Origin of the sequence: Xenorhabdus indica (assembly GCF_014467235.1) — a bacterium.
In the GTDB taxonomy this organism is placed as follows: Bacteria; Pseudomonadota; Gammaproteobacteria; order Enterobacterales; family Enterobacteriaceae; genus Xenorhabdus; species Xenorhabdus indica.
Genome location: NZ_NKHP01000023.1, coordinates 1 through 57,671 on the forward strand (window position 1 = coordinate 1; position 57,671 = coordinate 57,671).

Here is a 57,671-nt window from a genome sequence, read left to right on the forward strand (position 1 = left end):
TACCTTGATTGAGTTACCCCCGCCGACACCGGAGGAGCTACAGCAACAGGCCGAATCAGAAAAGCGTTATCGCATGTCACAGGTGGCAAATACCATTGCGCCACTACAGGACGCCGCTGACCTCGACATGGCCACGAAGGAAGAAAAAGCGGCTCTTGTCGCCTGGAAAAAATACCGCGTCCTGCTCAACCGGGTAGATTGTTCCACTGCCCCCGATATCACATGGCCGGAACCGCCGAAGTGAGGGGGTGTTATCTCTTCCTTGCCCTATTATCGTATCCGAGTCGTGTGTCATTTTTGTGGCACACCATATGTCAATATTGTGCCAATATCAGGTACTTACATGTCACAACAGTGAATTATAGAGTGATAATGTTCAATTAAATCAATATCTTAAAGTTAAACTTACTGACTTGTAATCAGTAGGTCACCAGTTCGACTCCGGTAGCCGGCACCATACAAGAATAACCCGTTATCTCAGGATAACGGGTTTTTTCTTTTTTGTTTTTTCTAACTTCTTTATCAGGTTCAATTTTTCAGTCGGACGCTGACAAAATACAAACATAAGGCTAAAAACACGGGTATCTCAGTGCTAATTATTTTAGCAACAGGGATGAGCTATCGAGCAGATATATAAAGCAGTAGTAACCTGACTATGGCGAGTTAAGGTGAAAACTACCTTTGAAATTTATGTTTCCTCCCAAATACTCTCCTCTTTCATACAAATCATGCTCCCATAAACAACAATAAGAAATTATCCGTTTTTATTGTTTTCTTTCCACCGACATACAGTGTAATTATTTATTTACATCGTATGTACTATAAATTTGACAGCCATAAATCAATCCTTTACCCTGCCTGTCTTATAACTATTTTTCCAACATATTCAGAGACGAGGATCGCGTGAGGAATCGCACTATTGGCAGTATTTTTATCGTCGCTGGGACGACGATTGGAGCTGGGATGCTGGCAATGCCATTGGCTGCGGCAGGTGTAGGTTTTGGAACAACACTCGCCATGTTAATCACTTTATGGGCATTGATGAGTTACACTGCACTTTTGCTGGTAGAAGTTTATCAACATAATCAAGCCAATACAGGCTTAGGCACCATTGCCAAACGCTATTTGGGGATCGGCGGACAGGTGTTAACAGGTTTCAGTATGCTATTTCTGATGTATGCCCTGACAACAGCCTATATCAGTGGCGCAGGTGAATTGCTGGCTGTCAGCCTTTCCGCCTGGATGGATAAAACAATTACTGTTTCTGGCGGGATCATCGTGTTTACGATAGTTGCCGGAGGTGTAGTCTGTATCAGCACGCAATCTGTTGATTTAATTAATCGCCTACTGTTTACCGCCAAAATCATTTTTCTGCTAGTCGTGCTCGGTGTGATGATGCCTCATGTTGATAAAATCAATCTAATATCCATGCCAATAGAAAAAGGGCTTGTACTGTCTGCGATTCCGGTGATTTTTACTTCCTTCGGGTTTCACGGCAGTGTGCCAAGTATTGTTTCCTATATGAAAGGAGATACAAATAAGCTACGGAAGATATTTATCATCGGTAGTGCTATCCCGTTGGGCGCTTACATCCTGTGGCAATTGGTTACTCTTGGAGCCATTTCTTCCAACACCTTTGTCGGTATTCTTGCACAACAATCTGGTTTAAACGGCTTATTGCAGGCAGTCAGAGAAGTTGTTGCCTCACCAAAAGTAGAACTTGCTGTCCACCTGTTTGCCGACCTTGCACTGGCAACATCCTTCCTTGGGGTTTCACTCGGTCTGTTTGATTACCTTGCTGATCTGCTAAAACGCCGTAACCACGCCAAAGGACGTTTGCAAACTGGTTTGATGACTTTTATTCCCCCCATGCTTTGCGCCCTGTTTTACCCTAACTTTGTTATGGCGCTGACATTCGCTGCTGTTGCTCTGTCTATTCTGGCTCTGTTACTTCCTTGCCTGTTGGTTTGGCGCAGCCGTGAAGAAAATCAGGGTGGATATCGTGTCAAGGGTGGTAACCTCGCATTGATATTAGTTTTTCTTTGTGGCCTTGCTGTAATTGTCATTCAGATTGGAATTGTCACAGGTATACTGCCAGAAGTGGGGTAAATAATTATCCGCATCTTTAATGGTGCGGATAACCCTAATTTAAAATATGTTAGAAACTCGCACCTACTCCGATGTAAAAACCGTCTGACACTTTATTATTGCGATTTCCATTTTTTCCTTTCAAATCAATAACCCGATAACCAGCATTAATGGTTATTGGTTTAAAGAGAGTATAACGAATTCCGCCAGTTGCTTCAGTATAAGAATCAATGCCAGAAGTTAAACCCGATGGAGCACCATAAGCCTCACCGTATAATGACAAAGAAGGCATTACTTCCCAACTGAGGCCAACACCACCAGCCAAGGCAGCACCATCTTTCCCCACTTTTGGTGACAAGTAGAGAGCTTTACCACCAACACTTGCTGTTATCGGACCAACTGGCAAAGCAAAAGCAGCCCCCAAGCTCCCTAACTGGCCATTATGATCACTGCGAGTCCAATTTCCATTGAGGGACAATCCGGCATTTTTATCACCAATTCCCGCAGATGCGCTGGTATAGTGTTTTCCTGCTTCTATATTCATAGAAATTGCATTTGCAGTACCTGCCACAAAGAGCAAACTGGCTGCACTGACAGCAATAAAACCTTTCATATCTCTCTCTCTTCTCAATCAGTAATTATGGTCGTTGCTAATATTCGTGAGCCATTTTACTGAAATCCAATAAACACTATAGATTATGAATGTAATAAACTATTTAGATTCATCAAGATATGTAAACACTGGATCGTTTCAGTACCCATTCTTTGATCTGTTGACGTGAAGTTTTTATCCCGCCATTTTTCAAATGTTCTGGTAACAAATAACAAGCTACAGGTCGTTGGAATGTAGCAAGTTTATCGGAAAGCCAATTAACAAGTATTTTTGTAAGTTGAGGATCATGTGTTTCGATCACTGCAACAGGCCGATGCCCAAATTCAGTATCAGGCACTGGAACAACAAAACTTTGTTGAATTTGGGGATGCAGATTAATAATACGCTCAATATCTTCCGGCTGAATACCTTCACCACCACTGAAAAATTGGTTATCAAAACGTCCTAAAACACACAATTCGCCTTGTTTAAAAACACCCCGGTCACGGGTCGGAAACCAGCCTTCCTCTTTGGCTAATGGTTTTAATTTTCCATCAAACCAATAACCCATAGCGATACTGTCTGCCCGTATCTGTATTTCCTCATCCAACAAACGGATCTCTTTTCCCGGTAACGGCGTTCCTACTCCCGATAAGCCGTCTGCGCGTTTTGCACAGACTGTTGATGCCATTTCAGTCAAGCCATAACCGCACCAACAGCGGATCCCAATATGCTCAGCTTGTTGAATAAGTTCCAACGGTATCATTGCCCCGCCTAATAACACATCTTTCAAAGTCAGATCATGGTTACGAGGTTGGGAAAGCCAGCGCCACAGTTGAGTCGGTACTAATGAAGCATGCGTGCAACCCGATAAGGCTTTATCCAGAGAGTACATATCCCGCAATACCAATTCTGCGCCTTTCAATAGCCAGCGCCAAAGTATTCCCTGACCAGAGACATGAAATAGTGGCAACGACAGCAACCAACGATGATCCGGCTGGAAATCTATGCGTGAAAGGACACCCTGTGCGCTGGCAAGGTGAGCACCAATAGAATGCACGACTGCTTTGGGCAACCCGGAAGATCCTGAAGTCAGGATCATGCTAGCCGGGCGATTGATATCCCATGAAACACATTTACCTGACACTTTTTTACCTGACATAACTGTAAACTCAGTTTGCCAGTTGAGTTCCGTTGCCTGAATGGCCGATACAGGTAAGCCGGTAAAATCAGCCACAAATGCCAGATTTAGGTGAGGAAGTAATTCTGTCAACAACGATTCAGGAAGTTGAGGATTGAGTGGTAAGGCTCTTGCACCGCATTGCAGAACAGCAAGATAACATAACAAGAGATCTGCACTGTTCTTGCCTCTTAGGATCACACCATCACCTTGTGATACCCCCTGTAGCCGGAAGCAATTCGCAATAGTGTTAATTTTTGTTGCCAATTCCTGCCAGGTTATTGCGTTGTCACACAACCAAATTGCCTGTTTTTCTGGGTAACAAACCGCCCAATGATGCCATGGCCATTGATTAAACGACACTAATGAATTCATAATTCCACATCACTTCCAGTTCGTCTAATTCCATACAAGGCATATCACTGTCTGGCCAGCAACGGATAAGTTGCGATTGAATCAGATTGAGTGTATCCAGCCCTGGCAGGGTCTCTGGTGTTAGCCAATATGCTAAGCGGGCCAGTTGTGTCAGACCAAAACTGGTTTCAATACTTGAGCTTATCACAGCATCCAACCCGGCTTGATGAGCTTCGGTGATCAATTGGCGACAACGGGTAATACTACCTACTAACGTCGGTTTGATGATGATCGCGGTAACCCCTTCCTGGGCTTCTACTGTGAAACCTGCTTCACGAACACTTTCATCCCATGCAATGGCAATACCTGTCTCACGGGCAAATGCCAGTGAGTCTTCGCGGGTTTTACAAGGTTCTTCCAGAAAAGCAATACGCTGCCGATAATCAGGATTGATATACTTCGCAAATCCATCAGCTTTCGCTCGCGTCCAACTGCGATTGGCATCCAAGCGCAATTGTAGATCGGGTACGGCTTCCAGTAAGAGATTAACTACCATGCCATCCCGTACAGCTTCATAAAGCCCGACTTTCACCTTAGCCATTTTCCTCCCGGCTATTTTTCCCAGATGCAAGATCACATCATCAGGATCCCCCGTACATAATAGTGCTTTGTGATAATTGGCCTCTGCGGGAAGTTCGCCCTGTAATTCAGCAAGAGCACAACTGATACCAAATGCGACAGAAGGTAATTCACTCTGCTCTGGCTCTTTATTTTGCCCTGTTTCACTTTGGCACCAGTGTGTTAACCATTCCACCGCAGCACAGCAGGCTTGTTCAAGCGTTTCGTGACTAAATTCCGGCAATGGGGCAATTTCTCCCCAACCATGGTTACCATTTTCCTGCACATGCACTAACAAACCATCACGGGTTTTCAGACGTTGGTAACGTAAGATAACACCTGCCTCCATAGGCAGGCTGTATTGATATAAGGTTGCTTTACGCATTATGGATTACGTTTAAATTTACTGAAATCAGGGTGACGTTTTTCGTTGAACGCATTACGTCCTTCCTGCCCTTCCTCAGTCATATAGAACAACATGGTGGCATTTCCCGCTAACTCCTGCAAACCAGCCTGACCATCGCAATCCGCATTCAATGCAGCTTTCAGACAACGCAATGCTGTTGGGCTGTTTTCCAGCATTTCACGGCACCAGCGTACTGCTTCTTTTTCCAGTTCAGAATAAGGAACAACAGTATTGACCAATCCCATATCAAGCGCTTCCTGAGCATTGTATTGGCGGCACAAAAACCAGATTTCACGGGCTTTTTTCTGCCCCACAATCCGCGCCATATAAGATGCTCCCCAGCCACCATCAAATGAACCCACTTTAGGGCCTGTCTGACCAAAAATTGCATTGTCTGCTGCAATGGTCAGATCACACATCAGATGTAATACATGCCCTCCACCGATAGCATATCCGGCAACCATAGCAACAACGGGTTTTGGACAGGTACGGATTTGGCGTTGAAAATCTAATACGTTCAGATGATGTGTTCCGCCTTCATCTCTGTAACCACCATAATCGCCACGGATCTTCTGATCGCCTCCCGCACAGAATGCTTTTTCTCCCATTCCTGTCAGGATAATTGTGCCAATGCTATCGTCATAACGGGCATCAGACAGTGCCTGAATCATCTCTTTAACGGTCAGAGGACGGAAAGCATTACGCACTTGCGGACGATTAATCGTGATTTTGGCGATACCGTCTGGAGATTTATGATAAAGAATATCTTCAAACCCGCTGGAACAATCTTGCCATTCAATCGGGAAATATAATTTTTCTTCGCTTGGATAGAGCATTATTGAACTTCCTTAACCAAAAAGTGATAAAAAATGGTTCACTGCGGCAGAAAAACCCGCAGGATTGCTGCTGTGAGCATTATGTCCAGCCTGGGGAATTATTTTTGATGGCAGTGCATACCGCTTCACAATTTCTTTAAATTTCTGATCGTGTTCACCACATAAATAAGCAAAAGGCACTGCTATTTTTTGTAATGCAGGCACTAACCAAGGCTGGTGCCCAAGTGAGGTACGTTCTAACATGTCAGCAATACTACAGCCTTTGTTTCGGCTACGAAGATGAATAAAACGGAGGCGCTGTTCCGGTGACAAATCTGCAAATACAGGTTGTTGATACCAGTCAGTCAAAACTGCCGACATGGATTCTTCACGAAAACGTTGTGCCCAATGCCTGTCATGCAACAATCTGGCCTCGCGCTCCTGCTGGGAAAACAGCCCCGGATTTCCCCCTTCTACCACTATTCCCCTTAATCCTTTTTGGTAACTGTGAGTCGTATTGTTTTGAGTTGCCTGATTTTGGACTGCCTGGTTTTGAACTGCCTGGTTTTGAACTGCCTGGTTTTGAACTGCATAGTACATAGCAAGCCGTCCACCAAGTGAATAGCCGATTAACCAGTAATCGTGGATCTGATATGCAAGCAAAGTTTCGTTCAATAGCTTGCTCATCTCTGCAAAATCCCCCACAGCCGTAATATCGGCAGAGTCACCGTGACCGGGTAAATCAATCAATAAAGAAGCATATTGGTTACAGGCGGTTACGATGGGCAACCATTCATTGCCACGTCCCAACAGACCATGTAACCAAACCAGCCATGTGTTCTTCCTATCTACATTCACTGTCTCTGCATTGACTATCTGACCGGCCAATTTCATAGTTCAGTCACCTGTTTCAGCAACTCTTGCAGACATATCGCACCTTCGTTATCTGTCACGATTAATTCAATGATTGTTGCTGTTTTTTGCTGCCATGCCTGTTCAAACGACTGTTTCAATTCAGACCAGTTTTGTGGCGCACTATAATTCAAACCAAACATGGCGGCAGCGTGATTAAAATTGATATTTTGCGGCATACAGTAAAAACGCTGGCGTGTTTCCTGTGGTGTAGGCAGTAATGAAAAAATTTGGCCGCCATTATTATTTACGATAAACAACACTATAGGTGAAACGCTTTCCCGCAATAAAGCTAAGCTATTCAAATCATAAAGCGCAGAAATATCGCCAATAATCGCTAAAGTCGGCTTACTGGTCGCCCGTTGCACACCGACAGAAGTCGCTATTAACCCATCAATTCCACTTGCACCACGATTGCTGTAAACCGGATAACCCGCAGGGAGTTGTCCTAACGCATCAATCAAACGGACAATCAAACTATTGCCGACAAATAACTGCCCTTGCTGCGGTAATAATTGATGTAGCTGATGAGCAACCGCTGCCTCACTGAATTTTCCGGCCAATTGTGCGCTAACACAGCCGAATGCTTTTTCAGACCAAATCCCCAGTTCACTCGCCCAAGAAACCTTCGTCTCAAAAACATCAGGCATCTCTGTTTGAGCGGGGTGATACCGTAACCAATCAGCCACATGACAGGTAAACTTACGTCCCTGATGATTAGCGGGATCAAGCCTTCCCATAATAGGGTCAATAATCCAATACTCTTCTGGCTGACATTTGGCCTGCCACTGCAATAATCTTTTTCCGGTCAGACTGGAGCCAAACTGAATAACCAACTGCCCTTTTGCCAGGATTTCCTGCGTACAGGGATGGTTCAGCCACAAATCAGCGCAAGGCAAAGGTTGACCTGTTTGGGACAACACATCTCCAATCAATGGCCAGCCCATTTCTTTCGCCCACTGTGCAACAAGTTTCCCTTCTTCGGCTCCTATTCTTCCTGCCAGTACGACACCGCGTTTCTTCCGCCAATAATCCCAATCCGCTACTTTGGCAATAATGTGCGTTACTGATTGCTTAAGCCACGGCTGGTGGCCTTGCCACCAATTACCTAGCGTTTGCAGCCATGCCTGATATTTTTCATCGTCACCATATAACGGCTCAGCATAAGGGCAATTGATATGCAGCCCTCCTTGCTTCAGATTTAACATCGCATTATCAACGACAGAAACCAACCAACTGGCTGAAATATCGATGGTCGGTCGTGGCAGAGAAAGTGTTTGAGCCGGATGTGAGGCAAAAATATTACTCTGGCGAATAGCCTGATTCGCACCACAATCGATTAATTCCGGTGGTCTGTCCGCAGTGAGAAAAACCAACCGTTCACCGGTTAATCCGGCCTCAATCAGGGAAGGATACAGGTTAGCCACTGCGGTTCCTGACGTCACAATAACAGCAACGGGTTCCTGACTCGCTTTTGCCAATCCTAGCGCCAGATGACCTAGCCCTCTTTCATCAAAGTGGGTATGACATACCAGTTTACCGTTCTCTGCGGCAGCTTTTTTTACAACGGAAAGTGTCAATGGTGTGGAACGAGAACCAGGAGCAATACAGACATGACGCAGACCATGACGAGTCAGTGCTTCCAGTAAAAGTTCCGCCCAACGACGGTTCAGTGCGCTGTTTGACATAGAGTGTTCGAAAACTTCTTTCAAAAATAAGATGAATTATATAAGACATTCTTCACGCTTATTCTCTTAAAAACGCCTTCTTTGTTATAGCTCAAAGAAATGCCATGTAATTGACGTTATTTCCATGAACTTATTCATTTGCTGAGTTACCTAGCAATGAACGTAGTCCTGCGGCTTTATTCTCAATTTCTATCCATTCCTGCTCAGGATCAGAGCCAGAAACAATGCCTGCTCCCGCACATAATGACAATAAATCACCCTTTATATAGGCGCATCACAACGAAACAGCAAATTCATTCTGCGCCAAACATAAATACCCCACAGATCCGGCATACCAGCCACGGTGAAATTGCCGTCGTTCCTGCTAATGTTTCAGTAAATATCTGTAACTGATAGCGGTAATAAAGTCGTTCTGGGGTCGAAGCAAGAAAAGCAGAACGACTGAATACCAACTTCGCTAACATTTTTGGCATTAAGGATTTCGCATATATCAGCGATAACATTGGCAATCTGATCCACAAACTTCCCCACTAATAACTTAATAAAACGCAAAATTATACGAGTCACCAGGAATTATTAAAGTACTTATTATTTATCTGATTGTTTATGCGGTTGGTTTTGATCTGAATATCTAACGATAACTTCACCATTTTTACTGACTTATTGCCTATTTTTATTACTCAAATCAATAATTGCAAATTTTCTTTAAATAAATCAGTGATATATTAAGAATCACATTATTGACACCGATAGAATCCTATTTCTAAAAATAAACAACACAAGGCTAACATGCCAAACTTAGTTATCAGAAAATGACTAATTTAATGTTTATGAATTTAATCACACTAAAAACCAAAAATATAATTCTCACTTGCAAAAAGATAATAAAATCATTCTCAAAACCCAAAAGTAAGTTTGAAAAAACAAATCACCTACTGATAATAATCACCAAAAATATCAGCAATGAAAAATATTCACATTCATAATTAACATTTTTTATTGTGGTTAATTTCATTCATAAATATTAAATTAAAAATACTATAAGAAAATTCTCAAAAACAATTAAAAACAACAGGTTAAATATAATGCCTTTATTTTATATAAAAAAATAACAACAAGGTATTACTTATTAACCCATAATAAAATCAAGAAACAATATTGCCTTGATGTTATGTCTATTGTTTTTCAAAAAATACCCATTGATATAAAGCCACACAATACGTATTATTTTGCCTCTTCCAAAATGAAGAAACAAAATGCTTGTCTTAATCAAAATTCAATTTTATTTCGTCTGATTCTGCTGTTTTTTTAAATAAATAAGCAGTATAAAAAGGGGACGCCGTGTTATATCTTTATTTTAGGCCGATAGGCTTTCTTAGATATCGGTATAGTCTGTTATCGTTATTTATATCACTAAGTTGTCTAATAACAACAGAGGCCGCGACAGCGGGTTATGATGCATTAATTCAACGAGCCAGAAGTGGCAATACCATCCCCATACTTGAATATATTCGTCAAGAAGAAAAACGGCGGAAACTCTCTCCTTCTCAGGTAGCTGATTGGTTACAGGTCACAAGCTGGGCGGGTCATGACAATGAAGTGATTAATCTTTGGCAACGCTATCATGCTATGGAATTACCCGCCAGAGGGATCGCCGCTGCCGCACGCGCTTATCGCAATCAGCGCCAGTGGAATCAAGCCATTCAATTATGGCACCTGGCTTCAATTCTTGAAAAACACAACCACGCTATAAAAGCGGGTTTGATTATGACGTTGGCAGATGCCAGGCGAGACAGTGAAGCCCGTCGTCTGGCAAAAAACTTACTGTCCCATCAAACCAGTGCTGCTAATTACCGTTTAATGGCCTATGTGGATCAAGCCGCCGGGCGCTCATGGGATGCCATGCAGATGCTCACTATCGCCCACGAACGTTTCCCCAAAGATAAGGCTACAACCCACGATTATCTGTTCAGTCTGAAAAACAACCGGGTGAATGGTCCGGCCTGGTTACTGGAACAAAAACACACCACACAATTACAGTTATCCCCCGGCCAACAACGCAAACTGGAAGCTGACGCTGCGGCAGAGTTAGTTCGCCTTGCAATGATCCCCAACCGTAGTGAAAAAGAACGATTTGATATCGCTGATAGAGCACTTGCCCGCTATGAACATATGCTCAATCAATGGCGGAAACAACCAGATGCCCAACAAGACTATCGACGTGCTCGTATTGATCGCCTCGGCGCACTGCTTGCCCGTTTCCGGACTCAGGAACTCATTGAAGAGTATTTACGCCTGCAACAACCTTCCCAGACAGAAAAAAACGTCGTTATACCGGATTACGCGCATAAATGGGCTGCGTCTGCCTATCTGAACCTCCGCCAGCCAGATAAAGCAAGGGATATCCTGCGTCCACTGAATTATCCAAATGGAAAATATCCAGATAAAAAAACACCAGTGCACCATATCACACAGGAAGATGATAGCGTTCTTTTTTATGCCAATGTGGAGAGTGAACACCTTAATGAAGCTCAACAACTGGCAACTAATATCAAGCAACATAATGCTTATATGACGAATGTTTACGGTTCTCCAATCCGGGTGCCTAACGACAACTGGTTGCAAGGGCAACAGTTTTTGGCTGAATCAGCCCAACTGCATGAATATCTTCCCGAAGCAGAAAGACGTTTTACCCATTTGGCTCGTACCGCTCCTGGTAATCAGAAATTACGTATTGATCTGGCAGCCGTCTGGCTGGATCGTGGCTGGCCACGTCAGGCAGAAAGGGAACTGAAACAAATCGAGGGACTTGATCACCGTAATTTGTCATTGGAAATTCAGCAAGGCTATACCGCTTTAGCATTACAAGAATGGCGACAAGTCGATCTGCTGTCTGATGATGTCATCACCCGCGCCCCTGAAAATATGCTGGCCAAACGTTTTAATCGTCTGCGTAATGTTCATCACATGTCAGAACTGCGTGTCAGAGTTAATCAGGGTATTGATTCAGACAGCCCCACGAGTGGTAAAAGTAGTTCAGACATTGATCTTGTCATTTATAGCCCTCCTATTCATGATAATTGGCGCTTGTTTGCTGGCGGTGCTTATAACCGCAGCCAATTCAGTGAAGGCCGTGGCTTAAACCGTGATTTACGTGGTGGTATAGAATGGCGGGCACGGGATATTTGGCTGGAAGGCGAAGTTTCTGGCCGTCATTATCGTCATGGCAATAAAGTCGGTCTGCGTTTTGCCGGATGGTATGATTTAAATGACCAATGGCGTTTGGGAGGTTCAGCGGAACGTCTGGCTCGTAATACTCCTTTACGGGCATTAACCAATAATATCTACGCCAATGGCGGGCAACTTTATACCCGTTGGAGACACAGTGAGCGCAGCCAGTGGACAGCTCGTTTTGCTCCTTCATTTTTTTCTGATGGCAATAATCGCTTTGCATATGCTATTGACGGTATGCAACGCATCTACACAGCACCTTACCTGAAACTCGATGCCACACTGGAAATCAGTACGACACATAACAGCAAACAAAATACCCCTTATTTCAATCCAAAAAATGATTTTACCTTCCTGCCAGTATTGGAAGCCGACCACATCATGTATCGGCATTACCAAACCGTTTGGAGTCAGCAGCTCGCGGCTGGTATCGGTGAATACTGGCAGAACGGGTATGGCGGGGGGCTGATAACGACCGTGAGTTATGGGCAACGTATTAAGTGGAATGATGTTGTGGATGCAGGCGTGAGGATCACGCTGGATAAACGCCCTTATGACGGTAAACGTGAAAAAAACCTGCAAGCTGCTTTTGATTTGATCTATCGGTTCTAAAGGATTTTTTATGACTTTCAACGTAATTCGCTATTGGTTAATGATTTCAGCTTTGCTGGTTAGCCTGTTTATTTCGCAACTCAGCATCATGGCCTATGCTGAAAAACCAGAATTCGTTCCACCAGCAGAGCGCCCTTTGTCCATGAATGAGCGCCCCTGGCCTCACAATGGTTTCGTCGTACTGGCTTACCATGAAGTTGAAGATGACGGAGCTGATCAACGATTTATGTCAGTTCGTACCAGTGCGCTGAACGAACAATTTGCCTGGCTGCGCGCAAATGGCTATCAACCTATTACCGTTGATCAGATCCTCGTTGCCAATCAGGGAGGAACCCCATTACCCCCAAAAGCTGTGCTACTCACTTTTGATGATGGCTACAGCAGTTTTTATCACCGAGTTTTTCCCTTGCTAAAAGCCTATAACTGGCCTGCAATTCTGGCACCAGTCGGCATTTGGGTTGATGTTCCCGCAGGAAAGCCGGTGAATTTTGGTGGCTTGAAGGTATCACGGGAACGCTTTACGACCTGGGAACAAATTGCGGAAATGTCCCGTTCTGGTTTGGTGGAGATTGCTTCTCATACCTATCAGCACCACTATGGTGCTATTGGTAATCCACAAGGCAATACTGAACCTGCCGCCGCTATCCGGATCTATGATCCCAAAACAGGTAAATATGAAAGCGATCAGAAATTCCGCCAACGCATGGAACAGGATGTCGCCACAATCACCCAGAGAATCGTTTCTGCTACAGGCAAAAAACCACGCGTCTGGGTCTGGCCTTACGGCATTGATAGCGGCGTTACTCTGGATATTGCCAAACGTCATGGTTATCAAATGGCACTGACACTCGACAATGGACTGGCCAAGGCAGAAAACTTAAATAACATTCCGCGAATATTGCTCACTAATAACCCAACGTTAAAAGAGTTCGCTGAACAGGTTATTCAGGTTCAGAATAAACGCATCCTACGTGTTGCCCATATTGATCTGGATTATGTGTATGATCCTGACCCTATTCAACAAGCACGCAATCTCGATCAGCTAGTACAACGTGTTGCTGATCTTCGTGTTAATACTGTCTTCCTGCAAGCATTTGCCGATCCTAAAGGCGATGGCAATATCTATGAGCTTTATTTCCCTAACCGTTGGTTACCGATGCGGGCAGATTTATTTAACCGGGTTTCCTGGCAACTGCATAGTCGGTTGAATATTGATGTTTATGCGTGGATGCCAGTTCTGGCATTTGAATTAGAACCTTCACTGCCTCGCGTAACGAACTATAACGAAGATAATGGCAAGTTATCCGTGAGTAAAACACAATATCGTCGTTTATCTCCTTATAACCCGGAAAACCGCCGGAGGATTAAAGAGATTTACCAAGACTTAGCTGCTCATTCCATATTTCAGGGTGTGCTGTATCACGATGATGCTGTCATGTCAGACTTTGAAGATGCCAGTCCGGATGCAATTAACGTTTATCAACAAGCTGGTTTTCCAGCATCTGTTGCCGAAATTCGTCAGGCTCCGGAACAGTTTGCCCGTTGGAGCCGTTTCAAGAGCCGATATCTGACTGAGTTCACGCAAGAATTGACTCAAACCGTTAAATCAGTCCGTGGTTATCAAGTAAAAACGGCCCGTAATATTTTCGCCCTGCCTATTCTGGAGCCGGATAGTGAAGAGTGGTTTGCTCAAAATCTGGACGATTTTCTTACCCATTATGATTGGGTTGCACCAATGGCAATGCCATTAATGGAAAAAATATCGCTATCAGAAAGTAATCAGTGGCTATCCCGTTTAGTGAAAGCTGTTGCCCAACGCCCGGAAGCACTGGATAAAACAGTTTTTGAGCTTCAGGCTGTTGACTGGCGAAAACCATTAAATAAAAGAGCGATACCAGGCGAACAAATGGCTGAATGGATGCGTCAATTACAACTGAATGGCGCACAAAATTTTGGTTACTACCCTGATGACTTTCTTAATAACCAACCAGAAATGAACAAAATCCGTCCTGTTCTTTCTCCAGAATGGTATCCACTAAATGATTGATCGTATTCTTGCTTTTATTGTGCTCTGCATTGTATTGAGCATTCCGGTCGGTATCGCCATCACCTTTACAGGTGAGGTTATGCTGCATTTTGTGTTTTTCTGGCCATTATTCATGTCTGCTATCTGGATCTCAGGAGGCATTTATTTCTGGTTCTATCGTGAAAGACACTGGAAAAAAAACGACGTCCCTCCCCACTTGGAAGGGGAACCCCTGATATCTATTTTGATCCCTTGCTATAACGAAGGGCCAAATGTGCGCGAAACATTACGGGCAGCACTAAACCAGCGTTATCCTCACATTGAAGTGATCGCAATCAATGATGGTTCAACTGACAGTACTGCCCATGAACTCAATGAGATGGCTAAACAGCATAGCGCCTTGAAAGTAATACACTTAGAACAAAATCAGGGGAAAGCTACAGCGCTTCAGGCAGGAGCTGCCGCTGCCAGCAGTGATTATCTGGTCTGTATTGACGGCGATGCTCTGCTAGATCGCGACGCAGCAGTATGGATGGTAAAACCCATGATCGATCACCCTCGTGTTGGTGCGGTCACAGGCAACCCTCGTGTCCGTACCCGTTCTACCTTGATTGGCCGGATTCAAGTAGGTGAGTTTTCTTCTATCATAGGCTTAATCAAGCGTACCCAACGGGTTTATGGTCAGGTATTTACCGTTTCTGGCGTTGTTGCCGCCTTTAACCGCCGTGCTCTTGCTGATGTCGGCTATTGGAGCAATGATATGATTACCGAAGATATTGACGTCAGTTGGCAGCTACAATTACACCACTGGTCTATCTTCTTCGAGCCTCGCGCTGTCTGTTGGATTCTGATGCCCGAAACTCTCCGGGGGTTATGGAAACAGAGACTACGCTGGGCACAGGGCGGAGCTGAAGTATTTCTCAAAAACCTGCGTAAACTCTGGTCATGGGAATATCGCCGTATGTGGGTATTATTTACGGAATTCTGCTGTTCCGTCATTTGGTCATTTACCTTTGCCCTCTCAATTATTTTGTTTTTCCTCGGCATGTTTGTCACATTACCCGAAAATATCCGCGTCTATACACTCTTCCCGCCTGGATATACAGGGTTGGTATTAGCCGTAACTTGCCTGATCCAATTTATTGTCAGTCTGGTCATTGAACGACGTTATGAAAAACACGTTGCATCATCACTTTTCTGGGTGATTTGGTATCCAATGGTGTACTGGATGCTGAATCTGTTCACTACACTTGTATCTTTCCCCAAAGTCATGCTTAAAGTACGCCGGAAACGTGCCCGTTGGGAAAGCCCTGATCGTGGAATAGAGAGAATAGAATAATGAAAGATCCGTTGATATTTACAGAACAAAGATTATTACCTCGTCTTATTGATATTATACTCACCATTATAGCGTGGGCTGGATTTACCTATTTATTCATAGTGGGGCTATTTAATTCGCCCCATCATGGCCCAAAACCTGTTACGTCTGTATTTACCTCAGAAGTAAGTTCAATTGTACTTTATATTATCATCGCCATATTTAATTCACTCCTGTTGATCGGGTGGGCGAGATACAATCAAATCCGCTTTCGTATAGAACGTCGCCGCCATCGACCTGTATTAAATAATGAAGAATTGGCAAAGAGTTTTTCTTTAGAACCGCAATTAATGAACAGACTAAATCAAGGCAAAGTTTCCAGTATCACTTATAATACCCATGGACATATGATAGGAATAACTGAAAAATCAAATCAATTAGTCAGCAAATAATTAGCAAGGAAATTAAAACTTCCTATCGCTTAAACATTTTGCAACCTATCTCAGCCAAATGCTACTTGTGTCTGATAATTATAACACTTGCAAAAACACTATGATGAGATAGGTTCTAATTGAGGGTATATTCCATCAATAATTTTGTTATCTGGATTAAATGAAAAGCAAATACTGGAACTTGTTATGTGCTTGACTGAATGGACTCATTGTATTGTTAGACGTTACGTTTCCAAAGTATTTCTACGGGTACTAACGATTTTTTGCTTAACCATTGTGATGTGTAATTCAATAGTAACAGCCATGCCTGATGCTAAAGAAAAAATAAAACTCAATGAAAACGTTGTACGTGTCGTTTCTGGTATTATCAGTTATACACACTGGCCCGTCACACGTTCAACGCTACATTTGTGTCTGGTCGCACCATCTAATTACATTGATGTCTTAGCCAACATCAATATGCCCACTGATGATACAAAATTACAAGTAGAAATTCTGAACTTCAACGCAGAAAAATTATTAGAGAAATGTGATATTGTTTATTACGGTCAAATTGACCCTATACTTCAACATCAAGTGATTAGTCAAAAAAATAGCAAACCACTTCTCACAATTGCTGAACAAAACCAACATTGTGAAATCGGTAGTGCATTTTGTCTTAATATTGACAGTACACAAACGACGTTTAACCTTAATCTCGATATTTTGACACGCAGTGGTGTACGCGTAGATCCAAATGTCCTGCAATTGGCTCGCAAGGCGGAATAACTGTATGAAAAAGCGTTATTCACTAATGCCATCACGCCCGACCTTACGTCAAGCTGTTCATCGTATTCATTTGATCATTACTTTTGTTACATTATCCGTTGTCGGCCTGTTTCTTTCATTACTGGCGCTAGTTGCCATGCAGAAATATGCTGAAAATAACTTAAAGCAGACCTCATCAACAATAGCTCATACCGTTCAGGCTGCAGTTGTATTTAATGATAAAACAGCCGCGAACGAAATATTGGAGATGATTGCGGCTCATAATAATTTTACAGAAGCGAAAATTTTCGATGCCAAAAATCAAATTTTGGCGAGCTGGCAAGCCAATAAAACAACGCGAACCGGTAATTTCAAGAAACTGCTTGAATATTGGATTTTCCCTGAGCCGATCACTTTTCCCATATATCACCATCAACAACAGGTGGGTTCGGTTTGGTTAATCGGCAATAGTGAACACATCATCAAATTTATCTATCAAGCCTTATTGGTACTATTTGCTTGTTTACTGATTAGCGCCATACTTTCACTCTATCTCTCCCTGCGTATGCACGATGGTATTGTCAGGACATTACAAAACATTGCTGGTGTTGCCCATGATGTCCGGCAACGACGTGCTTTTTCACAACGTGTTCCTTCCGCCAAAATTGCAGAACTTCATGAATTAAGTCAGGTTTTTAACCATCTGCTTGAAGAATTGGAAGAATGGCAACACCATTTACAAACTGAAAAAGCAGCATTGGCATGGCAGGCTCAACATGATTCCCTTACAGGGTTACCCAATAGAGCCACTTTTGAACGCGTATTATCGACTGTGATGAATGATAAATTCATGCGTGAAAGCGCAGTGATCTTATTTATTGATGGCAACCGATTAAAATATGTTAATGACGTCTATGGACATGCAGCAGGTGATCACGTCCTGATCACAATAGCTGATACCTTAAAAATGAAAGTACGAAAAACGGATACTGTCGCTCGTCTTGGTGGTGATGAGTTCGCTATTTTATTACCTTCAGCCAATTTGGAAGATGCAGAAAGAATCGCAAAAAATATTATCCACGCCATGGACACTCCAATTCAGCTCCCCAGTGGCCAACACCTGCGTATCACACTCAGTATTGGTATCGCCCTGTCAAATGGTGATTTGACAGCAGAACAACTACTCTCTGAAGCAGATGCTGCCATGTATCACATCAAACAACGAGGTGGTGGCTGGTATTCCGTTGATACAACAAAAATAAACTATTTATCCAGGAATTCATCATGATAAAAAACCGTGTTTTTATATTTGTGATTGCATTTATTACTCCTCTTCTCCTTAATGCCTGCCAGAATAAAGGGAACCTAACGGCAGAACAGATCACAATCCTTAAACAGCAGGGATTTCATCAAACTGACGAAGGATGGCTGTTTGGCATGTCAGAAAAAGTGCTCTTCGGTAATAATCAATATCATTTACGTCCTGAAGGTGAAGCAAAGCTGATAGAACTGGCGGCGGCTTTATCTAAAGTCGGTATTCATCACGCACGCCTGGATGGTCATACAGACAATTATGGTGAATTGAGCTATAACAACCAGCTCTCACTAAAGCGGGCTAACACTGTTGCGGATGCCCTGACACGTGGAGGAATGCAAAGATCCAACCTGAAAACCCGTGGTTTGGGGCCAAGCCAACCTATTACAGATAACCGCAGCTCAAAAAGCCGGGCAGAAAACCGCCGTGTAGCGATTGTGATTACTGCTCAGTAAATCACTTATATACCTTATGGATTACAAGATGCAACCAACAAAGCGGCGACTTGGAAGACAATGAGTATAAATAAAGTAAGGAATAATCTGATAAAAGATTGGCATTAATCAATAAAATAATTTAATTATTTCGCCAAGGATGGCAATAATAACCCATCAATTACGCAATCTATTAGCCGATCCTCGCCATACAGCTATATATATTTCCTGTATTCAATATCTTCCTGTAAGATAGCCGACGTTGTTTTTTCAAACAGAAAACTATTTTTTATAAACAACAAGCTCACAGAATTTTACAAAATTAGACGGTAAGTCTACTGTTGGGTAATGGGCTTTATCAAAAAGGAGAAATGATGGGGCTGAATTTTAAATCATACCGAACATTGTATCGGGTATTTGTGGTATTATTCATCGTCATCACATTAAGTGTTGGCAATATATTATGGAAAGTATTTTCCAATTATCAGAATAATATCAAGCCTGATATGGAGCTGGAGGGCGTTTTGCTTTCATTGGCAATATTCATGCTCTTATCCACCATCTTTTTATATCAATACACTAAAACTGTTATTATTCCGACATATCAATTAAAAAAATCCATTAAAAATAAACAATTTATCCCTTATATACAACCTATTATTTGTAGCCAAAGTGACACCATCATCGGATGTGAGATCCTTGTACGCTGGCAACATCCTGCACAGGGGCTATTGACACCAAAAGATTTTATCGTGCAAATTGAGAAATCAGATTTGATTGTTCCTCTAACACGTAATTTAATCACGCAAGTACGGAATTTCTTTGTTCCGCTTACCCATCAGCTACCTAAAAACTTTCATTTTAGTTTCAATATCAGTGCAAAACATTATAAAGAAGCCAGCTTATTAGATGATTGTCGTGATTTTCTACGAGCATTCCCTGAGAATTCTGTCCGGTTGATATTAGAAATTACAGAAAGAGAATTACTGGAGCCGGATGAGTACTCGATTAAACTATTTAATAAATTAGATGAATTAGGTGTATTAATCGCTTTAGATGATTTCGGCACAGGTTATTCAAACCACACATATTTACAAAAATTGAATGTTAATATGGTGAAGATAGGTCATAACTTCATCAGCAAAATGAATACGGATATGATTTCGAAGCATATTGTTGAAAATATCATTGACTTAGCATTGCGACTGAATTTAGAAATTGTGGCAGAAGGCATTGAAAACCAAAAACAGGTGGATCAACTAAGAGACCATTCCATAAACTATTTGCAGGGGTATTATTTTGATTGTCCCGTGTCATTGGAAGAATTTGTTAATAAATGGTTGAAGTAAATAATACAACTATTCTTAATTTTAGGATTATAGAAAATAATTTTAAAAGATATCTGCATCCAGATTAAAATACTTATTTCAATACCTTCTTAAAAATTATTACCATAGTAGCAATTAATGATATATATCAGGCCATAATGCCACTTAAGCTTAGGGCGCACACCACCGGAGCCACTGGCATTCATTAAATACTCAATAAAATCAGAATTTGTTCCTTCAAATTCTTTAACGGCTTCTTGGCCGAGTGTAATAAGATCGATGTCTCTATCATCAGTATTGGCAAATGACATCACGGGTTCATAATTTCCTGATGGTGTTATATGGCACACCAGAACGCTTCAACGGTGGTTTTTTGTTGTTTACGCTGTCGCTCGCTTAATCACCCCGATTTTCCCAATCATCTATTTTTTCCAATAATTCAAATCTGCCTTCTTGTGAAAATACTATATTACTTAATAATATTAATTCACCGCCAATGGCAGGTTGTAATATTCGATCGGTCTTATCCATAGTATATTTTTTATAGTTCTCCATTCGTCCAGCCTCTATTTCATATTACCAGGTGAGTCTAAAACTCTATTTTAGCAGCATGGACAAGGGTATTTTTGATTCAAAGTTAGAAAATTAACGAACAATCATCCCCAATAAAATCCCTACTACGCTAAAATCCGCATCACTGAATGTGGTATTAGCAATACCGATACTTCCCAGAACAGGCAACAAGAATACAGGCAGAAATGTAATCAATAACCCTTGAGCAAACGCTCCAAGGATCGCCCCTCGCCTTCCTCCCATTGCATTGCCGAAAACACCCGCGGTTGCACCAACAAAGAAATGAGGGACAACACCGGGAATAATCACAGTCATGCTCAACAAATAGAGAATAAACATGCCAACAACACCGGCAATAAAACTGCTCAGGAAGCCAATCAGAACAGCATTTGGTGCATAAGGAAAAACCACTGGACAATCCAGTGCAGGTTTGGCATTCGGTACTAATTTGTCGGAAATACCCTTAAATGCAGGCACGATCTCAGCAATCACCATTCTGACGCCTTGCAAAATGATATAAACACCCGCTGCAAATGTGATTGATTGCATCAGTGAATACATCACTCTGTTTTTTCCACCGCTGACTTGTCGGACTAATTCCTGATCAGCAAATAAACAGGTGATAATAAAAATAATCGCCATAGTTAAAGCGATGGCGACAGAAGTATCGCGCAGAAATAATAAACTTTTAGGTACGTTCATCTCTTCCGTAGAATGCGCTTTATTACCCAATTTGCTGCCAATAAACCCCGCCAAGACGTAAGAAAGTGTTGAGAAATGACCAAGTGCCACATCATCAGCGCCTGTCACTTTTTTCATATAAGGATGAGCAATCGCTGGAAAAAATACCATTGAAATACCAACAACAATTGAGCCGATCACAACCAGCATCGTGCTATTTATTCCTGCTACAGAAAGAATAACCGCCACCATCATCGACATAAATAAAGTGTGATGCCCGGTCAAGAAGATGAATTTCCAAGGTGTGAAACGGGCAATTAGAATGTTAATCACCATAGCAAAGAACATAATCATCGCCATCTCTTTACCAAAACTTTTCTGCGCTATCGAGACGATAGCTTCATTATTTGGTACAACTCCCTGAATACCAAAGGTATCTTGAAAGATAGTGGCAAATCCACCTAATGAAGTCACTATCAGGCCCGCTCCTGCACCTAAGATAACGAATCCAAGTATAGTTTTTACTGTTCCTTTGATGCACTCCGTCACAGGCTGTTTCTGCATTACCAAACCAATTAATGAAATTAGCCCGACTAAAATCGCAGGCTCTGCCAGTACGTCGTTCATCAAAAAACGGAAGAAATCCATATTTTTCTCCAACTACAATTTACCGAGTTCTTGCAATACCGCAGATAAACGCACTTTCATGGCAGATTTATCTAACATATTTTCTAATACAATGATTTTCTGAGCTATCTGCTGTTTAATCAGTTGTTCTGCAATATCTTTTGTCGCAATGAAAATATCGCTCTTGGCCGCTTTTGCTGAACCTAAATCTGTATGTTCAACACTGGCTTCAACGCCTAATTCCTGCAAAATATTTTTAATACTTATCTCCATTATCAGGCTGGTCCCTAAACCATGACCACAAACAACGGTAATTTTCATCTTATTTTCCTGTTAAATAAAAATATTGGTTAATATTCTTGAACAATAGAAAAAATCTCGTCTTGGTTTTTAGCCTGCATTAATCGATTGATTTTTGGCTGATCATCAAATAATCCTGCAAGTTCAGCGATCACTTCTATATGGCTATCACTGTTTGTTGTAGCAAATACGAACAGTAACTTGACCGGATCATTTTCCACAGAGCCAAACATGACACCTTGTTTGATAAACGTCAGGCTCAGGGCAAGACGATTGGCTCCCTGCTCCGGTCTCGCATGGGGGATCGCAATACCTGAACCAATCACGTAATAAGGACCAAACTCTTCATGGGCACGATAAATGGCATCGACATAACTCGGCTGAATCGCTGCATTATCGATAAGCGGCTGACAGGCTAACTCAATGGCCTCTTGCCAATCTTTAACACCAGGAATCCATTGAATAACATCACGATTCAGTAGTGTTTTTAACATTGAATGCTCCTGATTTAACGTGTTTTCCGCCAACAGTACATCTATAAAATATTTTCAAAAGTACGTCACTGAGTACAAGCATAGTCACTGCAAATCAAACATACCGATGGAAAAAGAAAAAAAGCACAATAATATGGAGTAAATCACATTACAGATTGAAATGAAGAGATAGACATTTATACAAAATTATGCGCATAAAAAATCCCCGGATTGTAAGCCCAGGGATTGGAATTTTCTGTTAACAGGCCATATTGGTTAACGGACTAAATGCAAAAAGTGAATGTGCTTTTCGTATTGATCCAAAATATCGTGGATGATCTGTTCCTGAGTCCATCCCATCAGATCGTAATCCTGTCCACCCTCTTTAAGGTAAACTTCAGCACGATAATATTTTTGTTCCTCACTTCTTTCATTATCTTCCAGACCCACAATAGCAAACGCTGGTTGAATATAACCTCGCAGACGAACTTCATAGACAAAATTAAGATTTTCGCCAAAATCCACTTCCAGATGAATGCGGTCATCCAGTTCATCATTGATGACAACAACTTTATTCTGCTTTGCCAATTCTCCAGCCACCATACTCATTGCCTGCTGAATGACTTCGCCCATAAAGCGTTTTACCTGCGAACTTTTAGGGTAATAAACAATATTTCTTAATCTTCGCTGCCATGGGATCGGGTTACGGCTGGCCGGAGGCGCTATTGTGGTCATCTGCTGGCTGTCTTTCTTATAAGCGTCAATTCGTAATGCCTTAAGCAAGCCATATATCGATATCAACAAAATTATCGAGAAAGGAAGCGCACTGGCGATCGTTACTGTTTGCAAAGCAGATAAGCCCCCTGCAATCAATAAAGCAATGGCAACTGCTCCCATCAAACCTGCCCAGAAAATCCGCTGCCAGATAGGTGTATGATGAGCTCCACCAGAAGCCAGTGTATCAACCACCATGGCACCAGAATCAGCAGAAGTGATAAAGAACATCACGACCATGATCATTGCAATGAACGATAAAACGGTAGGCAGTGGAAAATGCTCCAGAAAATTGAACAGCGCCAGGGAAACATCTGTCTGTACGATGCTGGCTAATTCTTTGGCTCCCTGATTAGCAATCATGTCAATCGCACTATTACCAAATGCCGTCATCCACATCAGAGTAAAACCACTGGGTACGAACAAAACACCAGTGACAAATTCCCTGATTGTCCGGCCTCTGGAAACTCTGGCGATAAACATCCCAACGAATGGAGACCAGGATAGCCACCATCCCCAATACAGTAACGTCCATCCCCCTAACCAATTACTGGACTTAGGTTCATAGGCATACAGGTTAAATGTTTTGCTGACAATATCCGAAAGGTAGCCGCCCGTATTTTCCACAAAGGACTTCAACAGCAGTACCGTTGGTCCCAAAGCAACAACCAGAATCAACAATAAAAATGCCAGCCCTAAATTCAACTCAGATAAAACACGGATGCCTTTCTCTAAACCAGAAATAACCGAAATGGTAGCCAGAGCAGTGATTGTAATGATCAATACAACCTGTACCGTCCCATTGATAGGTAAATCAAATAGATGATTAAGACCAGCATTCACTTGGAGAATGCCATAGCCCAAAGACGTGGCTACGCCAAATACTGTACCAATAACCGCAAAGATATCGACAGCATGACCAATTGGCCCATGAATTTTATCACCAATAATCGGATACAGCGCAGAGCGCAGTGTTAAAGGCAAACCATGCCGATAGCTAAAAAATGCCAGAATCAAAGCCACAATGGCATAGATTGCCCAGGCGTGAAGCCCCCAATGAAAGAAAGTTAACTTCATCGCCTGTTTAGCCGCAGCAATACTTTCAGGTGTGCCCACCGGTGGTGACAGATAATGCATGACAGGTTCAGCCACACCAAAGAACATCAATCCAATACCCATTCCCGCAGAAAAAAGCATGGCAAACCAGGAAAAATAACTGAAATCAGGTTCTGCATGGTCAGGGCCAAGCTTTATATTGCCGTATCTGGATAAACCCAAATAGGTAACTGAAAGTAAAATCAACGCAACGGCAAGGATATAAAACCAACTAGCATTAACAAACAAGTCTTGCTGCAAAGATTTAAACCACCTATCGGCAAGCTCCGGTTTCAAACCAGCAAATGCGACCAGTGCAATGATCAAAAATGCCGAGAAGAAAAAGACTGGTGGGTTAATGTAAGTTTTCGTCTTTACCTGTCCAGTATTATCTTGACTCATACTCATCCTTCAAAATTAGTGTCCGACACTATCTCCTATATCAATCCAAAAAATATTTTGTCGAAATTTCAATAAAATAAATATAACCTCAATTAAGGGTTACCCATCCTGTAGATCTTTTGCGCTCATAATTCACTCAAGCTACGTTCATGGTCACCTTAACATAAAAATCAGAGCAGCTGTACTCACAGCGAGGTAGACAACCACCATTATTAACAAACAAATAACATTAATAGTTAATAAATTAACAATAAAAAACATTAACCTCATTTTTCCGTGTGATTTATTAATAGCATATGACCGATAGTGCAATGATCTCTCACTCAGGTTAATAACTGACATAAGGAAGTTAACGCTATGTTAAATAGATTAGATAAGTTAGATGGATTAAAAGGTAAACGAGTTGTGGTAACAGGCGGAGGCCGTGATTTTGGGCAGGCCATTTCTGTCTGGTTCGCACGGGAAGGTGCACATGTTGACCTCTGTGCTCGTCAATTAGAACGTGCCGAAGAGACTCGTGAAATCATTCAGGGTGAAGGTGGGATTGCAAGAAGTTATCAATGTGATGTCAGCGATGCACAATCAGTTCGCAACTTTGCCAATCAATTACTACAAGACAGTAAACCCATCAATATTCTGATACTGAGTGCAGCCCAATGGCTGGAAGGCAATCTGAGTGATAATGACAGTGATGAAGATATCATCAGCACAATGAATTCCGGTGCGACGGGTTCCATGCTATTGACCAAAATGTTATTACCAAGCCTGCGTAAGTCTCAAGGAGCTGATATTATTGCAATGGTGTCAGTCTGCGGCATTCCAAACTTTATCCGCTCTGTCGCACATCCGGTATTTTTCGCGGCCAAACATGCAATGAGTGGCTTTTGCCAGACTATTTCCCATCAATTGAGCAAAGATAATATTCGCGTAACCGGAATCTATCCTCCTGATTTTGAAATTAATGGTTTTGATGAAGATCTGGATGACCATCAAACAATGGGTAAACAAGTACTGAACGGGCGCTCAGTGTGGGAATCCATACGATTTGTTTTGACCCAACCTCGCAGTTGCCATATTAGTGCAATTTATTTTCAGGGCCCAACTTTTGAGGATATGAAACAGTTATAACCATGCTAATTAACTTACCTTGCATGTCATGGTTGGCTATAGCTTCAAGAAAAGGGCACCCATTCTATCAACCTTACTGAACAATAGTTATCATCTCGTTACTGATCGTTCCTTTCTCTCTCTTTTGGTTTATTTTACATAAACAAAGACCCAGCTAATCATGGCTGGGTCTCTAATAATATTAATTAATACCATGCCTTACATAACACTTTTCGCCTGTTGGACAATATCAATCAATGGCTGTGGCCAAACACCAAGGAGCAACACCAGTAATGCGGTAAGCAACACAACAATACCACCGGAGGTTAACGCCCAGTTTCTTGGCGTGTCGCGATTCAGTGCTTTCGGGGCGGGCAGGTATAAACTCACCATCACACGCAGGTAATAATAAAGGCCAATCGCACTTCCCACTACCACTGCTCCGGTCAACCACCACAATCTGGCCTCAACACCTGTTGCAATAACATAGAATTTACCAATGAAACCAAATGTTAACGGTATTCCCGCCAGTGACAACATCATGATCGTCATAACAGCCGACAGGATGGGTTTATGCCAGAACAGGCCACGATAGGAGAATAGTGATTCAGCATCAGGGCCTCTGTACGGGCTGGACATCAGGCTGACTACCCCAAATGCACCAATGCTGGCAAGCAGATAACCGGCCAGGTAAAGACCCGCGGTCTCTTCTGCCAGGGTATAGTCTTTAATGGCGATTAACACCACCAGCAAATAACCTAAATGTGCAATGGATGAGTAACCGAGCAGTCGTTTGATATTGCTCTGCGTCAGTGCCAACAAGTTACCAAACAGGATAGAGGAGATTGCAATCACAGTTAACACAGTGCGCAAAGTCTCGCTGTCGGTCACCGGTGCTTCAATAAACAGACGCATTACTACGGCAAAGATAGCGACTTTACTTGCTGTTGCCAAAAAGGTCGATACGGGTGCCGGCGCGCCCTGATAAACATCAGGTGTCCAAAGCTGGAAAGGAACGAGGGAAAGTTTGAAACCCAAACCCACAATCATCATCCCCAATCCAGCCAGAACCAGAGGTTCATGAAGTTTACTGTCACTCAGGCTTCTGCCCAGTGATGCAAAGGACAGATCACCTGATTCAGCATACAGCAGTGCAATACCGAATAGCAGGAACGAGGATGCTGCCGCAGACAGCAGCATATATTTGATACTCGCTTCCAGTGAGCGCTTTTGGCGGAATGCGTAACCGATCAAACCAAACAGTGGCAAAGTAATCAGCTCAATACCGATAAACAGTGATGCCATGTGGTTTGCAGAAGCAAGCAGAACGCCTCCGGCAGCCGCAATCAACACCAACAGGTAAAACTCTTCTTTGTTATCGGGATAATTTTCCAACCATGAATAGGCGAATGTCGTCGTTGCCAGGCTCGCAATCAGCACCAGGGCAGTATAGAACATTGCAAAACGATCCACATGGATCAGTGGAGTGACATCCATCGGCTCCTGCAACCCAACAAAATAGAGAGAAAGCAGGGCTAGGTTTAAACCAATCACTGTCAAGGTGACATTGGTGAAATGATCGCGTCGCCATGCAATGGACAGCATCACAACCACCACCGTCAACCCAACGATCAATAGCGGCAACAGTGCGATCAATTGTTCAGAAGTTATTGTCATGGCGAATTACGGCCCTGTAGTTAAAAGTGAAGCTGAATACCAATTCTGGATGTTGCTCATCGCCGCAGCCGAGGTATCAAGAATTGGTTGCGGGTAAACACCAAGAATAACCAGCAAGACAACCAGCAGCAGCAAAATAGAAATTTCTCGCGCATCCATCCGTGGTAATGGTTCATCTGATTTCGGCGTTCCGTAGTAAGCCTTCTGCATCAGGTATAAGGCGTACACAGAAGCAAAAACTAAACCAAACACGGATACAGTAGTAACTAAAGTGAATTTACTGAAACTGCCAAACAGGATCATGAATTCACCAACAAAGTTACCGGTTCCCGGCATACCCAATGTCGCCACAGCGAAGAACAGAGATATCGCTGGCAACAATTGGATTCTTGCCCACAGGCCACCCATCTGACGCATATCACGGGTATGCAGGCGTTCATACAACTGACCACACAGAATGAATAGCCCTGCGGCTGACAAACCATGTGCAATCATCTGGATCACCGCTCCCTGATAAGCCAATTGGCTGCCGGTATAAATAGCGATCAGAACAAAGCCCATGTGTGAAACACTGGTATAAGCAATCAGACGTTTGATATCGGTCTGGCTGAAAGCCATCCATGCTCCATAGAAAATGCCGATGACCCCCAACCACATAGCGATTGGTGCAAATTCCGCAGAAGCTTGTGGAAACAAAGGCAGACTGAAACGCAGCAGACCATATGCCGCTGTTTTCAGCAAGATCCCCGCGAGGTCAACAGAGCCCGCAGTTGGTGCCTGACTATGGGCATCCGGTAACCATCCGTGCAAAGGCACAACTGGCATTTTCACAGCAAATGCGATGAAGAATCCCAACATCAACAAATATTGGACGGTATGCGACATCGGGGTATCCAGCAGTTTTTCATAGCTGAATGACCATTCTCCGGTTGCATCGTGGTAGATGAAAGCCAGTGCCAGAATCGAAATCAACATCACCAGACCACTGGCCTGAGTATAAATGAAGAATTTCGTCGCGGCCGTAATACGAGTTTTGCCTTGTGAACCTCTGTGACCCCATAGTGCGATCAGGAAGTACATCGGCACCAGCATCACTTCCCAGAAGAAGAAGAACAGGAACAGGTCAATGGCAAGGAATACGCCCATCACACCGCCAAGGATCCACAATAGGTTCAGATGAAAGAAACCCTGATATGGCTGGTTCTCATTCCACGAACAGAGGATTGCCATTAAACCTAACAGTGCAGTCAAGACCACCATCAACAGTGACAATCCATCCAGAGCCAAATGGATGGAGATGCCAAAACGTGGTATCCACGGCAGCAGGAACTCTGATTGCCACTGTGGAATGCCTTGTGGGTTGGTCAGCGTATAGCCTCCCTGCAACCAGAGGTACAGAGAAAGCAACAGAGTCAGCCCCATCGCCAGAAGCGCTATCCAACGCGGCATACGGGTGCCGAAGCGCTCTGCCTGCCAACACAGCAGGCCTCCGATGAAGGGCAGAAGAATTAGCCAAGGTAGTAGCATGGCGCAATGTGTCCCTTAATTAAATCAAAAGCAGCAGAGCTAAAACCAGCACTGCACCCAACCCCATAGAGGTAGCGTACCAACGGATTTGTCCGTTCTCACTTAAACCAAGCCCTTTATTGCCCCAACGGGACAATACGGCAGGGACATTCATCAATGAGTTCAGAGGATCATTCCGCAACAGTTGTGTAATACCTTTGAATGGTTTTACAAATACCCAGTCATACAGAGCATCAAATCCCCAGGCGTGGAACCACCATGTGGAGAAAAAACGCCCCGGAGCACTGTTTGCTGTCGCATTAACCAAACCACGTTTGCCAAGATACAAGGCTGCGGCCAGCAAAATGCCAAGTACGGCAACCACACCGGAAACAATTTCTAGTGTCATTTTGCCATCATGTCCTGCAATACTGTTTTCCGACGGCAGAACACCCACCAAAGGTGGTACAATCTGCGCCCCCACAAAAGTGGACAGCACTAACAGCACTGACAGTGGCAAGGTATGAGTAATTCCTTTAACTGAATGTGCTTTGGTATTTTCCCCTCCATGAAACACGATAAAGATCATGCGGAAGGTATACAGTGAGGTCATTAGTGCACCAATCAGCCCTGCAAGCATCAGATTCATGTGACCATTTGCCAGTGCACCCCACAGAATTTCATCTTTACTGTAGAAACCTGCTGTCAGCAAAGGCAAAGCAGATAACGCCGAGCCTCCCACCAGGAAGCAGAGATACACAAATGGAATACGTTTACTTAATCCCCCCATTTTGAAAATGTTCTGCTCATGGTGGCAAGCCAGAATCACCGAGCCAGAAGCAAGGAATAACAGTGCCTTGAAGAACGCATGGGTCATCAAATGGAAAATAGCCGCATCCCATGCCTGTACGCCCAATGCCAGAAACATATAACCAATCTGGCTCATAGTAGAATAGGCAAGTACACGTTTGATATCAGTCTGAACCAATGCTGCAAAGCCTGCCAACAGCAAGGTCACCGCACCAATAATGCCCACCAGATGCAAAATATCAGGTGCCATTAAGAACAGAACATGGCTGCGAGCAATCAGATAGACACCTGCGGTAACCATGGTCGCTGCATGGATCAAAGCAGAAACTGGTGTTGGGCCTGCCATCGCATCTGCCAACCATGTTTGCAGTGGTAATTGAGCCGATTTACCTACAGCTCCGCCCAGAATCATCAAGGTTGCCCATGTGATCGCAGTAGAACCCGCTTCGATATATTGTGGGGCCAGTACTGCCAGTTCGCGGAAACTCAACGTACCAAGCTGGTCGTAGAGGATAAACATGCCAATAGCGAGGAAAACGTCACCTACTCGCGTCACGATAAAGGCTTTCATCGCCGCAGCGCCATTGGCAGGCGTTTTATAGTAAAAACCGATCAACAGGTAACTACACAACCCCACTCCTTCCCAACCGAGATACATCAGCAGCATGTTATCAGCCAGAACCAAGACCACCATACTGGCGATAAACAGGTTGGTATAGGCGAAGAAACGAGAGTAACCTTCCTCACCACGCATATACCATGAAGCATAAATGTGGATCAGGAAACCGACACCGGTTACGACACTCAACATAGTTAATGACAGTCCATCCAATACCAGATTGACTGGAATGCTGAAACTATCCACACTCATCCAGTTCCACAATGTCTGACTGTAAACAAACCCACCTGTTTCATTTTGAGCCATGCTGTTTTGGGAGAGAAAATCCATTCCGACCCAAAGTGTGACCAGTGCTGCCAACCCGACAGAACCAATGCCAATGGACGCGGACAGATTTTCAGACCAGCGGCCACGGGAGAATGCCAACAGCAAAAATCCCAACAGTGGCAATAGAATTGTTAAATAGAGTAAGTTCATCCGCGCATCTCACTGACTATATCAATATTCAGGTTCTGGCGACGACGGTACAACTGTAGTAACAGTGCCAGACCGATACTCGCCTCGGCTGCTGCCAAAGTAATGGCCAGAATGTACATCACCTGACCATCAGGCTGGAGCCAGTAGCTACCAGCAACGACAAATGCCAGCGCTGAAGCATTGATCATGATTTCCAGACCTATCAGCATAAATAGCAGATTGCGGCGGATGATCAGGCAAGTGAAGCCCAATGCAAATAGAATAGCCGCCAGAATCAGACCATGTTCCAAAGGTATCATTGTTAGTCCTCCACACGATTGCTGATCACTTCACCCTGACGGCTTTCACGACCAACGTGATAAGCCACCACAAGTCCGGCCAGTAACAGCAAGGATGCCAGTTCTACTGCCAGTACATAAGGCCCAAATAAGCTGATGCCCACTTCCTTGGCACTGACTACTTCACCACTAATTTCAGCCTCCGGCAGACTGTTAATGGCAAAGATCAAGACAATCAGTAATATGGTTGAAAGAATAGCCGGGCCAATCCAGGCTCTCGGTTTCAACCATCCCCTTTCTTGTTCAACAACAGATTTACCAAGATTCAGCATCATCACGACAAAGACGAATAACACCATGATCGCCCCCGCATAAACGATGATTTCCAATGCACCAGCAAAGTAAGCACCCAGTGAAAAGAACACAACTGAAAGTGCCAGCAGGGAGATAACCAGATACAGCAACGCATGTACTGGATTGGTGTGCGTGATTACCCTGAGTGTTGCGAGGATGGCAACCAGCCCTGCGATATAAAATGTGAATTCCATGAATATCGTTCCTTATGGCAACAGGCTTTTTACGTCGATAGGTTTGGCTTCATTGTCGGCTTCACCTTTATCTTTGCCATCAATCGCCATACCTGTCTTACGGTAAAAATTATAATCAGGGTATTTACCCGGCCCGGAAATCATCAGGTCTTCTTTCTCATACACCAGATCCTGACGTTTAAATTCACCCAACTCAAAATCCGGTGTCAATTGGATAGCGGTCGTCGGACAGGCTTCTTCACACAATCCGCAGAAGATACAACGTGAGAAATTGACACGGAAAAACTCAGGATACCAGCGGCCATCTTTATGTTCGGCTTTTTGCAGGGAGATACATCCCACCGGACATACTGCCGCACACAGGTTACAGGCGACACAACGCTCTTCACCGTCAGGATCACGCGTCAGAACGATGCGCCCACGATAACGGGGTGGCACATAAACCGGTTCTTCCGGATACATTTTTGTTTCGCGTTTATGGAAGGCATGAAGCCCTATCATCCAAATACTGCGTACCTGGGTGGCAAAACCAACCAATAACTCTTTTAATGTCATGGTTCAATCACCCCTTTATTGAGCGTTGTATAAAATCACTGCGGCAGTCGCCAGCAGGTTGAGTAAAGTTAACGGCAGACAGATTTTCCAGCCGAATGACACCACCTGGTCATAACGCGGGCGCGGTAACGAGGCACGGATCAGGATGAACATCATCATGAAGAATGCTGTTTTCAACGCAAACCAGACAAATGGAGGCAGGAAAGGCCCATGCCAGCCACCAAAGAACATTGTGACGATTAAAGCGGATACCGTCACAATACCGATATATTCCCCGACAAAGAACATACCGAACTTCATGCCGGAATATTCGATATGATAACCATCTGCCAGCTCTTGCTCTGCTTCCGGTTGGTCAAAAGGATGACGGTGACACACCGCAACACCGGCGATGGCAAAGGTCAAGAAACCAAAGAACTGGGGAATGATATTCCACAAATGTTGTTGTGAATTAACGATGTCTACCATGTTGAAAGAGCCAGCCTGTGCCACTACCCCCATCATGGATAGCCCGATGAACACCTCATAACTCAGTGTCTGTGCTGACGCACGCATGGCTCCCAACAAGGAATACTTGTTGTTACTTGACCAGCCAGCAAATAATACGGCGTAAACAGCCAGGCCCGCCATCATCATGAAAAACAGAATACCGATGTTCAGATCTGCTGCCATCCACGTCGGACTTACCGGAACAATGGCAAAGGCCAGTAACAGGGAACAGAACCCGATGACAGGCGCCAAAGTAAAGATCATCCGATCAGAGAAACGTGGTACCCAGTCCTCTTTGAAAAACATTTTGATCATGTCAGCAACAAGCTGTAATGACCCGCCCCACCCTACGCGGTTTGGCCCGTAGCGATTCTGGAACAGCCCAAGCAGACGACGTTCACCAAAACTCATAAACGCCCCACAGGCAACCACGACCAGCAAAATGACAACCGCTTTCAGAACAGAAATCAGAATCTCAATTAATTCGGGAGTAATCCAATTCATTATGCAACCTCCCGTAAGTTATTAACTGATTTACCTGCCAGAACGGGTGGAATGCCCGGCATTCCCAACGGCAGGCCAATCTGCCCCTGAGCAAGATTGCCGCTTAAACGCACAGCTAAGCGTAATTGCTGCCCCGCACAATCAAATGCCATCATGGAACCTTCCTTCACATTCAGCTTTTCAGCATCCTGACGATTTATCATCACATAAGGCTCAGGCATACGTTCCTGAATGACATCTGCACGCTGAGACAATTCCTCACTACCGAATAGGTGGAAATAAGGTGCGATGTACCATTCATTCTTCTGCGCAGTAAAAGTAGCCGGAATACTGTCAAAGTAGTTCAACCCTCCATCGACTGTCTCAATCAGGCGTACTCCAGGATCACCGAAACGCAGTTTACCACCCACTTCTGCCTGGAATTTGTTCCATGCTTGTGGTGAGTTCCAACCCGGTGCCCACGCAAATGGAATTTGCTGACGTTCAGCAAACGGGTTGTTGTTACCTTCCATCGAGAAAGCAAATGCAGTGTCGATATCCTGTGGCTGACGCTGTTCATGAACACTGATATTGGCGAGCATCGCAGTACGACCGCTGTAACGATGAGGTGAACGAGCCAGTTTCTGACCACGGATACGGAATGTGGCATCCGGTGCTGCATTAACGATGCCTTTGAATTGCGGCATCTCTTTGACACACGCTTCAATCACATGGTCAAGCTGAGTCCAGTCCGTCTGGCGTTGTGTGTAGGTTGTATACAAAGAGTGCATCCAGCGCCAGCTTTCCAGCATGACAACAGATTTGTCATAGAATGCAGGTTCATACACCTGGAAGTAACGCTGAGCACGACCTTCCTGATTAACCAGAGTACCGTCACTTTCAGCAAAACTGGAAGCTGACAGGATCAAGTGTGCTTTATCCATGATGGCAGTACGTTGGTGATCAACAACAATCAGGTTTTTCAGGCTATCCAGAGCACTATCAATTTTATCGGCCGGAGCATGACGGTAGAGATCATTTTCCATCACGATAGCCGTATCTGAGTCCCCTTTGGCAATGCGCTGGAGGGCTATATCCAGCGATTGTGCTTCCATCATCGCCAAACCAAGACTGTTCGCATACGCTGCAACATAAGAAAGACCGACATTAGCGCCATTATCTTTCAGCGCCCATGCAATATTAGCGGCTGCCTGAATCAGGGTATCACTGCCTGCATTACTGCCACTGATAATCAATGGTTTTTTCGCTTCACACAGGGCTTGAGCAACGAATTCTACTTTCGCTTTCAGCTCATCCGACAAGTCATTGACGGCAGGTGCTATTTTGTTCAGAGCATGTGCCACAGCAAAACCGAAGCGAGCCTGATCATCAACCGGCGCGTGGTAATTCCATGCCGCAACGTCATCCAGTCGGGTACTATCGACGCTGGTTAAGAACAGCGGATACTTGGCATGTTGGCCGATATTCATTACAGCCGCAATCTGCCAGTCTGCCACTTTCTGAGCTGCCGCCATCTCACGCGCTTTGCCCTTGACTGCCTGGCGAACTGACAATGCCATACGGGCCGCTGTTTGGGTCAAATCTTCACCCAGAACTAACACTGCGTCATAATCTTCAATTTCACGCAGAGACGGCGTATAAACACCACCTTGTTGCAGAATTTCCAGCATCATATCAAGGCGATATTGCTCTTCCGCTGAAATGCCACTGTAAAAATTTTCTGCGCCGACCAATTCACGCAGCGCAAAATTACTTTCAATACTGGCACGTGGTGAACCAATACCAATAGCATTTTTCGCCTGACGCAGAATATCCGCTCCACCCTGCATAACTTGCTCAGCATTCAGCGAAATCCATTGATCGCCGCGAAGCTGCTGTGGTTGGCGAGGACGATCTTTACGGTTGACATACCCATAACCAAAGCGACCACGGTCACACATGAAATAATGGTTAATCGTACCGTTATAACGGTTTTCGATCCGGCGCAATTCTCCGTAACGTTCCCCCGGACTGGTGTTACAACCGATACTGCATTGTTGACAGATACTCGGTGCAAACTGCATGTCCCATTTACGGTTATAACGCTCTGAGTGCGTTTTATCAGTGAAAACACCTGTCGGGCAGATTTCAACCAGGTTACCGGAAAATTCACTTTCCAGCGTGCCATCTTCAGGACGACCAAAATAGACGTTGTCATGAGCACCATAAACGCCCAAATCCGTTCCATCCGCATAATCTTTGTAGTAGCGGACACAACGGTAGCAAGCGATACAACGGTTCATCTCATGAGCAATGAATGGCCCCAGCTCCTGATTTCTGTGAGTGCGTTTGGTAAAACGATACTTACGGAACGAGTGCCCGGTCATCACTGTCATATCCTGCAAATGGCAGTTTCCGCCTTCTTCACAGACAGGACAGTCATGGGGATGGTTAGTCATCAACCATTCCACGACACTTGCGCGGAACTGTTTTGCTTCTTCATCATCAATGGAGATATAGGTGCCATCTGAAGCCGGTGTCATACAAGACATTACCAGACGACCACGTGTATCTTCCGCGTTCTGATATTGCTTAACCGCACACTGGCGGCAAGCGCCAACGCTTCCTAGCGCTGGATGCCAGCAAAAATAAGGTATATCAAGCCCCAATGAGAGGCAGGCTTGTAACAGGTTATCAGCCCCGTTTACATCATAATCTTTGCCGTCTACATGTATCGTAGCCATAGTCAGCATGCTTCCCAATGGCCTGCCGTGGCAGGCGTTAATCAAAAATTCTGCTTTAACAAACCGTTCTTACGCGCCATTCTTACAGGTTATTCCTGCAAACCCACCTTACCAACGTTGCTTGAGCAGGTTCGGCTGAATGCCCGCAATCAGACTGGTATTTCCGTAATCTTTGGTGACAATCCCCGCTTCAAATTCTTCGCGGAAGTATTTGATCGCACTCTGCAAAGGTTCTACAGCACCAGGGGCATGAGCACAGAAAGTTTTACCAGGGCCGAGAAAACGACAGAGTTGTTCTAAAGTTTCGATATCACCAGGCTGCCCTTTCCTCTCTTCAATGGCGCGGAGAATTTTCACACTCCAGGGCAGACCATCACGGCATGGTGTACACCAGCCACAGGATTCACGGGCGAAGAACTCTTCAAGGTTACGGGTCAGGGAAACCATATTAATTTCATGGTCAACTGCCATTGCAAGAGCCGTTCCCAAACGACTGCCCGCTTTGGCGATATTTTCGAAATCCATCGGTAAGTCAAGGTGATCTGCCGTCAGGAAATCGGTTCCCGCCCCACCTGGCTGCCAGGCCTTGAATTTCAGCCCATCACGCATACCACCAGCATAATCTTCAAGAATTTCACGAGCTGTAGTACCAAAAGGCAGTTCCCAAAGACCCGGATTTTTGACCCGGCCAGAGAACCCCATCAGTTTGGTGCCGGCATCTTTACTTTTGCCTTCACTTAAACCGATGTACCACTCTTTACCATATTCGAGGATGGCCGGAACGTTGCACAGCGTTTCAACGTTATTGACACAAGTTGGTTTTCCCCAGACACCCGCGGTTGCCGGGAATGGAGGTTTAGAACGAGGGTTCGCACGACGCCCTTCAAGGGAGTTAATCAGTGCAGTTTCTTCACCGCAGATATAACGTCCCGCGCCGGTATGAACAAACAACTCAAAATCAAAACCACTGCCCAGAATATTTTTGCCAAGCAACCCCACCGCTTTTGCTTCTTCAATGGCTTTACGCAGGTGAATCGCAGATTCAACATATTCACCACGCAGGAAGATATAGCCACGGTATGCTTTCAGAGCAAAAGCACTGATCAGCATTCCTTCCACCAGCAAGTGCGGTAGTTGCTCCATCAACAAGCGGTCTTTATACGTGCCCGGTTCCATTTCGTCAGCATTACACAACAGGTAGCGGATATTCATGCTTTCATCTTTTGGCATCAGGCTCCACTTCAACCCTGTGGAGAAACCTGCACCACCGCGTCCCTTCAAACCAGCATCTTTTACTAATGTGGTAACTTCATCAGGAGCCATGCCTTTCAGTGCTCTTTCGGCTCCCTTGTAACCATTCTTGTTACGATATTCATCCAGCCAGACAGGTTGTTGGTCATCACGCAACCGCCATGTCAGGGGATGAGTTTCCGCCGTGCGGATAATTTCTTTCACACCTGAATGCGTTGTCATTGATACTGCTCCAGCAATTTTTCAATTTCTTCGGGTTTCACGTAACTGTGAGTATCATCATCAATCATCATGGTTGGCCCTTTATCACAATTACCCAGACAGCAGGTTGGCAATAATGTGAAACGCCCATCTGTGGTGGTTTGACCCGGACGAATGTTCAGGTGTTTTTCTATTGCTGCCTGAACCCCCTGATAGCCTGTGATGTGACAAACAACACTGTCACAATAACGAATAATGTGACGTCCTACTGGCTGACGGTAAATCTGGCTGTAAAATGTCGCCACACCTTCCACATCACTGGCAGGAATACCTAAAACCTCAGCAATGGCTGAGATCGCACCATCCGGCACCCAACCACGCTGTTTTTGCACAATTTTCAGTGCCTCAATTGACGCTGCACGCGGATCTTCGTAGTGGTGTTTTTCCTGCTCAATGGCATCACGTTCTCCGGCACTCAGTACAAACTCATTCGGTGTCTGAGCGTCCGTTACGTTAACCACATCAAGGCGTGCTTGCTTGTTTGCGTTAAATTCACTTTGCATCGTTAGCGATCCACATCAGACATAACAAAATCGATACTACCCAGATAAACGATCAGATCAGAAACCAGACTACCGCGGATCACCGATGGGATCTGCTGTAGATGAGCAAAACTCGGTGTGCGGATACGGGTGCGGTAACTCATGGTGCTACCATCACTGGTCAGGTAATAACTGTTGATCCCTTTAGTCGCTTCGATCATCTGGAATGATTCATTGGCAGGCATGACGGGCCCCCATGACACCTGAAGGAAGTGGTTAATCATGGTTTCGATATGTTGCAGGGTACGCTCTCTGGGAGGGGGGGTGGTCAGTGGGTGATCAGCCTTGAACGGCCCTTCCGGCATATGTTTGAGGCACTGTTCAAGGATGCGCATACTCTGACGGATTTCTTCCACTTTCAGCATCACACGGTCATAACAGTCACCGTTATAGCCAGTCGGTACTTCAAAATCAAAGTTTTCATAACCGGAATAAGGGCGCCATTTACGGACATCGAAACCAATGCCGGTTGCGCGCAAACCAGCGCCTGTTACGCCCCAATCCAGTGCCTGTTTAGCATTGTAAGCCGCCACCCCGACAGAGCGTCCTTTCAGGACACTATTTTTCAATGCTGCTTTGACATAGGAATTCAAACGCTTCGGTAGCCAGTCCAGCAACTCACGCAGAAGTTTATCCCAGCCTCGCGGCAGGTCATGGGCAACACCACCGATACGAAACCAAGCTGGATGCATACGAAAACCGGTAATGGCTTCAACAACATCGTAAACTTTCTGTCGGTCAGTAAAGGCGAAGAACACGGGCGTCATTGCCCCAACGTCCTGAATAAAGGTACTGATGTAGAGTAAGTGGCTATTGATGCGAAACAGTTCAGACAACATGACGCGGATAGCTTTCACGCGTTCAGGCACCTCAATACCAGCCAGTTTCTCAACAGCAAGTACATAAGGCATTTCGTTGACACATCCCCCCAGATATTCGATCCGGTCGGTATAAGGGATATAACTGTGCCATGACTGACGTTCCCCCATTTTTTCCGCACCGCGGTGGTGATAACCAATATCGGGAACACAATCAACAATCTCTTCACCATCAAGCTGAAGAATAATGCGGAATGCACCGTGAGCCGAGGGGTGATTTGGCCCAAGATTAAGGAACATAAAGTCCTCATTTTCAGTGCCGCGTTTCATCCCCCACTCTTCTGGTTTGAAAGTCAGCGCTTCCATTTCCAGATCTTCTTTCTGCTTAGTCAACATGAAAGGATCAAATTCTGTGGCACGCGCAGAATATTCCTTACGCAGCGGATGACCTTCCCAAGTTGGTGGCATCAGGATACGACGTAAATTCGGATGACCATTAAATGTAATGCCAAACATTTCCCACGTTTCACGTTCATACCAATTGGCATTCGAAAAAATTGATGTGATGGTCGGGATATTCAGATCTTTTTCATTGAGCGCAACTTTCAGCATGATGTCACGGTTACGCTCAATGGAAATCAAGTGATAAAACACCGAAAAGTCCGCCGCTGGCAGACCTTGTCGGTGAGAACGCTGACGTTCATCAATACCATGCAAGTCAAACAGCATGACATAAGGTTTGGGTAACTTCTTCAGGTACGTCATTACTTCCAGCAATTGCTCCCGCTTTACCCAGACAACCGGTAGACCGGTTCGGGTAGGCTGGACGGTAAACGCATCAGGGCCAAATTGGCGATTAAGCTCGCTTACGACCGGATCATCCGTGTGATCCCTTGTTTCCCAAGCAGGCCGTACGCTTTCTTGCGCTATCTGATCTGTCATCATTCTTCACCACAACGCTTGATCAGGGTTTAATGTGATCGCAACACATTTTTGAGTTACGACATTGCTCTGGTTATTCTTAATGGCTAAAAGCCTTAAATTTCATCTGGGGTACGCAGGTTTGTCACTGCAATACGTTCACCACGCTTCCGTTCTCTTTCTGATTGCATATTTGCGCGGTAAACCCCTTGATCACCAACAACCCATGACAGTGGACGACGTTCTTTGCCAATAGATTCCTGCAATAACAGCAGTGCCTGCATATAAGCTTCAGGGCGGGGTGGACAGCCCGGAATGTAGACATCAACAGGAATAAACTTATCAACTCCCTGAACAACAGAGTAAATATCATACATACCACCTGAGTTTGCACAGGCTCCCATCGAAATGACCCACTTCGGTTCCAGCATTTGGTCATATAAACGCTGGATAACAGGAGCCATCTTGACGAAACAAGTGCCTGAGATCACCATGAAATCAGCCTGACGGGGAGATGCTCGCAGTACTTCTGCACCGAAACGAGCTACGTCATGAACGGCGGTAAAAGACGTCACCATTTCTACATAACAACAGGAAAGGCCAAAGTTATAAGGCCATAAGGAATTCTTCCTTCCCCAATTCACCATGTCATGCAGAGCATGTTCTAATTTACCCATATAGACACTACGGTGGACGTGCTGCTCAAGGGGATCGCTGACAAGCTCCTGTTTTTGCAGGGGATAACGGTCATTCTCACCGTTCGGATCTATGCGGGTGAGCGTATAATCCATCTTTATGCCTCGCTATTACTGCATGTGACTGTTGTTGGTATTAACATTAGCGGTATGAACATCAACGCTGGGTTTACTGACCTGACGCCTTGAACGTGCGGGTGTCCAATTCAATGCCCCGATACGTGCCAGATAAACCAAGCCTGCCAATAACACCAAAATGAAAATGCTTGCTTCGGCAAAGCCTAACCAGCCACTCTCTTTGATAGAGACTGACCATGCATATAAGTAAAGGGCTTCAACGTCGAAGATGACAAAGAACATGGCAACCAGATAAAACTTTGCCGACAGACGGAGACGGGCACTGCCGACAGAATCGATACCCGATTCATAAGGTATATGTTTTGCTCTGGCTTTCGCTCTGCCCCCAAGAAAGTACGCACCCAGTAACATGAGTGCACACAAACCAAGAGCACCTATCAGGAAAATCGCAAACGCCCAGTGGTGGGCCAAAACTCCAGTAGATGTAGACATACTCGTTGCTTACTCATCAAAAGTGGTGTCAAGGGTCTGCTCTTTTTACTTACTGGCAGTATTGCACCACATCGATTCATGGGAAGGGATAACAACCAAATCTGAAACAGTGCTAATCAATTTTTTTGATGGCATGGATCGTCTTGGTTTTTATTCCTCTCAACACTTTTATCTGTCATAACAAAAGTGCCTGCTTATTTATTTACAAAGCACAAACCTTTGATTAACAGATTGTGCTTGCATATCGCTAAAACGTGTCAGTAGAACAAAAAAATATCAACACATTATAACTAGTTTAACCGATAACTCGACTTTACTACACTATTATCTCAGGAAAAACCTGTCTTTCCACTGTATCGGTTGGGATATTTTTATGATCAAGTGCACAGTTTCATTGAAAAACATTAAACAACGGAACGCATTTTATTCAACTCTTAATAAATTGTTTCAAAAAGAAACGATTGAAGTTCAATAACACAACTATTTCTAAAAATAGATTTATCTTATCAATTTAAAAAACGAAAGTTGTTAACAAAACAACATTGTTTTAACTAAAATTCGAAAGGGATAAGAAAATTAATAGAGGATATTTCTGATGGTAAATATCAGAAATGGGAATGAAAACGTGAAAGGATTATTAATAGCAATTTAGAAACAGGCTAATATTTCCACAAATAAAATGGAAATATTAGCCTATAAAACACACGTAATATTACTCGTTTATATTTTCGACCGAAGACTCTTCAGTAGATTCAACAGACTCATCTATATCGTCTGTTTCATTGGATTCAACTGATGTCACGGTATAAGGTGTTTTCTTATTTTGTATAGCATCAAAAACAGTCAGGACAGATTCATTTTGTTCGTTACTGTTGCGATATAAAAAGAATTGTATTTCAGGTAAACGTGGTAGCCCTTCACTTTCTCCCAAAATTCTTAAATCTGCGTTCTGCATTTCCAAAGGACGAGCAGTAATGCCAACCTCTGCATTGACGGCAGAACGAACAGCAGATAAAGAAGCGGCTTCATAAGCAATACGCCATGGAATACCACTCATATCTAGTGTTTCAAGCGCAATCTGACGGAATGTGTTGGTTTCGTCCATTACGACTAAAGGGACAGGCTCATTCATCTGTAACTGGAAATCTGGTGCACAATGCCACAGTACAGGCGAAGAACGTAATACAGTACTAGGATGATGATTAATTTTTGCTGTGGTTAATGCTAAATCAATTTCATGGTTATCCAGCATACTCTCAATAAACTGACTACGTTTAATACGCACATCAACAGCTATACGCGGATAGACAGAAGCAATACGGTTCAACAGGAAAGGCAGGAGAGTATCAACTGTGTCATCAGACGCTCCTATCCTGAGCTCACCGTCTGCATCATTGTATGTTAATGATGCGGTAGCATCGTCATTAGCACGCAGGATTTGGCGCGCATAACCAAGAAGTTGAAGCCCGTGCTCGGTAAGAAGCTTATTACGACCGTGGCGAGCAAATAATTCTCTCCCCACAAGGTGCTCCAAACGTTGCATTTGCTGACTGACAGCCGACTGCGTTCTACAAACTGCTGCTGCTGCTGCTGCAAAAGTATTTAAGTCAGCAACGGCAACGAAAGTTCTTAGCAGATCGAGATCGAGGTTTATTATCTGACGATTTGCATTTATCATTGTTTATTCATCACTTTTTTTTGATTTTAATTACTAACTAACCTGGTGTTTTTACTTCAGCAGTATCAAATAAAATAATACCGATTCTGACATTACTCTACTCTATTAAAGAGGGCAAAGGTTTACTGCATTTTTTTACTATTTATATCTTCATGGGTTTTATTTTCTCCTTTCTTAACAAAATTTATGCAATCTCTAAATTAATACACAAACAAAAACCTATTTACCTCACATAACCATCAATTTCCAGTACAAATAGTCTTTTTCTGACTTGCCTCAAAGAATAACATAACTTCAATTCGGAAAACTTAACCAAACCAAGCAATATTAGTATTTTTAATGAATTAATATTTTTATCGAAAAGTCATGAAAATGTTACGGGTAAAAATTCAAAAACATTGCCAAAGTATCTATGATAAAACCCTTAATTAATTTTATGTCGGCAAAGATAAATTATAAGAATACATTATACAAATTATCTTACTTTTATTGACAATTCAGATTGCATTTCTGTTTTTAGGTTAAAAAATCAGTACCAGATACTCTCTCATCTCTGTCAGCCAACTAAAAACAGTCCATTATTTAGAATTAAAATCTGATATAAAAAAAACAATTGAAACTATAATCCAATTAAACTGATGTTTTTAGATAGCAGACTTATACATTAGACGTTAAAACAACCATTTTCACCAAAGATATCAGAGGCTCTTCAAAAGATTGACAGAGAGGAGTACATTGAACATCACATTTTGTAGGCCGGATAAGATCCACTTTTTGCCCAGAGAAAGGTTAAGGCACCGTATGTTTTCCATTAATAAATCCAGCAAATTAGATAATGTCTGCTATGACATCCGAGGTAATACACTCAAAGAAGCCAAACGGCTTGAAGAGGAAGGGAATAAGGTACTGAAATTAAACATTGGTAATCCGGCACCATTTGGTTTCGAAGCACCTGATGAAATTTTAGTTGATGTTATCCGCAACCTGCCAACAGCTCAGGGCTATTCTGACTCAAAAGGTTTGTACTCTGCGCGTAAGGCAATTATGCAACACTATCAAGCCCGAAATATGCTGGATATTACCGTTGAAGATATCTTTATTGGTAACGGTGTTTCTGAACTTATTGTTCAGTCTATGCAGGCCTTGCTCAATACCGGCGATGAAATGCTGGTTCCGGCCCCTGATTATCCACTCTGGACAGCCGCCGTTTCTCTTTCCAGCGGCAAATCTGTCCACTATTTATGTGATGAACAACAAGGCTGGTTCCCTGATTTAGATGATATCCGCCGTAAAATCACACCGCGTACCCGCGGTATTGTCATTATTAACCCGAACAACCCGACAGGAGCGGTATACAGTAAAGAAATCCTGCTGGAAATTGTGGAAATTGCCCGCCAGCATAATCTGATTATTTTCGCTGACGAAATTTACGACAAGATCCTATACGACGATGCTCAACATCATTCCATCGCCGCACTGGCACCAGATCTTTTTACCGTCACCTTTAATGGCTTGTCAAAAACCTATCGTGTTGCGGGATTCCGTCAGGGTTGGATGGTGCTGAATGGCCCGAAAAAACAGGCAAAAGGCTACATTGAAGGGTTGGAAATGTTGGCATCTATGCGCCTTTGCGCCAACGTCCCGATGCAACATGCAATTCAAACTGCATTAGGTGGCTATCAAAGCATCAGTGAGTTCATTTTTCCGGGAGGACGTCTCTATGAACAGCGCAATCATGCCTGGGAACTGATTAACCAAATCCCCGGAATTTCCTGCGTGAAACCCATGGGGGCTTTATATATGTTCCCTAAGATTGATACCAAACGTTTCAATATTTATGATGACCAGAAAATGGTCTTGGATCTTTTATTACAAGAAAAAGTGTTACTGGTTCAGGGAACTGCATTTAACTGGCCAGAACCAGACCATTTCCGCATTGTTACCCTGCCACATATCGCAGATCTGCAAATGGCTATTGAGAAATTTGCCCGTTTTATTGGTAAATATCACCAATAAACATTAAAAAATGACTAAACCCAATGGATTTCAAGATGCAGCTAACAAAGCTGCAACTTGAAGCATGAAACGTATGACGCTGTCTTTTTCAACCGCAAATGGTTTACTTCCGTCCAGCCAACACCCACAATCATAATCATGTTGTTCCATAGCAAGAGAAAATTATGAGTCATTTTTTCGCCCAATTATCTCGCCTGAAATTGATTAATCGTTGGCCTCTTATGCGAAACGTACGTACGGAAAACGTTTCAGAACACAGTTTACAGGTTGCATTTGTTGCACATGCACTAGCGATAATAAAAAACCGTAAATTTGGTGGTAATATTAACGCTGAACGGATCGCAATATTAGCAATGTATCATGATGCCAGTGAGGTTATTACTGGTGATTTACCAACGCCAATAAAATACTACAATCCTCAAATTGCCCATGAATATAAAAAAATAGAAAAGATCGCCCAACATAAATTATTAGATATGTTACCGATTGAATTACAAAATGATTTTCGCCCGATTTTAGACGATCAATATCATATTGAAGAAGAAACTAATATTATTAAACAAGCTGATGCGTTATGTGCTTATTTAAAATGTTTGGAAGAATTATCGGCTGGAAATTCTGAATTCAATCAAGCAAAAATCAGGTTAGAGAAAACATTAGAAAAACGTCATAGTCAGGAAATGGATTATTTCATAACCGTATTTGTTCCAAGTTTCAACCTTTCTCTTGATGAAATTAGCCTGTAAAAACGACCGGGCAGCTTCACGTTTTCGCGAAGCTGCCAGATACGACATCAGAACGGAAAAAGAACGGGAATAATTGTCACACTGATCCCCAGTACAATGAATGTAAAAGGCACCCCCAGTTTCAAGAAATCAGCAAATCGATATCCTCCCGGCCCTAATATCAATGTATTGACGGGAGAAGAAACCGGAGTCATGAACGCCGCTGAAGCCGCTACCCCAATTATCATCGCAAAAGGCAGAGGAGAGACCGACATCTCTTTCGCGGCAGCAATGGCAATAGGTGCCATCAGCACAGCTGTTGCGGTATTGGAAATAAATAATCCAATAATGGCACAAAGCACAAACAGGCATATCAGCATAGCTCGTGGCCCCATATTACCCGCGATATCCATTAATCCACTGACAATTAAATCAATCCCACCGGTTTTTTGTAATGCCAATGCAAATGGCATCATACCAACAATCAGAATGAGACTTGGCCAATGGATGGCACGATAAGCACTTTCCATGTCAATGCAACGAAATTTTCCCATTAACAGACAGGCAATCAAGGCGGCAATAAAATTGGGAATTTCATTGGTCAACATCATTGCCACCATTAAAACAAGACAAAACAGCGCATGAGGTGCCTGAGATGCTGCCGGTGCAGCGCTTTCCACTTCAACGGGCAAATTCAGCACGATAAAATCAGGCGCTTTGGTTTTCAGTTCCCGCACTAACTTCCAGTCACCGATGACCAGCAACGTATCACCAAGCAGCAGCGGTTCATCAACCAACTTACCGACCAATGCCTTACTACTGCGTCGGATCCCTACTACGTTCAGCCCGTAGCGCGTACGGAATTTCATGCTGCGCAACGATTGTCCCAACAAATCCGATTCAGGGATCACAGATATTTCTGCCATGCCGACATCGCGGGATTGATCAGAGAAATATTCCCCGCGCAATATCATAGGTTCTAACAGTTGTTCGCTACAAAATTGCCGCAAATCCACATCACTATCAGACATATCCACCAGCAGAACATCCTGTTGCCGTAATTCCGTTTCGCCGGTTGCAGCGACCATGACCCGACGGAATTTCCGCCAACGCTCAATGCCGATAACATTAGCCCCATAGCGCGCACGTAATCCCAATTCATCCAGTGAATGACCAATCAATGGTGAATGTTGCCGGATAGCAAGACGACGGGCACGCCCGGATAATTTATAGTCATGGATGAGATCACGAAATGAACGATGGTAACGCTCATCCGTTTTATGGGGAGTTTTGCTTCCTAGCCAACGGCGGACAATCAGCATATAAACGATCCCCGCCAACAAAACTAAAATACCGATAGGTGTAATAGAGAAAAAACCAAAGCTGTGTAACCCTTCGCGTACTAACTCACTATTCACCACCATATTGGGAGGCGTCGCAACCAGTGTCATCATGCCACTGATCAGGCCAGCGAACCCTAATGGCATCATTAACCGCCCCGGTGAAGTCTGCATTCTGGCCGCGACACTTAAAACGACCGGAATGAAAATAGCAACAACACCTGTGGAGCTCATAAAAGCCCCTAGTCCCGCAACTGACAACATCAATAAAGCCAGCATTCTGGTTTCGCTATTACCTGCAACCCGAACTAGCCAATCTCCCATCTGATAAGCAACACCCGTCCTTACCAGCCCTTCGCCGATAACAAACAGCGCTGCAATCAACAAGACATTGGGATCGCTGAAACCAATTGTAGCTTCATTTAAGGAGAGCGTACCACTCAGGACAAAAGCAATAATCACCAGTAAAGCCACGACATCCATTCTGACTTTATTGGTCGTGAAAAGAACGATGGCTATCAATAACAGGGTCAATACCCACAACAGTTCGCTATTCAATACGGCCTCTATCAGAAAAGCCGACCTGCCAACAGTCAGGCCGGGTATTATCAACAAAAACCTATTACCATAGGGTATGAATAGAGTCAGTAAACCAGTTTTGTCAGAAAAAAACCTCGGTGTGGATCAACAAACTTCCTGATTCATCGCATAAATCGTTACATAACCCCCAGATTTAACAATTTCGATATCTTCCAGATTCGTGATAGTCATATGAATCTCATCTCTGCGTGGAATATCCGATGAGTCATGAACGACAACAACCTGACAGCCTGCATCCAACCCGGCATGAACCCCCGCCGCTGCATCTTCAAAAACCACACACTCTTCCGGCAACAACCCCAATTTGTGCGCCCCCAACAAATAAGGTTCGGGATTTGGTTTGCCGATCTTGACGGATTCAGCCGTTACCCAATGAGCCGGTTCTGGTAACTCCGCCACTTTATGGCGGGCAGACGCAAGAGGAACAGTCCCTGATGTCACAATTGCCCACGGAATATCCAGCGCATTCAGTTTATCAATCAAAGCAATGGCACCGGGTAAAGCGGCAATACCTTCCGTATCTTCCGTTTCGAGTTTTTCAATCCACCTGAACGTACTGTCAATCTCTTCTTCCGTAGCATCAGGCATAAAATGGCGTAATGATAATATCGCCGGAGTACCATGAACATAGTTCAGGACTTCATCACGGTCGATACCCATCTTATCAGCGAACTTAATCCACGCTCGCTCAACCGCAGGCAATGAATCAATCAGCGTGCCATCCAAATCAAATAAAAAACCTCTACATTTCAGTACCAAAACCCAACTCCTTCAAATGCAGTCATCTGTTAATCATCTGGTATATTTCAACAATATTCAGGTGATATACGCATTAAACTTCAAGTTGCAATTTACAACACTATATATGAAACCTGATTTCTCCTCGCTTCGCGGGGAGAAATCACACGCATCTTGAAGTTAGATTGGTATAGTAAGCAAAAGCAAAAAACCTGAATGAAAATCTACATAGGCAAGATAGCGAAAAAATCCTGAATGGGGAATTTATTAGACAACTGATTCAAAAACCGTCAGGCCAGAATGGACTCTGACGGTTTAAATATCATCAAGGAAAAAGTTATCCAACTGTTTGAACGCCCGTTTCAGCAATTCAGCCAGTGATAAGTAAGTCGGCGTGCTTTCTACTGGCATCATTGCGATCCCGGCTTCAGCAAATTTCTCACGAATTTCGTAAAACCATTTCAGCAAACTTTCAGGCAAAGGCGTTGCTGCCCGTTTTCCTAGCCACCATAACCCCTGTAATGGCAGGCTACAGGCAAATAGTGCTGTCGCAACAGATGGCCCTAACTGCCCACCCAATGCGATTTGCCAGGTTAAGGTAAAGATCGCCAATGGCGGCATAAAGCGAATGCCAAAGCGAGTCGCTTTAATCACGCGGTTTTCCGGAAACACAGGAGCAAGCTGTTTTTCCAGTGGCCATATTTTTAGATATTGTTGCCCTAATTGGACTCTTTTAAACCAACCCTGGTTGACAGGTGGTGTCATATTCATCATGACCTCAATCAATTAAAAGCATAGTATTTAAAAAATATCTACAAAAGATAAAATCTTTTTTGTAGTATTAAGTATATTTTGTCTTTATTGCTGGCAAACGGTATCCTACACAGACTTTTGTGTTGGTGCAGTAACAAAACAGAAAGACCGCCTGTTTTCGCAACATTTTGGTTCGTTTGTTAATAAATTGCTTCATTTTTTTAACACTTTTCTTCTTTAAGATTAGATCACAACAAGATAATAGGTAATTCCATGTCAAGTAAGCTGGTACTGGTTCTTAATTGCGGTAGCTCCTCTCTGAAATTCGCTATCATCGATCCTGCCAATGGTGAAGAATATCTCTCTGGTTTGGCTGAATGTTTCGGTCTGCCTGAAGCGCGTATTAAATGGAAAATAGATGGAGCGAAAAACGAAGCTGCTTTAGGTGCCGGCGCAGCACACAGTGAAGCTCTGAACTTCATTGTTAATACGATTTTATCTGAAAAGCCAGAACTTTCTGAGCAAATTTCAGCCATCGGTCACCGTATCGTTCACGGTGGTGAAAAATTCACTTCTTCTGTGATTATCACTGATGAAGTTATCAAAGGCATCGAAGCGGCGATCCCATTCGCACCACTGCACAACCCTGCACACCTGATCGGTATCGCAGAAGCGAAAAATGCCTTCCCTCATCTGGTTGAGAAAAACATTGCTGTATTTGATACCGCATTCCACCAGTCTATGCCTGAAGAAGCATATCTGTATGCACTGCCATATAATCTGTACAAAGAGCATGGCATCCGCCGTTACGGTGCACACGGTACTAGCCATTTCTATGTTTCCCGTGAAGCAGCTAAAATGCTGAACAAGCCTGTTGAAGAACTGAATGTTATCACCTGCCACTTGGGTAATGGTGGCTCTGTTTCTGCTATTGTCAATGGTAAGTGTGTTGATACTTCTATGGGTCTGACTCCACTGGAAGGTCTGGTTATGGGGACTCGCAGCGGTGACATCGACCCAGCTATCGTATTCCACCTGCATGACGCAATGGGCATGAGTGTTGACCAGATCAATACCCTGTTGACCAAAGAATCCGGTTTCCTGGGTCTGACTGAAGTCACTAGCGACTGCCGTTATGTAGAAGATAACTACGAAACTAAAGCAGATGCAAAACGTGCAATGGATGTTTACTGCCACCGTCTGGCGAAATATATTGGTGCTTACGGTGCATTGATGGAAGGTCGTCTGGATGCAGTCATCTTCACTGGCGGCATCGGTGAAAACTCTGCTCTGGTTCGTGAGTTGACGCTGAAAAAAGTGGCTCTGCTAGGTTTTGAATACGATCACGAGCGTAACCTTGCTGCTCGTTTCGGTAAAGATGGCGTGATCACAACTGATAACAGCCGTCCTGCTCTGGTGATCCCAACCAATGAAGAATTGGTGATCGCTCAGGACTCAGCGCGCCTGACTGCATAAGCAAATGACTTCTTATAACCGCCAGCATTGCTGGTGGTTGTTTATCGCATTTACATCATGTTGATTGACTAACGAGCAACCGTTAAAGAGGTTTCCGTGTCCCGTACAATTATGTTGATCCCGACTGGCACCAGCATTGGTTTAACCAGTGTCAGCCTGGGGGTAATCCGCTCCATGGAGCAAAAAGGCGTTCGCCTGAGTGTCTTTAAACCTATCGCGCAACAACGCAGTAGCGGTTCCCAAGACAGAACCACGACAATTATTCGTTCTCACTCCAGCATTCACGCTGCTGAGCCCTTGGAAATGGCTTATGTGGAATCTCTTCTGACCACCAATAAAAAAGATGTGCTGATGGAAGAGATCGTGGCTCGTTACCACGCTAACACTAAAGACGCAGAAGTGGTTCTGATCGAAGGTTTGGTTCCGACTCGTAAACATCCATTTGCGCAGTCTCTGAACTATGAAATTGCCAAAACACTGAATGCTGAAATTGTCTTCGTTACTGCTCTGGGTACTCATTCCCCGGAACAATTAAAAGAACAGATTGAACTAAGCCGCGCAGAATACGGTGGAAGCAAGAACAAGAACATTATCGGTGTCATTGTCAACAAGCTGAATGCCCCGGTTGATGAGCAAGGCCGTACTCGTCCTGACCTGTCCGAAATCTTCGACGAAGCAACAAAAGCCACTGTTACTCATGTTGATCCGAAAACTGCATTCAAAAACAGCCCACTCCCAATTCTCGGCTGCATTCCCTGGAATTTCGATCTGATCGCCACCCGTGCGATTGACATGGCAAAACACCTGAAAGCAGACATTATCAACGAAGGGGCTATCCAGACCCGCCGTATTAAATCTGTGACTTTCTGTGCCCGCAGTATTCCTAACATGCTGGAATACTTCCGTCCTGGCTCTCTGCTGGTAACTTCAGCAGACCGTCCTGATGTTCTGATCACTGCTTGTCTGGCCGCCATGAACGGTGTTGAAGTTGGTGCGGTTTTGCTGACTGGTGGTTATAAGATTGATGACTCCATCCGCGAACTGTGTGAACGTGCCTTCAGCACTGGTCTGCCTGTATTCACCGTGAACACCAATACCTGGCAGACTTCCCTGAACCTGCAAAGTTTCAGTCTGGAAGTTCCTGCGGATGACCATGAGCGTATTGAAAAACTGCAAAACTACGTTGCACAGCACATCAGCAACGAGTGGATTGATTCCCTGGCAGCCGCTTCTGAACGTCCGAATCGCCTGTCCCCACCCGCATTCCGTTACCAGTTGACCGAACTGGCACGTCAGGCTGGCAAACGTATCGTTCTGCCGGAAGGCGATGAGCCACGTACGGTTAAAGCGGCGTCTATCTGTGCTGAGCGTGGTATCGCTGAATGTATTCTGCTCGGTGATCCAGAAGAAATCCGCCGTGTGGCAGCCGCTCAGGGTATTGAACTGGGTGCTGGCGTTGAAATCGTTAATCCGGCTTCTGTGCGTGAACGTTATGTTCCACGTCTGGTTGAACTGCGTAAAAACAAAGGCATGACCGAAGTTGTTGCCCGTGAACAACTGGAAGACAACGTTGTTCTGGGCACAATGATGCTGGAACAAAGCGAAGTTGATGGTCTGGTTTCCGGTGCTGTTCACACAACGGCAAACACTATCCGGCCACCATTACAGTTAATTAAAACTGCACCAAACAGCTCTCTGGTCTCTTCTGTATTCTTTATGTTGCTGCCAGAACAAGTACTGGTTTACGGTGACTGTGCAATCAACCCGGATCCAACCGCAGAGCAACTGTCTGAAATCGCGATTCAGTCCGCAGATTCTGCCAAAGCATTTGGTATCGAGCCTCGCGTTGCCATGATCTCCTACTCCACCGGCAATTCTGGTGCTGGCAGCGATGTAGAGAAAGTTCGTGAAGCAACTCGCCTGGCACAGGAAAAACGCCCGGATCTGATCATTGACGGTCCATTGCAGTACGATGCGGCTATCATGGCAGACGTCGCAAAATCCAAAGCACCAAACTCTCCGGTTGCTGGTCAGGCTACCGTGTTCATCTTCCCGGATCTGAACACCGGTAACACCACTTATAAGGCGGTACAGCGCTCTGCAGATCTGGTTTCTATCGGGCCAATGCTGCAAGGTATGCGTAAACCTGTTAACGACCTGTCCCGTGGCGCACTGGTTGATGACATCGTTTATACCGTTGCACTGACTGCTATTCAGGCAACTCAACAAGAAAACGCCTAATTTTTAGGTGTCTTGTCTTGTACGGTCCCGGCTTAAAGATGGGGGACCGTACAAACTATACGTCTGGAAAAATAATATAGCAGAAGTCATCTCTAAGCGGCCTGATCGGGCTACCTGGGAATACTTTTCCAGCAAAACATGACTAAATTATTCTGAAATTTATTGTTAGTATCAGTTTGAATTCCTATATAGTGCCCTTGAAAGTATATTCCCCATCCATCAAAAACCATAGATTACTTTTATTAGGTTCAAGTATCATCTCGTTTTTTCCACAATAATCAAAACCCATACGTAAATAAGCTTGCTCTGAACCACTAAAAGGTGAAAGACTCACTTTTCCATTTCTTCCATATTCTTTTGATTTATTGACAGCCTTTTCCATCAATAAAACACCACAATCACGACAACCGGGATGAGTTAACAAATTTTTAACTCTAGGAGATTCTTCTTTCCAAGAAAATATCAATATACCTATAGGTGCACCGTCAATATAAGCCACAAAACAACAAATATTTTCTTGCTCAGAGGATTCAAAAAGCAGCTCCTGTAAAAAAGACTGTGAAGATCGAATCATACACAGTGTAGCATGGCATCTTTCATTCCAATCTTTTTGGAAGTCCATGATTTTCTTACCTTTATTAGGTTCATATAACCATTCTTTTTTAATATTTCTTTCTATATTTCTAGCAACCATTATTCCCTCTGAAAAAGATACTTCCTTTATCACAAGAAATCACCTGGCATTAAAAGACTCTAAATTAAATTTCATAATACACACCCACACAATAATACTAATTAAAATTTAATTTTTGTGATTAACAATATAAAATTACTATAAACAGATTCTCAAATAGTTTAATAACATAGAATAATTAATTTTAATTAATAGGTTAATATTTTTTATTTCCAAATCTGTGTAATTCATTAAACACAGATTCAATAGTAAAGCACAATCTCACGAATTTCTATATTCACAATCATTATTTTTAAACAAGGGATATAATCAATTTCAATTAAAATAAATGGCAACCTCAGCTAATCAATAAACTCCACTGATTTTATACTACTTATGTTTTTTCCGCATACGCCATAAAATTTCCAATATCAGAAACCAGATAGGTGTGCCATACAATGCAATACGTGTATCATAATCAAAGATCATAATCACTACTGTGAAAGCAAAAAATATCAGGGTACACCATGTCATCGGAATACCCATTGGCATTTTATAGGCAGAAACCTGGTGTAAATCAGGCCGTTTCTTACGGTATGCCAGATAAGCAAGCAATATCATGCACCAACTATAAACAACCATGATGGCTGCCACCGTTGAAACAATAGTAAATAACTTCATAACATTGGGAATGATAAACAGCAGAAGTACACCACTTGCCATACAAACAACAGAGAATATCAGACCGAAAATCGGGATTGCATTACCCACCGAAAGCAGACCAAATTTACCATGCGCCAGCTTTTCCGTGGACAAGCCATACAACATGCGGGTACAGGCGTACAATCCACTGTTTGCTGAGGACATCGCTGAAGTCAGTGCCACAAAATTAATGATTGCGGCTGCGGCTGGTAATCCGGCTAATGCAAACAACGTAACAAATGGGCTGACTTCCGGAGAAATATTCGGCCATGAAGTGACTGCAATAATACACATCATGGAAAATACATAAAAGATAATGATACGGATAGGAATACTATTAATGGATTTTGGTAAAATTTTTTCCGGCTCTTTCGTTTCAGCCGCAACAGTCCCCACCAGCTCAATGCCGGTAAAAGAGAAAATAGCAATTTGAAAACCTGCCAGAAACCCGATTATACCATTGGGCAAGAAGACTGCTGGCTCAGTCAGGTGACGAACAGATGCTGTGACTCCATTAGGTGAAGTCCAGCCAACAACAACCATCCCTACCCCAACAATAATCAGTGCAATGATTGCCACTACTTTGATCATGGCAAACCAGAATTCAGCCTCTCCGAACAATCGCACCGTAAAAAAGTTGCATAAACACATCAACCCCAAAATAAACAACGCGGTAAGCCAAAGGGAAATATCAGGAAACCAGTACTGAATATAGCCACCACATACCACAACATCGGCAATGCAGCTCACTACCCAGCTCATCCAATATGTCCATCCGAGAAAATAACTGGCTTTTTCCCCTAAATAATCAGCAACAAAATCGGCGAACGTACGGTAATCCAGCTTAGTGAGCAAGAGTTCTCCCATTGCTCGCATAACCATGAAAGCAAAAAAACCGATCAACAGGTAAGTCAGAATAATGGAAGTGCCTGATACAGCTATAGTTTTCCCTGTCCCCATGAATAGTCCAGTCCCGATAGCGCCACCAATGGCTATTAACTGGACATGACGTTTTCCTAATCCACGGTGAAGTTTCTGTGCGCCTATGGGCTGTTCTACAGGTGTTTTTACCATATTCGTCATCAATAACCTCCACGGTTTCTGTTTATGATAAATTTACATCAATTGATTACATTATTTGCTCCAATAACAGACCCGCTCTCAGACCAATGGCAACATTGGCATTAGGGAACAAAATAAAGTTTGCCGGGGAAATAATTTCCCAAGATTGATTTTCCTGGCTGGCAATTTCAAAACCATCCGGCAGGGCAGTGAAGTTTTTTGTATCTTCTGAAATATGAAGCCGGAAGCTATTGTCTTGTTTGATAATTGAATCGATAACGCGATAACGTTTGATTGTTGGTTTTTCCCGTTTAACAGAGAATGAACCTGCTACCAGATTATATAATGCCGTCGTGATATTTTTGAAATGAGTCAGATCATTCTGTCCAAAGGGATACACCTTGCCAATTTCCATCGTACAACTGTCCATGTTGAAATATTGGCTGGTAAATTGACTGAAAGTACTGCCTTCACTTTTATGGAAAACCAGTGCATCAATATCGCATCCTTCCAGCCACTGTAATAAATCAGCCGCATACTCACGCTGTTGGAAAGGCAATAAAGCAAATTGTTCATGAAAGGAACCACGTATGGCAGTATGCAAATCAAGATGCCAGCGTCGTGTTGATGTCATAACTACAGGCTCCTGAAAGAATCGCTGTATCACAGATTCCAATTCTGCCGCCCGCTCTGATTCAATCCCGGCAGGGAAATCCTGATACCGTCTACCAAACATGCGATTGAGATCATTGTGGATATAGCGCTTATTGTCACGCATGGCGGGCACATTACCGAAAATCAGCAATAAGTTATGCTGTAATGGTAAAGTTCCCTGCACCAGTTGTGATAATAATTGGAGCAGAATTTCCACAGGAGCCGTTTCATTACCATGTATTCCTGCGGAAATAATCAATGTATCGTTTTTTCTCTCTTGTGGAATTAGCTGTAATACCCCTTCCGCCAACCATGCTGCTGTTAATGAGGACGGAAAGCTGAGCGTGTTCTCAAGATTTTTTCCAAGTGGCTTCTTTTCAAGCAATAACGAAAGTAAATCCATCTGTCCTCCGATTAACGCTGAAATTCATAGACAGAACCGATATTGAGGATCTGAGTTAATTCATCCAGAGCAAAATAGACTTCTGTTAACAATTGAGGATCAGCCAGATCACCGGCATACAAAACATCACGATAATGGCGTTCAACCCAATCCGTTAAACGCAGGTACAAATCTGGGGTCATCAGTACAGCCGGATTGACTGCTGCTAATTCTTCCTCTTTCATGGCAACCCGAAGCCGCAGACAAGCCGGACCACCACCGTTACGCATACTTTCGCGCAAATCAAAGAAATGGAGTTTACTGATGGGTGAATTCCCTGACACAACCAGAGACTGCAAATACGCTGAGACATTGGCATTTTGCCGGCACTCTTCCGGCAAAATCAACATCATATTGCCATCAGGCTGGCTCAAAAGTTGACTGTTGAAAAGATAAGATCTTACCGCATCCTGAATGGTCACTTGCGATGCCGGTACTTCAATTGTGATCAACGTTTGCCCCAAATGTGCCAGTTTTTTCTCAAGTTCAGCAAATACTGACTGCTGGTTTAAAAATGCCTGCTCATGGCAGAAAAAAACATTCCGGTTACTGACTGCAATCACATCGTTATGGAAGACTCCGCTGTCAATAGCAATGGGATTCTGCTGAGCAAAGACCGTTTGTGCCTCTTCAAGCTGATGTAATCGTGCGATGGCCTGACTTGCTTCCAATGTCTGCCGCGCAGGATAATGTTCTGGTGTTATCCCGTTCTGAAAGGCACTACGCCCATAAACAAATAACTGCACTCCCGCTTCATCATACTCACCACAAAAACGATTGTGATTTGCTGCACCTTCATCGCCCCAGTCAGCATGTTGGGGTAACGGATCATGATGGACAAAATAGTTCTGATCAGAAAAGACCGCCTTTAATGCCAGGGATGTTGTGGCACTCTCCAGTGAGCGATGCAGCTTGTTATTCAAATTTGCTACCGTAAAGTGAACTCGCCGATCTGCACTATCAGCAGAAGGTGAAACGGTTGCGGCATTAGCTGCCCACATGGCAGAAGCTGAACTGAGATTGGATAATAATAACGGTGAATAACGTGCAGCTTTATTTAATACCTGCTCATCATTGCCTGTAAACCCAAGTTGCCGCAGGACGGGTAGATTAGGACGTTGTTGCGGAGGCAAAACCCCCTGTACCAATCCCATATCAGACAATGCTTTCATTTTTAGT

The 57,671-nt window shown here is 43.8% G+C and carries 49 protein-coding genes and 1 pseudogene (1 of these 50 running past the window's edge); 15 read left to right on the forward strand and 35 right to left on the reverse strand.

The annotated features are described in order from the left end of the window. The coding region (locus Xind_RS15500) for a tail fiber assembly protein (RefSeq protein ID WP_187650430.1) at window positions 1-244 on the forward strand (244 nt) is incomplete at its 5' end. 659 nt (window positions 245-903) lie between these two features. After that, window positions 904-2,109, forward strand: coding sequence for a tyrosine transporter TyrP (gene tyrP, locus Xind_RS15505; protein ID WP_047682381.1), 1,206 nt, complete (start codon window positions 904-906; stop codon window positions 2,107-2,109). Window positions 2,110-2,158: 49 nt separating this feature from the next. Here tyrP and Xind_RS15510 read toward each other — a convergent pair whose 3' ends face one another. From Xind_RS15510 to Xind_RS15545, 8 genes and pseudogenes are all read right to left on the reverse strand, one after another. Next, complete coding sequence (locus Xind_RS15510) at window positions 2,159-2,701, reverse strand: YfaZ family outer membrane protein (protein WP_187650431.1); 543 nt, start codon at window positions 2,699-2,701, stop codon at window positions 2,159-2,161. A 112-nt stretch (window positions 2,702-2,813) separates the two neighbouring features. Then, window positions 2,814-4,235: an o-succinylbenzoate--CoA ligase gene (menE, locus tag Xind_RS15515; RefSeq protein ID WP_047682377.1), complete on the reverse strand. Its 1,422-nt coding sequence runs from the start codon at window positions 4,233-4,235 to the stop codon at window positions 2,814-2,816. Beyond that, entirely contained in the window at window positions 4,213-5,217 is a 1,005-nt protein-coding gene (menC, locus tag Xind_RS15520; RefSeq protein WP_187650432.1) for an o-succinylbenzoate synthase, read from the reverse strand. The genes menE and menC overlap by 23 nt, the downstream gene beginning before the upstream one ends. Beyond that, window positions 5,217-6,074, reverse strand: a complete 858-nt coding sequence (gene menB, locus Xind_RS15525; protein ID WP_047682374.1) for a 1,4-dihydroxy-2-naphthoyl-CoA synthase — start codon at window positions 6,072-6,074, stop codon at window positions 5,217-5,219. Before menB ends, menC begins: the two co-directional genes overlap by 1 nt. A gap of 12 nt (window positions 6,075-6,086) precedes the next feature. Beyond that, entirely contained in the window at window positions 6,087-6,947 is an 861-nt protein-coding gene (gene menH / locus Xind_RS15530) for a 2-succinyl-6-hydroxy-2,4-cyclohexadiene-1-carboxylate synthase (protein ID WP_187650433.1), read from the reverse strand. Beyond that, window positions 6,944-8,653: a 2-succinyl-5-enolpyruvyl-6-hydroxy-3-cyclohexene-1-carboxylic-acid synthase gene (gene menD, locus Xind_RS15535; protein ID WP_187650434.1), complete on the reverse strand. Its 1,710-nt coding sequence runs from the start codon at window positions 8,651-8,653 to the stop codon at window positions 6,944-6,946. The genes menH and menD overlap by 4 nt, the downstream gene beginning before the upstream one ends. Window positions 8,654-8,783: 130 nt before the next feature. Continuing rightward, window positions 8,784-9,002, reverse strand: a pseudogene (locus tag Xind_RS15540) (chorismate-binding protein); the annotation flags it as partial. Continuing rightward, the gene (locus Xind_RS15545) at window positions 8,947-9,126 is read right to left on the reverse strand and encodes a hypothetical protein (protein ID WP_156115370.1); all 180 of its coding nucleotides are present in this window, start codon (window positions 9,124-9,126) and stop codon (window positions 8,947-8,949) included. The pseudogene Xind_RS15540 and the gene Xind_RS15545, both read right to left, overlap by 56 nt. Before the next feature lie 868 nt (window positions 9,127-9,994). On the opposite strand from Xind_RS15545, the gene pgaA reads away from it, so the two are divergent. From pgaA to Xind_RS15585, 8 genes are all read left to right on the forward strand, one after another. After that, on the forward strand, window positions 9,995-12,496 hold the full coding sequence (pgaA, locus tag Xind_RS15550) for a poly-beta-1,6 N-acetyl-D-glucosamine export porin PgaA (protein ID WP_187650435.1): 2,502 nt from the start codon (window positions 9,995-9,997) through the stop codon (window positions 12,494-12,496). A 10-nt stretch (window positions 12,497-12,506) separates the two neighbouring features. Beyond that, the gene (pgaB, locus tag Xind_RS15555) at window positions 12,507-14,543 is read left to right on the forward strand and encodes a poly-beta-1,6-N-acetyl-D-glucosamine N-deacetylase PgaB (protein WP_187650436.1); all 2,037 of its coding nucleotides are present in this window, start codon (window positions 12,507-12,509) and stop codon (window positions 14,541-14,543) included. Next, window positions 14,536-15,861: a poly-beta-1,6-N-acetyl-D-glucosamine synthase gene (gene pgaC, locus Xind_RS15560; protein ID WP_047682363.1), complete on the forward strand. Its 1,326-nt coding sequence runs from the start codon at window positions 14,536-14,538 to the stop codon at window positions 15,859-15,861. The genes pgaB and pgaC overlap by 8 nt, the downstream gene beginning before the upstream one ends. Beyond that, window positions 15,861-16,292 (forward strand): poly-beta-1,6-N-acetyl-D-glucosamine biosynthesis protein PgaD, encoded by a 432-nt coding sequence (pgaD, locus tag Xind_RS15565; RefSeq protein ID WP_187650437.1) that lies wholly within the window; start codon window positions 15,861-15,863, stop codon window positions 16,290-16,292. Before pgaC ends, pgaD begins: the two co-directional genes overlap by 1 nt. 303 nt (window positions 16,293-16,595) lie before the next feature. Beyond that, window positions 16,596-17,060 carry a regulatory sequestration protein YfiR gene (yfiR, locus tag Xind_RS15570; protein WP_047682357.1) on the forward strand — a complete coding sequence of 155 codons (465 nt, stop codon included), beginning with the start codon at window positions 16,596-16,598 and terminating at the stop codon, window positions 17,058-17,060. A gap of 4 nt (window positions 17,061-17,064) precedes the next feature. Further along, window positions 17,065-18,327 carry a diguanylate cyclase DgcN/YfiN gene (dgcN, locus tag Xind_RS15575; protein ID WP_047682355.1) on the forward strand — a complete coding sequence of 421 codons (1,263 nt, stop codon included), beginning with the start codon at window positions 17,065-17,067 and terminating at the stop codon, window positions 18,325-18,327. After that, window positions 18,324-18,809 carry an outer membrane lipoprotein YfiB gene (gene yfiB / locus Xind_RS15580; RefSeq protein WP_047682353.1) on the forward strand — a complete coding sequence of 162 codons (486 nt, stop codon included), beginning with the start codon at window positions 18,324-18,326 and terminating at the stop codon, window positions 18,807-18,809. The genes dgcN and yfiB overlap by 4 nt, the downstream gene beginning before the upstream one ends. A gap of 320 nt (window positions 18,810-19,129) precedes the next feature. Continuing rightward, entirely contained in the window at window positions 19,130-20,137 is a 1,008-nt protein-coding gene (locus tag Xind_RS15585; protein ID WP_231571432.1) for an EAL domain-containing protein, read from the forward strand. 89 nt (window positions 20,138-20,226) lie between these two features. Here Xind_RS15585 and Xind_RS15590 read toward each other — a convergent pair whose 3' ends face one another. From Xind_RS15590 to betT, 6 genes are all read right to left on the reverse strand, one after another. Beyond that, window positions 20,227-20,430 (reverse strand): hypothetical protein, encoded by a 204-nt coding sequence (locus Xind_RS15590; protein WP_246432571.1) that lies wholly within the window; start codon window positions 20,428-20,430, stop codon window positions 20,227-20,229. 82 nt (window positions 20,431-20,512) lie between these two features. Next, the gene (locus tag Xind_RS15595) at window positions 20,513-20,671 is read right to left on the reverse strand and encodes a hypothetical protein (protein ID WP_156115369.1); all 159 of its coding nucleotides are present in this window, start codon (window positions 20,669-20,671) and stop codon (window positions 20,513-20,515) included. 90 nt (window positions 20,672-20,761) lie between these two features. After that, window positions 20,762-22,018 (reverse strand): PTS ascorbate transporter subunit IIC, encoded by a 1,257-nt coding sequence (locus Xind_RS15600; RefSeq protein ID WP_047682347.1) that lies wholly within the window; start codon window positions 22,016-22,018, stop codon window positions 20,762-20,764. Between the two features lie 12 nt (window positions 22,019-22,030). Further along, entirely contained in the window at window positions 22,031-22,318 is a 288-nt protein-coding gene (locus Xind_RS15605; RefSeq protein WP_047682345.1) for a PTS sugar transporter subunit IIB, read from the reverse strand. Between the two features lie 29 nt (window positions 22,319-22,347). Further along, window positions 22,348-22,791, reverse strand: a complete 444-nt coding sequence (locus Xind_RS15610; RefSeq protein WP_187650438.1) for a PTS sugar transporter subunit IIA — start codon at window positions 22,789-22,791, stop codon at window positions 22,348-22,350. Between the two features lie 255 nt (window positions 22,792-23,046). Then, complete coding sequence (gene betT, locus Xind_RS15615) at window positions 23,047-25,041, reverse strand: choline BCCT transporter BetT (RefSeq protein ID WP_047682341.1); 1,995 nt, start codon at window positions 25,039-25,041, stop codon at window positions 23,047-23,049. A 357-nt stretch (window positions 25,042-25,398) separates the two neighbouring features. On the opposite strand from betT, the gene Xind_RS15620 reads away from it, so the two are divergent. Beyond that, window positions 25,399-26,169, forward strand: coding sequence for an SDR family oxidoreductase (locus tag Xind_RS15620; RefSeq protein ID WP_047682339.1), 771 nt, complete (start codon window positions 25,399-25,401; stop codon window positions 26,167-26,169). Between the two features lie 198 nt (window positions 26,170-26,367). On the opposite strand, the gene nuoN is transcribed toward Xind_RS15620, so the two are convergent. The 14 genes from nuoN to hexA form a co-directional block, all read right to left on the reverse strand. After that, window positions 26,368-27,825, reverse strand: a complete 1,458-nt coding sequence (gene nuoN, locus Xind_RS15625) for an NADH-quinone oxidoreductase subunit NuoN (RefSeq protein WP_047682337.1) — start codon at window positions 27,823-27,825, stop codon at window positions 26,368-26,370. Between the two features lie 6 nt (window positions 27,826-27,831). Continuing rightward, window positions 27,832-29,352 carry an NADH-quinone oxidoreductase subunit M gene (gene nuoM / locus Xind_RS15630; protein ID WP_047682335.1) on the reverse strand — a complete coding sequence of 507 codons (1,521 nt, stop codon included), beginning with the start codon at window positions 29,350-29,352 and terminating at the stop codon, window positions 27,832-27,834. A gap of 19 nt (window positions 29,353-29,371) precedes the next feature. Further along, a complete protein-coding gene (gene nuoL / locus Xind_RS15635) occupies window positions 29,372-31,237 on the reverse strand; it encodes an NADH-quinone oxidoreductase subunit L (protein WP_047682333.1) in 1,866 nt (621 codons plus the stop codon). Beyond that, window positions 31,234-31,536 carry an NADH-quinone oxidoreductase subunit NuoK gene (gene nuoK, locus Xind_RS15640; RefSeq protein WP_038268170.1) on the reverse strand — a complete coding sequence of 101 codons (303 nt, stop codon included), beginning with the start codon at window positions 31,534-31,536 and terminating at the stop codon, window positions 31,234-31,236. Before nuoK ends, nuoL begins: the two co-directional genes overlap by 4 nt. Window positions 31,537-31,538: 2 nt before the next feature. Further along, window positions 31,539-32,063 (reverse strand): NADH-quinone oxidoreductase subunit J, encoded by a 525-nt coding sequence (gene nuoJ, locus Xind_RS15645; protein ID WP_187650439.1) that lies wholly within the window; start codon window positions 32,061-32,063, stop codon window positions 31,539-31,541. Window positions 32,064-32,075: 12 nt separating this feature from the next. After that, window positions 32,076-32,618: an NADH-quinone oxidoreductase subunit NuoI gene (gene nuoI / locus Xind_RS15650; protein WP_047682329.1), complete on the reverse strand. Its 543-nt coding sequence runs from the start codon at window positions 32,616-32,618 to the stop codon at window positions 32,076-32,078. Window positions 32,619-32,633: 15 nt separating this feature from the next. After that, window positions 32,634-33,611: an NADH-quinone oxidoreductase subunit NuoH gene (gene nuoH, locus Xind_RS15655; protein WP_047682327.1), complete on the reverse strand. Its 978-nt coding sequence runs from the start codon at window positions 33,609-33,611 to the stop codon at window positions 32,634-32,636. Next, on the reverse strand, window positions 33,611-36,334 hold the full coding sequence (gene nuoG, locus Xind_RS15660) for an NADH-quinone oxidoreductase subunit NuoG (protein ID WP_156115368.1): 2,724 nt from the start codon (window positions 36,332-36,334) through the stop codon (window positions 33,611-33,613). The genes nuoH and nuoG overlap by 1 nt, the downstream gene beginning before the upstream one ends. A 108-nt stretch (window positions 36,335-36,442) precedes the next feature. After that, window positions 36,443-37,807: an NADH-quinone oxidoreductase subunit NuoF gene (nuoF, locus tag Xind_RS15665; protein ID WP_047682323.1), complete on the reverse strand. Its 1,365-nt coding sequence runs from the start codon at window positions 37,805-37,807 to the stop codon at window positions 36,443-36,445. Next, the gene (gene nuoE / locus Xind_RS15670; RefSeq protein WP_047682321.1) at window positions 37,804-38,349 is read right to left on the reverse strand and encodes an NADH-quinone oxidoreductase subunit NuoE; all 546 of its coding nucleotides are present in this window, start codon (window positions 38,347-38,349) and stop codon (window positions 37,804-37,806) included. Before nuoE ends, nuoF begins: the two co-directional genes overlap by 4 nt. A gap of 2 nt (window positions 38,350-38,351) precedes the next feature. Then, window positions 38,352-40,151, reverse strand: a complete 1,800-nt coding sequence (nuoC, locus tag Xind_RS15675; RefSeq protein WP_187650440.1) for an NADH-quinone oxidoreductase subunit C/D — start codon at window positions 40,149-40,151, stop codon at window positions 38,352-38,354. Between the two features lie 92 nt (window positions 40,152-40,243). Continuing rightward, window positions 40,244-40,918 carry a NuoB/complex I 20 kDa subunit family protein gene (locus Xind_RS15680; protein WP_047682317.1) on the reverse strand — a complete coding sequence of 225 codons (675 nt, stop codon included), beginning with the start codon at window positions 40,916-40,918 and terminating at the stop codon, window positions 40,244-40,246. A gap of 15 nt (window positions 40,919-40,933) precedes the next feature. Then, window positions 40,934-41,392 carry an NADH-quinone oxidoreductase subunit A gene (locus Xind_RS15685; protein WP_047682314.1) on the reverse strand — a complete coding sequence of 153 codons (459 nt, stop codon included), beginning with the start codon at window positions 41,390-41,392 and terminating at the stop codon, window positions 40,934-40,936. A gap of 712 nt (window positions 41,393-42,104) precedes the next feature. Beyond that, a complete protein-coding gene (gene hexA, locus Xind_RS15690; protein WP_047682312.1) occupies window positions 42,105-43,070 on the reverse strand; it encodes a transcriptional regulator HexA in 966 nt (321 codons plus the stop codon). Between the two features lie 801 nt (window positions 43,071-43,871). Between hexA and Xind_RS15695 the strand changes: the two genes are divergently transcribed. Continuing rightward, window positions 43,872-45,086, forward strand: a complete 1,215-nt coding sequence (locus Xind_RS15695; RefSeq protein WP_047682310.1) for a pyridoxal phosphate-dependent aminotransferase — start codon at window positions 43,872-43,874, stop codon at window positions 45,084-45,086. A 164-nt stretch (window positions 45,087-45,250) separates the two neighbouring features. Beyond that, window positions 45,251-45,832 carry a 5'-deoxynucleotidase gene (gene yfbR / locus Xind_RS15700; RefSeq protein ID WP_047682306.1) on the forward strand — a complete coding sequence of 194 codons (582 nt, stop codon included), beginning with the start codon at window positions 45,251-45,253 and terminating at the stop codon, window positions 45,830-45,832. Between the two features lie 47 nt (window positions 45,833-45,879). On the opposite strand, the gene Xind_RS15705 is transcribed toward yfbR, so the two are convergent. The 3 genes from Xind_RS15705 to yfbV all read right to left on the reverse strand — a co-directional run bounded on the left by Xind_RS15705 (window position 45,880) and on the right by yfbV (window position 49,260). Next, window positions 45,880-47,709, reverse strand: a complete 1,830-nt coding sequence (locus Xind_RS15705; protein WP_187650444.1) for an SLC13 family permease — start codon at window positions 47,707-47,709, stop codon at window positions 45,880-45,882. 126 nt (window positions 47,710-47,835) lie between these two features. Beyond that, on the reverse strand, window positions 47,836-48,510 hold the full coding sequence (locus Xind_RS15710) for a sugar phosphatase (protein WP_276511096.1): 675 nt from the start codon (window positions 48,508-48,510) through the stop codon (window positions 47,836-47,838). A gap of 294 nt (window positions 48,511-48,804) precedes the next feature. After that, complete coding sequence (gene yfbV / locus Xind_RS15715) at window positions 48,805-49,260, reverse strand: terminus macrodomain insulation protein YfbV (protein ID WP_047682302.1); 456 nt, start codon at window positions 49,258-49,260, stop codon at window positions 48,805-48,807. Between the two features lie 255 nt (window positions 49,261-49,515). Between yfbV and ackA the strand changes: the two genes are divergently transcribed. Together ackA and pta are read left to right on the forward strand one after the other, a co-directional pair. After that, window positions 49,516-50,718 (forward strand): acetate kinase, encoded by a 1,203-nt coding sequence (ackA, locus tag Xind_RS15720; RefSeq protein WP_047682301.1) that lies wholly within the window; start codon window positions 49,516-49,518, stop codon window positions 50,716-50,718. 96 nt (window positions 50,719-50,814) lie between these two features. Then, the gene (gene pta, locus Xind_RS15725; RefSeq protein ID WP_047682299.1) at window positions 50,815-52,959 is read left to right on the forward strand and encodes a phosphate acetyltransferase; all 2,145 of its coding nucleotides are present in this window, start codon (window positions 50,815-50,817) and stop codon (window positions 52,957-52,959) included. Between the two features lie 184 nt (window positions 52,960-53,143). Here pta and Xind_RS15730 read toward each other — a convergent pair whose 3' ends face one another. From Xind_RS15730 to astB, 4 genes are all read right to left on the reverse strand, one after another. Then, the gene (locus Xind_RS15730) at window positions 53,144-53,686 is read right to left on the reverse strand and encodes a GNAT family N-acetyltransferase (protein ID WP_187650441.1); all 543 of its coding nucleotides are present in this window, start codon (window positions 53,684-53,686) and stop codon (window positions 53,144-53,146) included. A gap of 336 nt (window positions 53,687-54,022) precedes the next feature. Continuing rightward, window positions 54,023-55,417, reverse strand: a complete 1,395-nt coding sequence (locus Xind_RS15735; protein WP_052189565.1) for an amino acid permease — start codon at window positions 55,415-55,417, stop codon at window positions 54,023-54,025. Between the two features lie 46 nt (window positions 55,418-55,463). After that, window positions 55,464-56,453, reverse strand: coding sequence for a succinylglutamate desuccinylase (astE, locus tag Xind_RS15740; protein ID WP_187650442.1), 990 nt, complete (start codon window positions 56,451-56,453; stop codon window positions 55,464-55,466). Between the two features lie 11 nt (window positions 56,454-56,464). Further along, window positions 56,465-57,671, reverse strand: the 3' portion of a protein-coding gene (astB, locus tag Xind_RS15745) for an N-succinylarginine dihydrolase (protein WP_047682293.1). Its footprint extends 137 nt past the window's final position; the window shows 1,207 of its 1,344 coding nt (coding positions 138-1,344); its start codon lies beyond the right edge, outside the window; the stop codon is at window positions 56,465-56,467.

What these genes read in the sequence shown, in the direction of transcription:
- Xind_RS15595 (WP_156115369.1), bottom strand. Translation starts at nt 20,671, where the DNA reads ATGGAGAACTATAAAAAATATACTATGGATAAGACCGATCGAATATTA.
- menH (WP_187650433.1), bottom strand. Translation starts at nt 6,947, where the DNA reads ATGAAATTGGCCGGTCAGATAGTCAATGCAGAGACAGTGAATGTAGAT.
- yfiB (WP_047682353.1), top strand. Translation starts at nt 18,324, where the DNA reads ATGATAAAAAACCGTGTTTTTATATTTGTGATTGCATTTATTACTCCT.
- Xind_RS15600 (WP_047682347.1), bottom strand. Translation starts at nt 22,018, where the DNA reads ATGGATTTCTTCCGTTTTTTGATGAACGACGTACTGGCAGAGCCTGCG.
- nuoF (WP_047682323.1), bottom strand. Translation starts at nt 37,807, where the DNA reads ATGACAACGCATTCAGGTGTGAAAGAAATTATCCGCACGGCGGAAACT.
- pgaD (WP_187650437.1), top strand. Translation starts at nt 15,861, where the DNA reads ATGAAAGATCCGTTGATATTTACAGAACAAAGATTATTACCTCGTCTT.
- menC (WP_187650432.1), bottom strand. Translation starts at nt 5,217, where the DNA reads ATGCGTAAAGCAACCTTATATCAATACAGCCTGCCTATGGAGGCAGGT.
- nuoH (WP_047682327.1), bottom strand. Translation starts at nt 33,611, where the DNA reads ATGAATTGGATTACTCCCGAATTAATTGAGATTCTGATTTCTGTTCTG.
- menD (WP_187650434.1), bottom strand. Translation starts at nt 8,653, where the DNA reads ATGTCAAACAGCGCACTGAACCGTCGTTGGGCGGAACTTTTACTGGAA.
- Xind_RS15695 (WP_047682310.1), top strand. Translation starts at nt 43,872, where the DNA reads ATGTTTTCCATTAATAAATCCAGCAAATTAGATAATGTCTGCTATGAC.
- nuoN (WP_047682337.1), bottom strand. Translation starts at nt 27,825, where the DNA reads ATGACAATAACTTCTGAACAATTGATCGCACTGTTGCCGCTATTGATC.
- nuoC (WP_187650440.1), bottom strand. Translation starts at nt 40,151, where the DNA reads ATGATGACAGATCAGATAGCGCAAGAAAGCGTACGGCCTGCTTGGGAA.
- Xind_RS15510 (WP_187650431.1), bottom strand. Translation starts at nt 2,701, where the DNA reads ATGAAAGGTTTTATTGCTGTCAGTGCAGCCAGTTTGCTCTTTGTGGCA.
- yfbR (WP_047682306.1), top strand. Translation starts at nt 45,251, where the DNA reads ATGAGTCATTTTTTCGCCCAATTATCTCGCCTGAAATTGATTAATCGT.
- pgaC (WP_047682363.1), top strand. Translation starts at nt 14,536, where the DNA reads ATGATTGATCGTATTCTTGCTTTTATTGTGCTCTGCATTGTATTGAGC.
- Xind_RS15610 (WP_187650438.1), bottom strand. Translation starts at nt 22,791, where the DNA reads ATGTTAAAAACACTACTGAATCGTGATGTTATTCAATGGATTCCTGGT.
- dgcN (WP_047682355.1), top strand. Translation starts at nt 17,065, where the DNA reads ATGAAAAAGCGTTATTCACTAATGCCATCACGCCCGACCTTACGTCAA.
- Xind_RS15685 (WP_047682314.1), bottom strand. Translation starts at nt 41,392, where the DNA reads ATGTCTACATCTACTGGAGTTTTGGCCCACCACTGGGCGTTTGCGATT.
- menE (WP_047682377.1), bottom strand. Translation starts at nt 4,235, where the DNA reads ATGAATTCATTAGTGTCGTTTAATCAATGGCCATGGCATCATTGGGCG.
- betT (WP_047682341.1), bottom strand. Translation starts at nt 25,041, where the DNA reads ATGAGTCAAGATAATACTGGACAGGTAAAGACGAAAACTTACATTAAC.
- Xind_RS15735 (WP_052189565.1), bottom strand. Translation starts at nt 55,417, where the DNA reads ATGACGAATATGGTAAAAACACCTGTAGAACAGCCCATAGGCGCACAG.
- pgaB (WP_187650436.1), top strand. Translation starts at nt 12,507, where the DNA reads ATGACTTTCAACGTAATTCGCTATTGGTTAATGATTTCAGCTTTGCTG.
- hexA (WP_047682312.1), bottom strand. Translation starts at nt 43,070, where the DNA reads ATGATAAATGCAAATCGTCAGATAATAAACCTCGATCTCGATCTGCTA.
- menB (WP_047682374.1), bottom strand. Translation starts at nt 6,074, where the DNA reads ATGCTCTATCCAAGCGAAGAAAAATTATATTTCCCGATTGAATGGCAA.
- nuoK (WP_038268170.1), bottom strand. Translation starts at nt 31,536, where the DNA reads ATGATACCTTTGGAACATGGTCTGATTCTGGCGGCTATTCTATTTGCA.
- Xind_RS15680 (WP_047682317.1), bottom strand. Translation starts at nt 40,918, where the DNA reads ATGGATTATACGCTCACCCGCATAGATCCGAACGGTGAGAATGACCGT.
- nuoI (WP_047682329.1), bottom strand. Translation starts at nt 32,618, where the DNA reads ATGACATTAAAAGAGTTATTGGTTGGTTTTGCCACCCAGGTACGCAGT.
- yfiR (WP_047682357.1), top strand. Translation starts at nt 16,596, where the DNA reads ATGCCTGATGCTAAAGAAAAAATAAAACTCAATGAAAACGTTGTACGT.
- Xind_RS15605 (WP_047682345.1), bottom strand. Translation starts at nt 22,318, where the DNA reads ATGAAAATTACCGTTGTTTGTGGTCATGGTTTAGGGACCAGCCTGATA.
- nuoM (WP_047682335.1), bottom strand. Translation starts at nt 29,352, where the DNA reads ATGCTACTACCTTGGCTAATTCTTCTGCCCTTCATCGGAGGCCTGCTG.
- astE (WP_187650442.1), bottom strand. Translation starts at nt 56,453, where the DNA reads ATGGATTTACTTTCGTTATTGCTTGAAAAGAAGCCACTTGGAAAAAAT.
- nuoG (WP_156115368.1), bottom strand. Translation starts at nt 36,334, where the DNA reads ATGGCTACGATACATGTAGACGGCAAAGATTATGATGTAAACGGGGCT.
- Xind_RS15545 (WP_156115370.1), bottom strand. Translation starts at nt 9,126, where the DNA reads ATGCCAAAAATGTTAGCGAAGTTGGTATTCAGTCGTTCTGCTTTTCTT.
- nuoL (WP_047682333.1), bottom strand. Translation starts at nt 31,237, where the DNA reads ATGAACTTACTCTATTTAACAATTCTATTGCCACTGTTGGGATTTTTG.
- nuoJ (WP_187650439.1), bottom strand. Translation starts at nt 32,063, where the DNA reads ATGGAATTCACATTTTATATCGCAGGGCTGGTTGCCATCCTCGCAACA.
- ackA (WP_047682301.1), top strand. Translation starts at nt 49,516, where the DNA reads ATGTCAAGTAAGCTGGTACTGGTTCTTAATTGCGGTAGCTCCTCTCTG.
- Xind_RS15620 (WP_047682339.1), top strand. Translation starts at nt 25,399, where the DNA reads ATGTTAAATAGATTAGATAAGTTAGATGGATTAAAAGGTAAACGAGTT.
- nuoE (WP_047682321.1), bottom strand. Translation starts at nt 38,349, where the DNA reads ATGCAAAGTGAATTTAACGCAAACAAGCAAGCACGCCTTGATGTGGTT.
- yfbV (WP_047682302.1), bottom strand. Translation starts at nt 49,260, where the DNA reads ATGAATATGACACCACCTGTCAACCAGGGTTGGTTTAAAAGAGTCCAA.